The following is a 54,792-nucleotide window of genomic DNA, read 5'->3' as shown; positions in this document are numbered from 1 at the left end:
ACAAGTCACTGGCATTACGCAGGCCGCGCCGGGGGCCCCGGGCGCGCCAGGCGGCGCCGCCGGTCCAGCCGCAGCCCAGGATCGCAACACGACGATCTGGGCCGACAAACAAACCAACGCCATCGTCGTGACCGCGGCGCCGAAGATGATGCGCCAGATCATGGGCGTGGTGGACAAGCTCGACATTCGTCGCGCGCAGGTGCACCTCGAAGCCATCCTGGTCGAGATCACGCAGTCGCGCGCCGCCGAGCTCGGTGTGAACTGGGCTGTGTTCAGCGAAGAGCAAGGCAGCACGATTCCGATCGGCACCTTCAACCAGGACGTGGGCGGCACCAGTCTCGGCAGCCTCGCCTCCGCCATCATCAATCCGGACGTGCTGGAGTCTGGAAGCGTGGGACTGCCGACGGGTCTCACGCTCGGCGCGGGCATGATCGAAGACGGCGGCCTGAACTTCGCCGTGTTGTTACGCGCGCTGCGCAACGACGGCAGCAGCAACATCCTGCAAACGCCTTCGATCACGACGCTCGATAACGAAGAGGCCGAGATCAAGGTCGCGCAGGAAGTGCCGTTCATCACCGGTCAATACACCAACACCGGCACGACCAATCAGGGCTCGGTCAATCCGTTCCAGACCATTCAGCGCGAAGAGGTCGGCAACATTCTGAAGATCACGCCGCAGATCAACGAAGGCACGGCGGTACAGCTGAAGATCGAGCAGGAAAACTCCAACCTGACTCAGGGCGTGGCCGGCGCGGTCGACTTGATCACCAACAAGCGCACGATCTCCACGACGGTGCTGGTCGAGGACGGCGGGATGATCGTGCTCGGCGGCTTGATCACCGATACCGTGAACGAGGGCGAGGCCCGCGTGCCCATCCTCGGCAATATTCCGATCATCGGTGAGTTGTTCAAGACTCGAAACGGTTCGAAGGAAAAGCGCAATCTGATGGTGTTCATCCGTCCGACCATCTTGCGCGATGGCGTGGCCGCGGCCATCACGACCAGCGCCAAGTACAACGTGCTGCGAGATCAGCAGCTGCAGCGTAGGAAGGGCGGCAAGGTGACGCTGCTGCCCGGCGAGCGGCAACCGTTGTTGCCTCCCATCGAGGATCTGGCGAAATACGCCGACCCGACCGCGGGTGCTGCGGCGCCAGCGCCCGGCACGAATCCCGAGGAGCAGCCGCCGCCTGCGCAGACCGAGCCGCTGCCGGAGCAATCGCCGCCGCCGAAGCCGTGATCGGCTTCCCTATCTCTCAGGACAAGGTGTTGTCATGAGCGCACAAGTTGAAACTCCGGTCGTCGCGCGTGGCGCGGCGGCCGCCTCCGCAACCGCTGCATCCGCCGCCGCTCTGTTGACGTTCGCATTCTGCAAGCGCCATGGCGTGCTCGTGCAGAAGGTGAATGAAACATCGGCCGAAGCCGTGTATCGCGCCGGCGCGCAGCCCGCCGCCATCGCCGAAGTACGGCGCGTGCTCGGTGTGCCATTGCAATTGCGACGCGTGGATGGCGATTCGTTCGATCAGTTGCTGAGACAGCAATACGAGGCGGGCAACTCGGCGATGCAGGTGGCTGGCGCCGGTGTGGAAGAAGACACCGACCTCGCCCACCTCGCACAGGACCTGCCCGAGCCATCCGATCTGCTGGAAAGCGACGATCAGGCGCCGATCATCAAACTGATCAACGCCATCCTGACGCAGGCGGTCAAGGAGAACGCCTCCGATATTCACATCGAGCCGTTCGAGAACCGCCTGGTCGTGCGCTTTCGCGTCGACGGCGTGCTGCGCGAAGTCCTGCAATCCAAGCGCGCGGTCGCGCAGCTCGTCGTCTCGCGCATCAAAGTCATGTCGAAGCTCGACATCGCCGAGAAACGCTTGCCTCAGGACGGTCGCATCTCGCTGCGTGTCGCCGGTCGCGCCGTCGACGTTCGTGTCTCGACGATTCCCGCAGGTCACGGCGAGCGCGTCGTGCTTCGTCTGCTCGACAAGCAGGCGGGTCGCCTCGAATTGAATGCGCTGGGCATGGATCCGCGCTCGCAGAAGCTGCTCGATGAGCTGATCCACAAACCCCACGGCATCATTCTGGTCACGGGCCCGACCGGCTCCGGTAAGACCACCACGCTGTACTCGGCGCTCGAGCGCATCAACGACAACACTCGCAACATTCTCACCGTCGAGGATCCGATCGAGTACTACATCGACGGCATCGGTCAGACCCAGGTGAACACGAAGGTCGAAATGACCTTCGCGCGCGGCCTGCGCGCCATTCTGCGTCAGGACCCCGACGTGGTGATGATCGGCGAAATTCGTGACCTGGAAACGGCGCACATCGCCGTGCAAGCCTCGCTCACTGGCCACTTGGTGCTCTCGACCTTGCACACCAATACCGCCGTCGGCGCGGTGACCCGTCTACGTGATATGGGCGTCGAGCCGTTCCTCTTGTCATCGAGCTTGATTGGCGTGCTCGCGCAGCGACTGGTGCGCGTGCTGAATCCGGACACACGCGAGGCGTACCCGGCCGGCGAGTACGAGCGCCGCCTGCTCAACGTTCCAGAGGGCGCCCCCTCGCCCACGCTGTATCGGCCCGGCGCGGATGCGGCCCAGGGCTTCAAGGGTCGAACTGGCATCCACGAGCTGGTGCTGGTCGATGACACCATGCGCACCATGATTCACGATGGCGCAAGCGAGCAGGAGCTCGAGCGCTATGCGCGCACGCTCACGCCTAGCATCCGCGACGACGGCCGATCCAAAGTGCTCTCGGGCGTGACCACCGTCGAGGAAGTCCTGCGCGTCACGCGCGAGGATTGAGCGCGCTTGGTTAATTAATTACTCGGGCCGGGAGTTTCTTTGAGCGCTTTCGAATACACCGCGGTCGACGCTTCGGGTCGCGAACGCAAAGGCGTGCTGGAAGGCGATACCGCACGACAGGTTCGTCAACTGCTGCGCGATCAAGCGCTGTTACCGCTCACGGTCAACGAAGTCACACAGCGCGAGCAGAAGCAGCGCACCGCTCGCTTCTCCTTCGGCAGCGGCGTATCCGCAAGCGATCTGTCGCTACTCACCAGACAGATCGCGACGCTGGTTCGATCCGGACTGCCCCTGGAAGAGGCGCTCGCCGCCGTTTCCGAACAGACCGAAAAGCCGCGAGTACGCAGCATCGTCATGGCCGTGCGCGCCAAAGTGATGGAAGGTCACACGCTGGCCGATGGCCTGTCGGACTTCCCCACCGTGTTCCCGGAGCTCTACATCGCCACCGTCGCGGCCGGCGAACAATCCGGTCACCTCGACACCGTGCTCGAGCGGCTTGCCGATTACACCGAGAACCGTGAGCAGATGCGTAGCCGCACCATCAACGCCATGCTGTATCCGGTGCTGCTGTTCATCGTGTGTATCTCCATCGTCGCACTGTTGCTGACGTTCGTCGTGCCGAAGATCGTCAAGCAGTTCGAGAACTCCAAGGCCGAGCTGCCCATGCTCACGCAGGTGCTGATCGGGATCTCCGACTTCCTGCGCGACTGGGGCTGGCTCTTGATCCTGATCGGAATCGCGTTCGGCTACCTCTTTAAGCGTTGGTTGCGCGATCCAAACGCCAAACGTCGCTTCCACGCACTACTGCTGCGTCTACCGGTATTCGGCAAAGTGGTGCGTGGTTCGAACACCGCGCGCTTCGCGCGCACTTTCTCCACGCTGACCTCGAGCGCGGTACCAGTGTTGGAAGCCATGCGCATCTCGGGCGAAGTCGTCACCAACCTGCCGATGCGCGATGCCGTTCAGGATGCGGCGACCCGCGTGCGCGAAGGCGCACCGATCGGCAAATCGCTAGGCGCCTCGAAAATATTTCCGCCGATGATGATTCACCTCATCTCCAGCGGCGAGTCGAGCGGCGAGCTCGAGACCATGCTGGACCGCGCGGCCACCAACCAGGAGCGCGAGATGGACTCGATCCTGAGCACCGCGGTGGGGCTGCTCGGTCCCTTGATGATCCTGTTCATGGGCGGCATGGTGCTGCTGATCGTGCTCGCCATGTTGCTGCCGATTTTCCAGCTCAACACACTGATTAAGTGAGCCGGTTGGAGCGCCGCTGGTCCGCTCGGGCGGACCTGGTTCACCGAATCCGCAAAGACGCTATTGCTAGCGGCCCGCGTTCCCTCTATATACTCGCGCCGTAAACACCCTGGGGCGCTGCGGCAAGTTGCGGGATCGCAGTCGATGACTGAGAAGCCGGAATCCGAAGAGTTCGACGAAGAAGAGGACGATGGCGGTGCCGTCGAGTCCGAGGACCTCGATGTCGATCATTTGATCGCCGACATCGATAAGCGTAAGAAAAACGTCGCCAAGGCCGGCGAGCCGGCATGGCGGCGTCTCGAACGCATTCGCGAGGAGCGCGAGACCGCCGCGCAGCTGTCTGATTTCGACGACTATGAGATCGGCATGGACGGCGACGGCGCAGATGACGACACGCCCTCGCTCGACGAAGAAGAATAGACACGCCGCTGCCCGCAATCGTCTGACGTTCCGACAAACGTGTCGGAACCCGCGCAATCACGTGCCCGTTCCAGCTGCATGGACGGATGCACGGCATGATCCACCCCACTCCCTCGACGAGAACGCCACGTCGCGCGCCTGCGAAGGAAAGCACGCGCGAACTGCGCTCGCCGACACCGCTCGTTCGTCCAACGGCGCGGTCTCTGACAGCGCTGCGCGAAGAAGCCGAGCATTGTCGCGCCTGTCCGCTATGGAAGAATGCGACACAGACCGTTTTCGGTGAAGGTCGCGCGACTGCGCGCATCGTGCTGATCGGTGAACAACCCGGTGACCGAGAAGATCTCGCCGGTAAACCTTTCGTAGGTCCTGCGGGCAAGTTGCTCGATCGCGCGCTCGAACAGGCCGGCATCGAGCGCTCACAAACGTACGTCACCAACGCCGTCAAACATTTCAAATTCGAGCCGCGCGGCAAGCGTCGCATCCACAAGAAGCCCAACGAGCACGAGATCTCCGTCTGCCAGCAGCACTGGTTGGACAACGAGCTGCGTCTGATCGGACCAGACCTGGTGATCGCGATGGGCGCCACCGCGGCGCGTGCGGTATTCGGTCGTGCGACGGCGATCGGCAAGAATCGCGGTCACGTGATCAAAGGTCAGTCGTTGGCAAGCGAGCTCGACGCCGACGTGATCGTGACGGTGCACCCGTCATTTCTGTTGAGAGTCCCGGATGAGGATCGGGACAGCGCGTTCAAAGCGTTCGTCGAGGACCTGAAGCTGGCGCGCAAGTACGCGCCAGCCTGAACAACCAGCCTGATCAATTGGGGCGGAAATCCACTCGCTCGCTCGTGCCGGTCGGCACGCAGAAGATGCCAATGGGGCTCGAGCGACCACGCAGGACCAGCGACGGCAACGGCATTGCTCCTACGTCGACGCCGCGCTTATCGAGCAGGTTCTTGACCGCATCCGAGAACAACATCTCACCGGCTCGCGCGCGTTGACCGAGTCGCGAGGCGACGTTCACGGTGTCGCCGATGATGGTGTAGTTCATGTACGAGGCTGAGCCGATATTGCCTGCGATCACCTCGCCCACGTTGATGCCGATGCCCAGGCCCGTCTCGACGCCGTAACGGTCCTTCCAGCGATGGGCCAGATCCGAAAACTTTTCCAACATCTGCTTGGCCGCGAGGATCGAACGCTCGGCGCCATCTTCCTGCGCGACCGGCACGCCGAAGCCGACCAGCAAGCTGTCGCCGGCCATGCTGAACACGGTGCCTTCATATTCGAACGTGATGTCGGTCAGCAGCTTGAAGAACTCGTTCAGCAGCTCGACGACCGCTTCGGGATTCAGCCGCTCGGAGAGCGCGGTGAAGCCACGCATGTCGGCGAACATGACCGCGACCTGGGTGCGCTTGTGCGTACCCGCGAACATCGTATCGAGCAGCTCGGGGCTGGCGAGGATCTGATCGGCGAGCTTCGGTGAAATGTAGCGACGGAACGCGGCACGAATGAGCTCGCGACGCTTCACCTCTTCGGCCAACTGCTCCGCCGCGAGTTGCCGGCGTGCCGCGCTCGCCTTCAGCAACGAGCGTACGCGCACCAGAAACTCTTCCCGTCGCACCTGCTGGGTCAGAAAGTCATCGACGCCCGCCTCGAACGCGAGCAGCCGCTGCTTGGAGGATTTCGCAAGGCCCACGAGCGGCACGAGCAGCGTGGTCGGATTGGCTTTCAACACGCCGCACACGCGCGCAAGCGTGGTCGCGGCGGCCGCTTCCACATCGAGCACGATCAGATCGGGCGCGCGTCTTGCTACGCTGACGATGACCTGGTCGGGCTCGACTACATCGTCGATGACGATGTCCGAGCTATCGAGCAGCCGTTCGAGCAGTCCGCGGGCGGCCTCGGAGCTGCTTACCAACAATGTTCTATATGTCGCGGACAGGGTCGCGGACATCGTCCGTAGTTCCTCGTGGTCACTGCTCGTCCCCCTTCCTCTTCGGGCGTTCGACAAGGCTTCCCGGGACTGGTCAGGGATAGCCCATCTGTTTCGGCCCGACGATCAGGGCATGTCACACGGTACTGGCCGCCGGCCTGCGCGCGACGGAAAATGCGTAATGACATTGGTTTGGCGTCGCATCCTACCGACATTGGGCAACTAACGCCAAACTGACCTGCCCAACCCCGAGTTCTGTCAAAAGACCGTAAACTCCCTTGATATATGGCTCTCGACAGGATGCACGCTTGATTTCTGGATTGACGGGACTGCGCTGGCCGATAGTCGGGCTGGCCATGGCGTCGTTGGCCATGGCGAACATGGCGTTCGCCGCCAAGATCGCCTACTACGACGCCACCTATCGCGCGAGCTTCAAAGCCGGTGTCGAGCACGCCCAGGTCGAGCTCGAGCTGAAAGGCGAGAAGCTGCCGAGCAAGGTCGTGCTGCGTGCGGACGCCAAGCGCTATCGAAACTTCCGCTCCAAGGATCCGTTGGAAGTCGGCGCCAAGGAAATCGTGTGGCGCCCGCAGGGCAAGCAATCGAGCCTGCACTATGAGTTCGAGGTGAAGCACCAGCGCGCCTCGGGAAGCTACGACTCGTACATCACCCAGGATTGGGCGCTATTTCGCGGCGACAAGCTCGCACCGAACACGCGCGTCACCGCAGCTCGCAATCTTCGTTCGCGCACCACCCTCGCGTTCGACTTGCCGAAAGGCTGGTCCGCCGAGACTCCCTATGCTGCTTCCGGCGAGCACAGCTTTCGCATCGACGATCCGAAGCGGCGTTTCGATGAGCCCGAGGGTTGGATGCTGCTCGGCAAGATCGGCGTACGCAGCGAGCGCATTCACCATGTGAATACCGTGATCGCCGCGCCCGAAGGCGAAAGTGCGCGGCGGCAGGACGCCCTCGCCTTCATCAACTGGAACCTACCGAAGTTGCTGGATGTGTTTCCGGAGTTTCCGAAGCGCGTGCTGATCGTTTCAGCGGGCGATCCGATGTGGCGCGGCGGTTTGTCCGGTCCCGCCTCGATCTTTCTGCACTCCGACCGGCCGCTGATCAGCGAGAACCGCACGAGCCCGCTGCTGCACGAACTGGTGCACGTGGCGCTCGGTATTCGTGGCGATCAGGAAAGCGACTGGATCGTCGAGGGCCTCGCCGAGTTCTATTCCATCCAAACGTTGCGCCGTTCCGGCGGCATCGGTCAGAAGCGCTACGAACAGGCGATGGACAATCTGAAGAAATGGGCGCGTCGGGCGCCGACGCTGTTCGCCAAGAGCTCGACCGGCCCGACGACGGCGCGCGCCGTGCTCGTGTTTCAACAAGTCGATGCGGAGATTCGCTCGCTCACCGGCGGCGCCGCGAGCCTCGATGACGTGGCGCGAAAACTTGCCGCCGACCGCGGCGAGATCAGCCTGATTCAACTGCAAGAGATCGCGCAGCAGGTCGCCGGCAAACCGCTGCAGTCGCTGCAGCGGGACCGGCTCACGAAACCTTTGGTTGAACCAGGGCCGTAATTTTCATCGCGGTCTCGAGCGCTCGCAGTCCATCTTCGCCGGTGACGACCGGCTTGCTTCGCTCGCGCACCGCTTTGAGGAACGCTTCGATTTCCGCGAGCAGCGCGTCGCCTTGATCGAAGTTCTGCTCCTCGATCGACACCTGCGCGGGCGATTCCACCGGCGCCGCGTCCTTCTTGCGGATCACGGTCAGGATCTTCTGCTGCATGTCCACGGACAGATAGGCGTCATCCTGGAAGATGCGGATCTTGCGCTCCTGTTTCAGGCTGATGCGGCTCGCCGTCGTGTTCACGACGCAACCGCCCTGGAAGCGCAGCCGCGCGTTGACGATATCGATTTCGCCCGAAAACACCGTCGCACCGACCGCGTCGATGTGCTCGATCGGCGTGCCGACCAGTTCCTGGATCAAGTCGATGTCATGAATCATCAGATCGAGCACGACGCTCACGTCGGTGCCGCGCTGTTTGAACGGCGCGAGTCGATGCGATTCGACGAAGCGAGGCGTCTGCAATCGCTCGGCTGCGGCCAGTACCGCGGGGTTGAAACGCTCGAGGTGTCCGACCTGCAGGATGCGCCCATGGGTGCGCGCGAGATCAACGAGCTCACGCGCTTCGGCGACGGTCGTAGCGATGGGTTTCTCGATCAGCACATCGATGCCGTTTCTCAGCAGCTCGCAACCGATCGCATGGTGCAGCGGTGTCGGCACCGCGAGGCTCACGGCGTCGACGGCGCCGAACAGCTCCCGATAGTCATGCACCGCTTTCGTGCCCAACTCCGTCGCCACCTTCGCGCAGGCCTCGGCATTTGCATCCACCACACCCACCAGCGTCGAACCCGCAATCTGCGCGTATTTCTGCGCGTGGAAACGCCCGAGATAGCCAACGCCAATGACGGCGGTACGCAGCGGCGCGACGTGGGTTGCTTCTGACATTTGGCGAGAGCCCTCGAACCGTGAAAAGCAGCAATCATAACGAGTGCCGCGCGGGTACAGTGATGTACCCCGCCGCCATCGGCCGCGGCGAGCGGCAAAAAGTCGCATCTTTTTGCCAGCTCGCTCGAGGGTCGTGGCAGGATGCCCGGTCCCAAGTGACAATATGACCCGCATGAACGCCGCAGCCCATACCGATGACGATGTCTCCGACGAGCAGCGCCGAACTCGTCGACGGCGCTTCGAGCTGATCTTCGCGAGCCTGTGGCTCGCTTTCGGACTGTTCCTGCTGCCCGCGCTGATCTTCTGGGTCGGCGGCGCGCTGATGGGCCCTTACGGAGCCACATCTGATGGACAGGGGGCGGGCCTGAGCACGTTCTACGTCGACTTCTTCGGTGACCTGGCCGACGGCTCCGGCCGCGCCTGGGGCATCGCGCTCGGACCGGTGCTGCTCATCTATCTGCTGCGCGCGGTCTTCATCGGCGTGAAGGCCGATCAGGTCGAGCGCGAGCCGGTCGATGAGGATGAACCGCCCCCGCCCCGCCGTGCCGACGTTAAAAAAGAAGCCAAGCGCCCCCAAGGTCGGCCCGCCCGCGTCGAGCCGCGCATGGGCAACGATTGAGCGCGGCGAATCCACGCCGCGCGAATGAGCGAAATTCGTCACAGGGACGCGTGACGCGAGTCACACTTCCCACTGAAAAAAAGCCCCCGCCGAAGCCCGGCGTGTAGGCTGCAAGCGGTTGATACTAAAAAGATTCTGTTGCTTTTCTTTACACTTTTGGCCTGGGAAGCACGCGCATGTGGCTCGCTCGGTTATTCGGCGGCCGGAAGGGCAGAGAGGCGAAGCGGCCGGCGCGAATCGCACCCCGCATCTCCGATCGCCCCGCTCCGCCCATGAAACGTCCGCTGTCAGCAGGCGATGCCAAGCGCGGCATTCATGCCGATAAGGCGACTCCGCATGGCTTCGACCCTTACAACAGCGGTTCCTTCGAGCGTAACAACGCTTGGGAACGCGTCATCCGCCGTTAGCTGTCTGCCCGACGCCGCCTTGAGGGTTTTCCCCCTGGTAAATTCGGGTGCAAGAACTGCGGCGCGAGCCCACTGTAGATCCTCAGTCGGGCCAGTAGAGCGCGGCGATGCCGGCGACGACCGCCCACATGGCCGCCTGCGCCAGCCAGCGCCACTTGAGTGTCTTGAGCAGAGCGAACAGGCTCGCACCGGAGACCGCCGCCAGCACGGCGAACACCGCACTGCTACGGAGCAAGGCGGGGAACTCGTTGCTCATCGCCGGGTTGCTCCCCTTGAGGACCAGGAAAATGACCACCACACCTAGCAGGCCGAACGTGATGGCGGCCGCCGAGCCAAAGACGATGGCGTTGAGGACGGCGATGGGACGCATTAGTGGCTCCGGTCCCGCGTCGCAGACCGCGCGCGGAGATGCTGAACAAATCGATGGCTGACCCGCTCCAATTCGTGCAAGCCGCGAGCGGCGCGTACTTGATCGGAGTGCAGCGTCTCTCTAGCCTTGCCCATAGAATGGATCTGTCCTGCCTTGCTTACGATTCAGGTTTAGGTCGAAATCGGGACCGGCGCCGCCTCCATGGCCGCGGCCCCCTCCCCCTGATGAGGATGTGAAACAGTGTATCAGTCGCCCTCGCACGAACCCGCCAAGCAGCGGCGCAATACCTTGATCTTCAGCTTGCCCGCGCTGCTGGTGGTCTGTGCGTTACTGGCGGGCACGGCGCAAGCGCCGGTCGCCAAAGCGGTCGCGACCGCAAACTCCCAGGACCTGTCCCCGACCGAGCGCCAGCGCCGCGTCAGCAAGCTGGTCAGCAACGTGATCGAGCGCTCGCACTACCGTCAGTCGCCGATCAACGACCCGGTGTCCTCGCTGGTGCTGGACCGCTTCATCGAGCAGCTCGATGGCGGCCGCAGCTACTTCCTCGCCTCGGACATCGCCGAGTTCGAGCGCTATCGCTACCAGCTCGATGACGCCGTGGTGAACGGCCAGCTCGAGCCCGTGTTCGCGATCTTCAACCGCTTCCAGGTACGCAACAAGGAACGGGTCAAGTACGCCGTCGAGCTGCTGAAGACAGAGCCCGACTTCAACGTCGATGAGTCGTTCGAGTTCGACCGCGCCAAGGCGCCGTGGGCCAAGACCAACGATGAGCTCAACGACATCTGGCGCCGTCGCGTGAAGAACGACGCCGTGTCCCTGATGCTCACCGAAAAGACCTGGCCGGAGACCAAGGACATCCTGCAGAAGCGCTACGAGCGCGTCGTCAAGCGCACCGAACAGGTCACCAGCGACGACATCTTCGAAGTGTTCATGAACTCCTTCGCGCATGTCTTCGATCCGCACTCGAGCTACTTCTCGCCGCGCAACTCCGAGGAATACCGCATTCAGATGAGCCTGTCGTACGAAGGCATCGGCGCCTCGCTGCAGCTGGTCGACGATTACGTGACCGTGCTCAACGTGCTGCCCGGCGGCCCCGCCGCAATCAACGGCACGCTCGGCGCAAACGACCGCATCATCGCGGTCGGCGAAGGCAAGAGCGGCAAGATGGTCGATGTGATCGGCTGGCGTCTCGACGATGTCGTGCAGATCATCCGCGGCAAGGTCGGCACCACCGTGCGGCTGAACATCCTGCCCGCCGGCGCCGCCCCCGGCTCGCCGGAGAAGGTGTTGGAGCTGCAGCGTAACAAGGTGTCGCTGGACGCCCAGGCGGCGCAGAAGGAAGTCCACACCATCAAGCGTGGCGATCGGGAGATGAAGGTCGGCGTGATCAACGTGCCGAGCTTCTATCAGGACTTCGAAGCCAAATCGTCCGGCGCCAAGGACTATCGCAGCACCACGCGCGATGTGCAGAAGCTCATCAATGAGTTGAAGGCCGAGCACGTCGATGCGCTGATCATGGATCTGCGCGGCAATGGCGGCGGTCACCTCACCGAAGCGACGGCCCTCTCCGGTCTGTTCATTCCGGCCGGTCCGATCGTGCAGCTGCGCGAGACCGGGGGTCGCGTCGAAGTGCTCGACGATCCGGAGCCGAACACCGTATATGACGGCCCGATGATCGTACTGGTCGATCGCTACAGCGCGTCGGCCTCGGAGATCTTCGCCGCCGCGATTCAGGATTACGGCCGCGGCATCATCGTCGGCCAGCAGACCTACGGCAAAGGCTCGGTGCAGAACCTGTATCCGCTGGATCGTTACGCACTCGGCCCCGATCCGGGCTTCGGCCAGCTGACGGTCACCATCGGCAAGTACTATCGCGTGACGGGCGAAAGCACCCAGCACCGCGGCGTGCAGCCGGATATTGCCATGCCGACCGCCATCAGCCCCGAGGAAGTCGGTGAGAGCACGCGCGAAAGTGCCCTGCCCTGGGATCGCATTCGTCCGGCTGAATTCGCCAAGGAAGGTCAGCTGACGCCGGCCATCGCCGCGCTCGAGCAGTCGCACGAGCAGCGCGTCGCGACGGATCCGGATTTCCGTTCGCTGCTCGCCGATCTCGATGCGTTCGAGAAAGTGCGCACGCAGAAGAAGCTGTCGTTGAACCTCAAAGCACGCGTCGCCGAGCGCGAGCAGCTCGAGCAAGAGCGCCTCGCTCGCGAGAACGAGCGTCGCAAGTCGCGTGGCCTGCCCGCCGTCGCGAAGCTCGCGGACCTCACGGGTCAGGAGCCGCCGGATGCAGTGCTGGATGAAACGGTGGAAATTGCCGCGGACTTGAGCGGCATGAGCAATCTGTATCTGTCGCGCCTGAAGGCTCAGGGCGAGAAGGAAGCGACGCCTTAACCTGCCAACCTCAGGCGCTGCTCATTGCAGCAGCGCCTGATACACATCCCAGTAGTCGTCGACCAGCACGTTCACGCCCGCTTTATTGCCCGTCTCGAGCCCCGAGACCGGCACGCCCGCCACCGGCAACGTGCCGATGGAATCCGTCAGCGGCACTGTATCCGCATCGCTGCGATAAGCCGCCACCGCGCGCAACGCATCGGTGCGCTCCTTCAAGCCATTGAGATCGTCTTTTTCGTTTTTGACGATGGCGAGCGCCTCGCGAAGCAACGCCATCAGGCGCGAGCACTCCTCACGAGTGCCGTACTTCATATCGAACACTCGCTTGGTCATCGTTTCTTTGGCGAGCACGGCGAGGCCGCCGGCCGACATCGCGGCGACCAGCTGCTGCGCGTACGCAATCACGGCAGTATTCACGATGCGCCGGCCGTCGACGGAGATTCCCTGCAACTGCGGCGGCGCCTTTTCTTCGAGCGCGATGCGGTCATCGCTCAAGTCGGTGACTTCCGTGGCCGCAAGGTCCCATTGCTCGCGCTCGGCTGCGATTTCTTCAGCAAGGCGCCGGCGACGCCCGTAGTTCCAGAAGCCGCGCATCTTCTCGAGCTTCGTCTCCTGAAGCTTGAGTTGGGCTTCCAACATATCGGCACGCGAGCGCGCCGCGGCGATGCGTCGATCGAAATCGGCGAGCTGCTGGCGACGCGCGCGATCGAACTCCAGCACCTGACGCCGCTGCTCACGATCGGCTTGCTGCTGCTGAAGCTGTTGCGCGAATCGTGCGACTTTCGCCGACGAGGCGCGCCACAGCGTACGCAATTGGAAATAAACCAGTCCATGCGGACCGGTCTCTGGATTGCCGAGAAACTCCTCGAGCTGCAGCAGCTGCTCGCTGTTGCGTGCGAACGTGGCTTCGTGTTTGTTCAGCTGCTCGATGAGCTTGTGACGCTCGTCCTGCAAGCGCGACAGCTCTTTCTTCAGCTCGGCCCGGTTCCAATACAGCTGCAGCAGCCGCTCGTCTTCAACGGGCTGGCGCGCGTTTTGGCCGAGGAGCTGCCGCAGATTGCTCAGCCGGTCGGAGAATTCCATAGCGGGCCCTGTGCGGGCGTGGGAAACGTCAGGTCGCTGCTAACGCGGGGAAGTGATGTCCGCGCTCGACGCAATAATCGAGCCATTTGTTGAGCATGACGTTGCGCAACCAGCGATCGCCGAGATCGCGCGCCAGCTGCGAGCGCAGCGATTCCAGCATCGCATGACGATGCCAGCGAGCGCACGCCTGCACTTCGGCCAACCGCGCATCGCGATACACACGAATCAACAGATCGGGATCCGCGAGCGGGCCGGCTTCATCGTCGAACACATAAGTGAGTCGCAGCGTCGTCGTATAACGGCTGCGCTCCTCGATCGCCAGGTGCAGCGGGCAATCGCCATCGACCACGGACACCTGCGAAGCCGCGGCTTTTTCCACGTCCGGCACCAGCCAGGCGAGGCGGATGTAATTGCTCTCGTACAGCGACATCAGACTGACGAAGCTGCCCGGACGGGCGCGCCAGCTGACCGGGCAATTCACATCGCTTGCTGTAAGGTCTATCGACATGGTCCGAATATAGCACAGCAGTTTCGCACTACTGCCAGTGGTATGTGACTTGCGTCACGGGGCATTTCATGTGTCTTGCACGCATGCGACATGCGTGCCATGTGTGCCTTCGCCGCGCGGTTACGGATGCTCAAGGACGCAGCCGGCGTTCGACGCCGGTCCGGTCCAGGATGCGGCTGGCGATCTCTTCGATGGAACATTCCGTGGTGTTGATGCACGGAATATCGTAACGACGGAAGATGGCCTCGGCGGTGCGCACTTCGAAGTCCACTTGTGAGGGTGAAGAGTAATTGCTGTTCGGCCGGCGCTCGTTGCGGATCTGTTGCAGACGTTCCGGCGCAATGGTCAGTCCGTACAGCTTGCGCTGATGCTTGGTCAGCGCCGCCGGCAAGCGCCCGGTCTCCAGCTCCTCGTCAGCGAATGGATAATTGGCGGCGAACACGCCGTATTGCAAGGCCAGGTACAAACAGGTGGGCGTCTTGCCGGTGCGCGAGACGCCGACCAGGATCAGATCGGCGCGCTCGTAATCGCGAGTGACAGCGCCGTCATCGTTCGCCAGTGCGAAGTTCGTGGCATTGATGCGCGTGGTGTAGGCCCCCACGTCCTGCATGCCGTGCGCCTTGCCTTGCGCTCGTGAGGATTTGAGCTTCAGCTCCATCTCCAGGGGGCCCAGGAACGCGTCGAAGAAATCCAGGAACAGGCCGTTGGCACGCTTGATGATCTCGCGCAGGTCCTCCTGCACCAAAGTACTGAAAATCACGGGCCGAACGCCCTCCGCCTCGCCCGTCGCGTTGATGCGACGAACAGCTTCCTGCGCCTTGTCAACAGTGGAGATAAATGGCAGAGTCACCTGCCGAAATGCCTGCCCATCGAATTGCGTCAGCAGGCTGTGTCCCATCGTCTCGGCGGTCACGCCGGTCTGGTCGGACACGAAAAAAACCGTTCGTCTTTCCATTCTTCTGTCGCCAAAGCTCACGCGAAGTCGCGCGTTGCGGTTAAAATCCCGGGGCTAAGTTCACTCGCTCGAGTGTCTACGAGGACCGCCCTTGACCGCTTACACAGTACCCTTCGAAAAGCTCGGACGCCACGACGTCGACACCGTCGGCGGCAAAAATTCCTCGCTCGGCGAGATGATCAGCCACCTGGCCAAGATGGGCGTGAGCGTGCCCACCGGTTACGCGACCACCGCCGAGGCGTATCGCGACTTCCTGAAGCACGAAGGACTGGCCGAGCGCATCTCCAAGGAACTGGCCACCCTCGATGTCGATGACGTCGAGAAGCTCACCGAGGTCGGCGCGAAGATCCGCCAGTGGATTCTCGCGACGCCGTTCCCGCCGCAGCTCGAGAAAGAAATCCTCGCGGGCTACGAGCGCATGGGCCAAGGCCGCGATGTCGCGGTCGCGGTGCGCTCCTCCGCCACCGCCGAAGACTTGCCGGACGCCTCGTTCGCCGGCCAGCAGGAAACATTCTTGAACGTGCGCGGCAAGGAAGCGCTGATCAAGTGCGTGCACGAAGTGTTTGCTTCGCTCTACAACGATCGCGCCATCGCGTATCGCGTGCACCAGGGTTTCAAGCACGACGTGGTCGCACTGTCGGCAGGCATTCAGTACATGTGCCGTTCCGACGTCGGCGCAAGCGGCGTGATGTTCACGCTCGATACCGACTCCGGCTTCCGCAACGTCGTCTTCATCACCGCCTCCTACGGCCTCGGCGAAACGGTCGTGCAGGGCGCGGTCAATCCCGATGAGTTCTATGTCTATAAGCCGACGCTGAAGTCGGGCCACGCGCCCATCCTGCGTCGTACGCTCGGCGCCAAGGCGATCAAGATGGTCTACGGCGAGCCTGGCAGCGGCGAGCGCGTCAAGACCGTCGATGTCCCGACCGAGGATCGCAACAAGTTCTCGATCAGCGACGCAGACATCCTGGAGCTGGCCAAGCAGGCGCTCATCATCGAACAGCACTACGGCTGCCCGATGGATATCGAGTGGGGCAAGGATGGAGAGACCGGCAAGATCTATATCCTGCAGGCTCGTCCGGAAACCGTGCAGAGCCGTGCCGGCCGCACCGTGCAGCGCTACTCGCTGAAAAAGAAATCCAAGGTGCTCTCGAGCGGCCGCTCGATCGGTCAGCGCATCGGCGCCGGCCCCGCCCGCATCATTCGCGACGTGAAAGAAATGACGCGCGTGCAGAGCGGCGACGTGCTGGTTGCCGACATGACCGATCCCGATTGGGAGCCGGTGATGAAGCGCGCCTCGGCGATCGTCACGAATCGCGGTGGTCGCACCTGTCACGCGGCCATCATCGCTCGCGAGCTCGGCATTCCTGCCGTGGTCGGCTGCGGGGATGCGACCGAGACGATCAAGGAAGGCGTGGAAGTGACTGTCTCCTGCGCCGAGGGCGATACGGGTTTCGTCTATGAAGGCGCCCTGCCCTTCGAACAGAAGGTCGTCGAACTGGACGCGCTGCCCCCGATCAAGACCAAGATCATGATGAACGTCGGCAACCCCGACCGCGCGTTCGACTTCGCCGGCATTCCGCACAAGGGCGTGGGGCTTGCGCGTCTGGAGTTCATCATCAATCGCATGATCGGCGTGCACCCGCGCGCGCTGCTCGAGTTCGATTCACTCTCCAAGGATCTGCAGCAGACCATTCGTCGTCAGATGAATGGTTACAAAGATCCGGTCAGCTTCTACGTCGACAAGCTGTGCGAAGGCATCGCCACCATCGCCGCCGCGTTCGCGCCGGAGCCGGTGATCGTGCGCATGTCCGATTTCAAATCGAACGAGTACGCCAATCTCATCGGCGGCCGTCAGTACGAGCCGCACGAAGAGAATCCCATGATCGGTTTCCGCGGCGCCTCGCGTTACGTCGATGAAACATTCCGTCCCTGCTTCGAGCTCGAGTGCCGCGCGTTGAAGCGCGTGCGCGAAGAGATGGGCCTGAAGAATGTGCAGGTGATGGTGCCCTTCGTGCGTACGCTGAAGGAAGCCGAGCAAGTAACCCAGCTGCTGGCGCAGAACGGACTCAAGCGCGGCGAGAACGAGCTGAAGATCATCATGATGTGCGAGCTGCCGACCAACGCGCTGCTCGCCGACCAGTATCTGAAGTTCTTCGACGGCATGTCGATCGGCTCGAACGACATGACGCAGCTCACCCTCGGCCTGGATCGCGACTCGGCGATTATTGCCAAGCTCTTCGATGAGCGCGACGAGGCGGTCAAGGCGCTGCTGAAGATGGCGATCGACGCGTGCCGTCGCAATGGCAAGTACGTGGGTATTTGCGGCCAGGGTCCTTCGGATCATCCGGACCTGGCGCGCTGGCTGGTCGATCAGGGCATCGAGAGCATGTCGCTCAACCCGGATACGGTGGTCGAGACCTGGCTGTTCCTGGCCGGCGGCGGCGCAGCGGCCGCGAAGTAAGCTTGTGATATATCGCGGCGGCGGACTGTCTGCCGCCGCGATCCGAGTCTGGCCGCCCGATCAGGCGCGCAGGAAATTCGTCCGGTAGTGCTGCAGCTCCCGGATCGAATCCCGAATGTCGTCCAGCGCCAGGTGGGTCGAGCTCTTTTGGAAGCTGCTGTACACCTCCGGCGCCCAGCGCCGCGCCAGCTCCTTCAGCGTGCTCACATCCAGATTGCGGTAGTGAAAATACCGCTCCAGATTGGGCATCTCGCGCGCCATGAAGCGGCGGTCCTGGCAAATGCTATTGCCGCACATCGGCGAGACGCCGGGCTCGATCCAGCGGCTCAGGAACTCCACCGTCTGGCGCTCGGCCTCCTCGACGGTGATGGTGCTGGCGCGCACGCGGGCCGCCAGCCCCGAGGCGCCGTGCTGACGGCGGTTCCAGTCGTCCATCGCGTCCAGGATCTCGTCCGACTGATGGATGGCCAGCACCGGCCCTTCGGCCAGCGTGTTCAGGTGCTTGTCGGTGACCACGGTGGCGATTTCGATGATGTGGTCGGTGTCGGGCTTCAGGCCCGTCATTTCCAGATCGATCCAGATGAGTCGAGTCGGGTCGCGGTCGGTCACGATGCGTTCTGCCAGAAGTGGGTTTCGTTGCCTCATCATAGCAGCTGAGGCTAGAGTGCCCGGCATCGCTTGAGAAGACTTCAATGCACTGGTTTACCGGCTTGTTTCTACTGCTGCTGCTGGCCTCCACGGCCACGCGCAGCTGGCTCAATCAGCGCCAGGCGGCCGCCGTGCGCCGGCACCGAGACCGCGTGCCCGAGGCGTTCGCGCAGCAGGTCGACCTGCAGGCGCATCAGAAGGCCGCCGACTATACCGTCGCGGGCGCCGGCCTGAATCGGTGGGACGTACTGCTGGATGCGCTCGTTGCCCTGCTGCTCACGCTAGGCGGCGGCATCGACGCCATCGATCGCGCGTGGCAGGCGGCGGGCCTGTCGCCCACCTGGCACGGTACCGCCGTCGTACTGTCGACTTTCTTGATAGTCGGCGCCCTCGGCCTGCCGCTGTCACTGTGGCGTACTTTTGGCATCGAGGCGCGCTTCGGCTTCAACCGCACCACGCCGGGGCTATATATCGCCGATTTGTGCAAGAGCCTGGGCTTGAGCCTGCTGCTCGGCACGCCGCTGATATTTGTGATCCTGTATCTGATGCAACAGGCGGGATCCTTGTGGTGGCTGTTCGCGTGGGCCGTGTGGGTCGGCTTTTCGGTGCTGATGACCTGGGCGTGGCCGGCGATCTTCGCGCCGCTGTTCAACAAGTTCACGCCGGTCACCGACGAAGCGCTGAAAGAGCGCACCGAAGCGGTGCTCCAGCGTTGCGGGTTCGCCTCCAAGGGTGTGTTCAAGATGGACGGCTCGCGCCGCTCCTCGCACGGCAACGCCTACTTCACCGGCATCGGTCGCAACAAGCGCATCGTGTTCTTCGACACGTTGCTCGAGCGCCTGCAGGTCGCCGAAGTCGAAGCCGTGCTGGCCCACGAGCTCGGTCATTTCCGGCTGCACCACATTCGCTCCGGCCTGATCCTGTCGGTGGTAATGGCGCTGCTCGGCTTCCTGCTCCTCGATGCCCTGATGCGCTGGGACGCCTTCTACGCAGCGCTCGGCGTGAGCACACCCTCGACGCACGCGGCCTTGTTGCTCTTCATGTTCGTGTTGCCGCCGTTCACTTATTTCCTGACGCCGATCAGTGCGTGGTGGTCGCGCAAACATGAGTTCGAGGCGGATGAATTCGCCGCCAAGCATGCGGACGCGGCGGATCTCGCCAATGCGCTGGTGAAACTGCACCGGGACAACGCGAGCACGCTCACGCCGGACAGCCTGCACTCGGCATTCTACGATTCACATCCGCCCGCGCTCGTGCGCATCTCGCGCCTGCAGTCGCTGGCGACACAGCGCTCATGAGCGACGCGATCGAGACGCCGGCGCGCGTCACGGAATCCTTTGGACGTCGCGTCATCGTCGAGACCAGCGCAGGCTCGCGCATGTCCGCCGAGCTCTTCGGCAAGCGATTGACGTGCGTGTGCGGCGATGAAGTGATGATTCGCGGACCATCGCAAAGTAGCGGCGACGTTGCGAAGGTCGTGAGCGTCGCCGCGCGCCGATCTTTGTTTGCTCGCACCGACAGCCGCGGACGCACCGAGCCGTTGGCCGCGAATCTTTCCCTCATCATCGTGATCATCGCGCCCAATCCCGAGCCCGATTTGTATATCGCGGATCGGTATCTTGCCGGCGCCGCGCTCGCGGGAATCTCCGGTGCGCTGATCGTGAACAAGTCAGAGCTGCCGGGCGCCGAAGATCCCGACTTCCAGGCCCGCGTGAACGATTACGAGCGCGCCGGTTATCCGGTGCTGCGACTCTCGGCGAAGAACGAGCCCACGGTGGCGCCAGTACGCGAGTTGCTCGTCAACCAGAGCGCCATGCTCGTCGGCCAATCCGGCGTCGGCAAATCCACGCTCACGAATCGATTGGCGCCGGAATCGGAACGCGCCACCCGTTCGCTCTCCGATTCGACCGGCGAAGGCCGGCACACGACGGTGTCGACGGCGTTGTTTCGCTTAGCCAGCGGCGGTGAGTTGATCGACTCACCAGGGGTTCGCGATTACGCGCCGCCGCCGGTGGAAGATGCGATGGTGCAAGTCGGCTGGCCGGAGATGTTGAAGCTCGCGCCCGAGTGCAGGTTCAACAACTGCCTGCACCTTCGCGAACCCGGCTGCGCGGTGCTGGCCGCGTTGGCCGAGAACACGCTCTCGGCCCGCCGTTACGAAAGTTATAAACGACTGCTCAACATCATGCGTGGGCTCGCGCCGGAATACGAACGCCGGCGCTAGCCCTAACTCCGCTTACTGCCACGCGCTCGCTTTGGTGTCCCCGTTCAAGAACGGCAGCGTGGTGCTGACCAGCTCCGGTGCGAGGAAAATGTCGTAGTGCGTGTGATTGGGCAGGATCGCGAGGCGATTCTGCGAAAGGTGCTCGCGCATCCAGCCCGCGTCCTTCAAGCCACCGCCGAGCAGCTGATAGAACTTGATGACGTGCTCGGGGCGATACATGTCGGAGTCGCCGAACACCAGCATCACCGGCATCTTCAACTTCGCGACATCGGCCTCGTAGTCATAGCCCTGCTTCATGAAATCGCCGATCGTGTCCAGCAGTCGCGGGAAATCATCCGGCTTCGGCGCCACGGCGACGTAACCTTTGTACATCGGCGTGTCCTTCATGTACTGGAAGGCCTCAGCGTTCACCTGCCCCTGCTGAGCCAGGATCTCGGGATAGAAGCCATCGGATGCATAGCCTGCGGACACGAGCACTAAACGGCGCACCCTCTGCGGATGCTGCACGGCCAGTCTGAAACCGACGCCGCCGCCCATCGAGTAACCGAGCACGTCGATCTGCTGGTAGCCGAGCTTTTGCAGCAGGCCGTTCATGTCATCGCCCATGGCTTCGAGGCTGAACTTGCGAGTGCCGAGCTCGGTACGCCCATGACCCTGCAGATCGACCAGCACGACCCGGCGCTGCTTCGTGAGCGTCGGCAGCAGCGGCGCGAACATATCGCCCGAACCCAATCCGCCGTGCAGAAGCAACAGCGGCTCGCCCTTGCCGCGAACTTCGTAGTAGTAATTGATGCCGTTGATGGCGAGGCGCCCTGACTTATCGGGTGCCTGAACGGTTGACGCTGCGGGCTGACTGTCCGCGACCGCGGGCAGGCTCGAAGTCATTAATGCCATTGCGGCTAAAGCGGGCGCGAGGATGCGCTGCATTGCTGATTCTCCGTGTCGTTGAGTGCCGATCTGTCCCAAGGACGCCCTCGCCCGACGCCTGCCGACACGGCGGATAAGAAAAACTTTCTGGAACCGCGCGCTCGATCAGGACTTGATGTTCCATCACCCTGCCAGGTGCATCGTCATGAATATCTCCTTTCCCAACGAATCCGCAGAATATCGCACCGCTCGCAACGCCCTCCTCGAGCAGGAGATCGCGTTGCGCCGGCAGATGGAAGCGGTCGCGGCCCAGCGCCGTGCACTCCCGGCCGGCGGCAAGGTGCCCGAGGACTATGAATTCGACGGACTGGGTGAGGATGGCAAACCCACCAAGATCAAATTGTCGGCCTTGTTTCGCGACGGCGCCGATTCCCTGGTGATGTACAACTACATGTTTCCTCGCCACCAGGGCGATGCTCGTGCCGCTGCCGCGAGCGGTGTCATCTCGGAGCTGCCGAAAGCGGCGCAACCCTGCCCCTCGTGCACTGGCCTCATCGATCAACTGGACGCCGCCGCTCAGCACTTCGAAGCAGGCGGCGGAAATTTCGCGGTCGTGGCAAAAGCGCCGCTGGATCAGTTGCTGGGTGTGGCGCGCGATCGCGGCTGGCGTCACGTTCGTTTGTTGTCATCGGCAGGGTGTCCGAACTTTCGACGCGACTATCACGGCGAAGACGAGGAAGGTCAGCAGGTGCCGCTCATTCTGGTGTTCAAACGCAGCCGCGACGGCGCGATCCGGTTCTTCTGGGCCTCCGAGCTGATGTTTGCCCCGCCCGATCCCGGACAGGATCAACGCGCGGCCGGCACCCTCGAACCGTTCTGGAACCTGTTCGATCTCACGCCCGGAGGCCGTCCGGACTTCGCCGAACAGCTCCAGTACGAGTGATCACTGCGGAGAGAGCGCCACCTGCCCACGCCGCTGCCACAGCCGCCATACGCCGTACGTCAGCAGCGGCAGCACATAGACCGCAATCAGCACATAGGCAAGGCCGCGGTAGCCGCGAGCGATCAAGGTCACCAGACCAAATCGCTCGGCGAGCAGCATCGCGATCACGAGTAACACGCCAGCGGCGATGAATCGAGCCCTGGCCGAAAGATCGCGCCCACGCTTCGCACGCCACACCTGTTCGATGCGCTGATTCACCGCATGCACACTGCCCGTGCCGCTCTCGAGCAACGCTGCGAAGATCATCAGCTGGAACACGCCGTGAAACACGGGCGCATCCAAACGCTGCAACAGGAAGTCCGACGGCAAGGCCTCCGCGGAGATCTCCGGGTAATAGGCCACCATGCAGATAAAGAACAAGAATGCTGGAATCATCGCCAGCGGTCCGCACAAGGCGCCGGCGATGATGGCGTCGCGATTGCTGGTGAGATGTCGGAGCACCGGCAGGATGATCACCGCGCCGACGATGTTATAGCCCGCGTACGTCACGCCCGCGAGCAGCCAGCCGTCGGTCGGCACATCCAACGCCAGGTTCGCCGAGATCCGATCGCCGAACTTGCCGAGCGAGAGCACGACGAACAAGGCATAGACGCCGTACAGGAAAAACGAGACCCATTTGAACAGCTGCTCGACCGATGCGTTGCCAAACGCCACGAACAGCGAGATGCCCAGCATCAAACACAACGTGCCCGCGAGCGGCGGCCAGCCAAACAACGCAGCGCCAATGGCGCCGGCAGCCGCACCGAACACGGCGAGAATCAAAACGATGAACAAACAATAGGCCATCTCGAAGATCATCCAGCCCCGCCCGAGCAGGTGCCGGAAGAACGTGCGGTAGTCTTCGCTGTGCGTGGCGCGCGCGAACAGGAACGTCGCGATACACACGACGCTCCAGATCACGGCCGCGAACAGCATGCCGAACAACCCGCCTTGCGGACCGCTCGGCAGGAAGAACTCGACCAGTTCGCGGCCGGTCGCGTACCCGCCGCCGATGACCACCGCCTTGAAGGCGAAGCCCGGCAGCAGGTAGCGTTGGAACCAGGAGGGTTGCATCAGCCGAGCAAGCAGTGATCGAGCAGCCGCTCGAATTCATCGCCGCCGCGAATCGGATCGGCGACCGGCACGCCCAACCGCTTGCTCTCCGTCGCCATCAACTGCCGCGCCTCGCTCTCCGACAGCTTGGACGTGTTTATGCTCACGCCGCCGCAGCGAATCGCAGGGTTGGTACGCCGACCCAGACGCAGATTCAAATCGATCGTCTCCTCCAGACTGGGCAACGGATAGTCCGGCATGCCCAGCACGTGCGTGCGGCCCGCTTCGTGACACACGACGATCACATCCGGCTGGCTGCCGTGTAACAGCCCGAGAGACACGGCGGCATACGAGGGATGAAACAACGAGCCCTGCCCTTCGATCACATCCCAATGATCCGGCGCCGCATCCGGAGACAACACTTCCGCGGCGCCCGCCTCGAAGTCCGAGACCACCGCATCCATCGGCATGCCGCTGCCGGCGATCATGATGCCCGTCTGCCCGGTGGCGCGAAAATCAGCCTTCACGCCGCGCCGCCTGAACGCCTTCGCGATCGCGAGCGCGGTGTATTTCTTGCCCAGGGCGCAATCCGTTCCGACCGCCAGCAGTCGCTTGCCGCTGCGTTTGCGACCGCTGGCGGTCGGAATCCCTCGCGGTGGTGTGCGGACGTCGATGAGACGACGCCCGTGACGCTCGGCGGCTGCAACCAACGCCGGCGTGTCGACGAGTCTCGTGTGCATGCCTCCCACCAGATCGAGCCCGGCCTCCAGCGCTTCGAGCAGCGAGGGCATCCAGCTGTCCAGAATGCGCCCGCCGATGTTGGCCACGCCGATGATCATGGAACGAGCGCCCTTCGCGTGCGCTTGCGCCGGCGTGAGCCTGGGTAGCCCGAGCGTGACGGCGTCGGGCGAGCATGCGAGCTCGCCGACGCATTGCTCGGGCGCCCAGTCCCGCAGACCGAAGGCGGTTTTCGCGAAGCCCGCTTCAGTGGTATCGCCGAGAAACAGCAGATACGGTTGCGGCAGATCCAAGGAGGTCGAGAGGTTGGCTGTTGTCACGATTCGATCAACTTATCACTTAAAACTGGAAATCGACGCTCAAACCCACGGTGCGCGGCTGAAGCACGGCGAGATCCAGGCGGACCGGCTGGTTCAAGCCGTCCACGGTCACGCCGCCGCCGGTGAAAGCGCGCTCGTCGGTCAGGTTCTTCACGAACAACCGTACTGTCACGCTATCGAACTGCACATCGGCGTTGAGGTCGAGCACATCGTACGCAGGCAGTGCGTACGCAAGATTCTCCTCTGTCCTGACGACTTCGGAAAAACGCTCGTCGACGTAGCGCCAGCCGCCGCCCACGTTGGCTTCGTGGCCGCCGAATGCCGTGAACGCGTAGTTCGCGGTCAGCGCTCCGGTCCATTCCGGCACACCCGGCAGCTGCACGCCCAGCGCGTTGGGCAGGTCCGGCGGGGTCGACTTCAACGTCGCATCCGTATAGGAGAAATTGAAGCCAAGCTGCAAACCGTCGGTGACCGAGAACAGCGATTCGAACTCGATGCCCTGGCTCTCCGCGTCGCCCGCGTTATCCAGGCCGCTCACACCGGCGAAGCTGCGGGCCTGTTGGATATCCTGCCAGTCGATGTAGAACACCGCAGCGTTCATCAGCGCCCGGCCGTCCATGAAGATGCTCTTCAATCCCAGCTCGTAGTTGGTCAGCTCATCGGCGTCCACCGACGGCGGCATGCCCGGCACGATGGTGTTCGGACCGCCCGGGCGATAACCGGTGGCGACACGCGCGTAAATCATGGTGTCATCCGTCAAATGCCAGCGCGGGCTCACGGCATAAGTGAACACATCTTCATCGGACTCACCGGGATCGTTCGCGGTGACCAGAATGGCGCCGCTGCTGATCTGCCGGAACTTCTGATCGTTCTGCGCAAAGCGCAGGCCGGTGATCACATCGAAGCTGTCGCTGATCTTCCACGTCACATCGCCGAACAGGGCGAGCTCCTTGTACTGCGAAGGCAGTTGCGCGAAGGCGAAGTACGGCAGGAAGCCTTCGATCGGCACGCCATTGACGTCGGTCGCATCGACGACCTGTTTGTTCTCGCTGTCTTCTTCGGTATAGAACGCGCCGATACGCCACTGGATCGCGCCCTCACCGGTAGAGGCCAGCCGGAATTCCTGCGTCCACTTCTCGTGGTCCAGCGTAATGTTGAACTGGCTCAGGCCTTCGTCATAGGGCGCACCCGGCAACTCGAAAATGAGGCTCAGGATGGGAAACAAGGAGCCGTACGTGATGCTCGCGTCCTGCGTCTGGGAGGTGTGCGTTTTCGAATAGCTGGTCGCAGACACGAAGTCGGCCCAGCCGAGATTCCAGTTCAGCGTCGCCGAGTAGTAGTCCACGTCCTTGTCGAACGGCTCGGCATTGGGAATCGAGGTGGAAAGATCCGGGAGGTTGCGGCTCGCGCGCACCGGATCCATGCCGGCCAGCGCCAGCGCCATCGTCGCATTGTTATCGGACTCCAGGCGCTGCCACATGCCGCCGAGCTTCAGCGAGGCGTTATCGTTGATCTGCCACATCAGCGCGAGACGCCCACCGCTCTGCTCGACGTCGTTGTAGTCATCTTCGCCGCTGTAGACGTTGTCGATGTAGCCCGGCGTGTTCTGCTGAAAGTAACTGGCGCGCATCGCGACCGATTCGCCCAGCGGCACGTTTACGCCGGCACGCGCCCCCCAACCCAGATCCTCGGCGCCGCTCACGTCGGAGCCTTCGGCACCGGCGCGGAGTTCAAACGCCTCGGTGCTCGGTTCCTTCAGGACATACTTGAGCAAGCCGCCCATCGAGCCGGCGCCGTACAGCGTGCCTTGCGGGCCACGCAGCACCTCGACGCGTTCGATGTCATACGGCATGAGATCGAGCGCGAAGCTGGTGGCGCGCGCGTAGTTGTTACTAGCGCCAAGCGGCGTGTCATCGACATAGGTGCCGACGACCGATCCGGGGCCGACCGGCGCGATACCGCGCAAGGTGATGCTCGTCTGGCCGGGGCTGCCGCCATTGCTGATATTGATGCCAGGCATGTACGCCGCGTAGTCCTGCAACTGCGTCGCGTGCACGCGAGTCAATTGTTCCTCGGCGAACGCGCTCACCGAGACCGGCACGTCCTGCACACTTTCGCTGCGCTTCTGTGCGGTCACGACGATCTCGTCGATCACGCCCGCCGCGCCTTCTGCCGCTCGCACGTTGGTCGCGCTCATCAGCAGCGCCAGGGCGCTGGTGGAGACGCCGATCGTCATCCCGCGCGACAGATTGAAGAAGTCACTCATGGTCGCTCCCCGTATATTTGTTGATGACCGCGCCATTGCGGGTTACTTCACATCGCCCCAGACATTGCTCGCGCAGTACACGTGTCCCTCCTGGTACGTGACGCTGGGATGACGGTCCTCTGCCAGAAAAACCGGTCCGTCGAGATCGACGTAGTCGCACAGCTGAGCGACCACGAAAGCCGGCGCCATGGCGAGGCTGGTGCCCACCATGTTGCCGACCATGACCTGCATGCCGAGGCGTCGTGCCTCGCGCGCCATAGCGAGGGCTTCGGTCAGCCCGCCGCATTTATCGAGCTTGATGTTCACGACCTGGAAGCGGCCACGCAGGCCGCGCACATCGGCGAGCCCCTGCACGCTTTCATCCGCCGCGAGCGGGATGGGACTCTTGAATCCTTCGAGATCCGCCTCGCGACCGCGGGGCAGCGGCTGCTCGACGAGCTTCACGCCGGCGTCGACAAAGGACGGCATGATGGCTTTGAGCTTTTCGATGGAATAACCCTGGTTGGCATCGACGCCGATCCACACATCGGAACGCAGCCTGCGCACGGCGCGCACGCGCTCTTTATCCATCTGCAGATCGCCATCGAGTTTCAACTTGAGCGCTCTGGCGTGCGGCAGCGCTTCGGCCGCACTCACGACCGCCGGGGGGCCATCCGCACTCAAGGTGAAGGTCGTCACGCACGGTGCGACGATGTCCACGCCGGCCAGACGCCACACCGGCACGCCCGCATGCTTCGCTTCGAGATCCCACAGCGCGCAATCCAGTGCGTTGCGCGCACCGCCCGGTGGCAACAGCTCGAGCAGTTGCTGTCGCGTGATGCCGCTCTCGATGATGGAGCGATGCTGCTCCAATGTTTCTACGATGCCCTCCGGTGTGTCCTTGAGGTAGTACACACCGGCTGCCTCACCGCGCCCCCGACCTCGCTCGCTGTCCAATGTGACGACGGCGACGGGCACTTCGGTGAACGTGTACCCCGAGATCCGGAACGGATTGCGCAAGCGCAACCGCTCGATCGCAACCTGCATCTGCATGGGAACCGCGGTACTCATCATCATCGCCTCGGCGGTGCTCATGATTGCCTCAGTAGTTCACATCGAACGCGATGAGATGGAACGTAAACGCGATGTACAGCAACAGCAGCAGCGACAGTGCCAGCACCACTGCCCAGGTCTTCGCATACCACTTGCGCGGACTGCGCACGACGACCCATGCGTTCCAAACACCGAGGATTGCGCCGCCGATGAAGACGACCAGCGACAACAGCTGCATCAGCCACACCCATCCATCGGAGCTTTCCGAGAGCAGCGTCAGATTGCCCATCATCTTGCTGATGGTGATGGCCCAGCCGATCATGATCACAAGCGCTGCGGTCGCGGCGATTCGCACCCAGCGATGCGCCTTGGCGTCGTCGCCAGACAAGCCGTACGCCGCGCCGTAGTGTCGACGCACGAGCGCGGAGACCGGCCACGCGAGACTGGTTAGCAACAATGAGATCAATCCGATGATCGCCGTCGGCAACAGCCAGCCCGGCGAGCGCGACGCCGGCGTGCGATCGAACATCATGAACGGCGAGACACCATCGAAGCTGAAGCGCACCACCTGTCCGTCTTTCACTTCGGCGGAGAGCAGGTTCTCGCCCTCGGCGTCGCGATAGACGAACGGCTCGACCTCGCGCCACTTGATCGGCACGCCGGCAAGGTTCACGGCCATCGACACGCTGATGGTGTTGTCCGGATTCGGAGCCACCTTGATCGGTCCGGCGAGGCCCAGCAGGCTGAAGAAGCTCGAGTCGATGCGACGCGAATTCTCGTAGACGCCCGCCATCATGCGAGCGTGCTCGGCCGCGGTTTTCTCATCGACCTTGCCATCTAGCGTCGGGCCGGGCAGATAGCGATCGGCGAACTGCTCGAACAGCGTGGCACGGACGTTTCCGGATGCGCCGCCCTTACCGGCGCTGTTCATGGAAACGTACATGCCGACGCCGTCATCGATGAATAGATGCAGATCGCTGTGGAACCAGTTGGTGTCGCCGCCATGACCGAGCGCGCGACGGCCGTTGTAGTTCTGCTCATAAAAACCGAGCAGCATGCGATGCACGCGCGGCAGGATGGTGAGCGGCGTGCCATGCATCTGTTTGGCAGTGTCTTCCTGCAGAATGCGCGCCGAGCCGAACGCACCGTTTTGCAGATGAGCGATCATGAACTTCGCCATGTCCGCGCCGGAGGCTGCCAGGCTGCCGGCGGGCGCCGGGCCCACGATTTCGTAGGGCTTCGCTTCGCCTTCGGAGGCAAGGTTGTAACCGCTCGACATCAGCGACTTGAGCTTCTCGGGCAGCGGCTGACGGAACGACGCGTGCTGCATGCCCAACGGCGCGAAGATGTTCTGTTCGATGTAGTCATCGAACGGCACGCCCGACACGCGCTGCACGATGTAACCGGCCAGCGACGTCGCATAGTTGGAATAAGCCGGCGTCGTGCCGGGCGCGAAGATGCGCTCGGGCACCCAGTGCTTGAGCAACTCGTCGTACGACTTCAACGGCGCGCCGCCTTCCTCGCCCATCAATCCCTTGAGCTGCTCTTCGAAGCCCGCCGTGTGGGTCATGATGTTCCGTAACGTCACGGGCTGGCCGTCACGCGGCGGGATCTGGAAATCGAGATATTGATTGACGTCGGTGTCCAGATCGAGCTTGCCCTGCTCGACCTGCTGCATCACCGCCGTCCAGGTGAACAGCTTGGAAATTGAGCCGGGCCGGAACAGCGTGAGCTCGGCATCGACCGGCTTGCGCGTTTTCACGTCGGCGTAGCCGTAACCCTTCTGCGCCAGGACCTGCCCGTCCTTCACGACCACCACGACCGCGCCGGCAATGTCGCCGGTCTGCAGGGCGTACGGCATGTAACCGTCGAGCCAGGCTTCGACGTTTTCGCGCGTCAGTGGAGCCGCCCCGGGTGGTTCCGCCTGCGGCACGGTTGCTTCGGTCGCCGGCCCGGGCGGCGGCAGTTGCGCGCCTTCCTGTGCCCAACCAGGACTCGCCCAGGAACACAGGGCGGCCAGAAACATCGTCAGCACGCGTGCGCGCATCGCATCCTCACCTGCATCGGGGCCGCTTCTCGGGCGGCGGTATTTTCTCCTATTGGCAATAATAGTCCTGATTGGAGAATCGTCAACCTGATCGTGCAAAACAGTTCCGGCGCGAGCCCGAGCCGGCATCCGTTACAATCAGCCGCGATGAAACCACCTAAACCCGCCGAAAAGTCAGCCGTGCAGCAACGCACCGAACGTCCCGCCGACAAGCCGACACTCGGCCGGGTGCTGCGCGGGCTGCGCACCCGCAATGACTGGACGCTCAAGCAGATGAGCGATCGCACCGGCATCCCGCTGTCGACGCTCGCGAAAGTCGAGCATGACCGGCTGACGCTCACCTACGACAAGCTGTTGCAGTTGAGCGAGCGGTTGAAGATTCGCATGTCGGATCTGTTCGCCGAGTCGAGCGAGCCCTCGCCGCAACAGGTCACCGCCCGACGCAGCATAGGAAAAATGGAGCGCGCGATCCGCGTCAACACGCCCAACTACGATTATTTCTATTTATGCGCGGAGCTGCGGCGCAAACGGATGATTCCGATCCTGACGCGCATCCGCGCCAAGAGCGTGGAGGAATTCGGCGAGCTGGTGCACCACTCCGGCGAAGAATATATCTACGTGCTCGAAGGCCAGATCGAGATCCACACCGAGTTCTACGATCCCATCGTGCTGTCGGCCGGCGAGTCCATCTATATCGATTCGAACATGGGCCACGCCTATGTTGCGGCCGAAGGCTGCGATGAAGCGACCGTGCTGGGCGTGTGCTCGAGCGCGGAAGAAGAAGATTTGATGGAGTCGCTGATGGAGCTGCACGGCGACGATCAGGTTCGTCTCGAGCCGCCGGCGGAGACGACTGCCGCCCCCAAGGTCAAGAAGACAGCGAAGAAAAAAACTGCGGTCTAGGACACCGGCGCAGCATCTGGCGCGGTGACTAAATCAGCTGAGCGTGCGCCGTCCGGCAAGCGCATGAGCCAGCGTCCCGCCGTCGACGTATTCGAGCTCGCCGCCGATGGGCACACCGTGAGCGATGCGGCTGGATTTCACGTTGTGACGGGCGGCGACCTCGGCGATCACATGCGCGGTGGCATCTCCTTCAACCGTCGTGCTCGTCGCGAGAATGGCTTCGGTGACCGAGCCCTCGCCCAGCAATGTTTCCAACTGCGCAAAGCCCAGCTCGTCAGGACCGATGCCATCGAGCGGAGATAGATGCCCCATCAGCACGAAGTAAGTGCCGCGATAGCTGCCCGACTGCTCGATCGCCGCAACGTCGGCGGGTGACTCGACCACACACAGCGTCCCCCGATCTCGTGAGGCATTGACGCAGATCGGACAAAGCTCGGCGTCAGCAAACATCCGGCAGCGCTGGCACCGACCCACGCCGACGACGGCCTTCTGCAAGGCGTCGGCAAGCAAGCCGGCGGCGTTGCGGTCTTTCTCCAGCAAATGAAACGCCATGCGCTGCGCCGACTTCGGGCCGACCCCGGGCAGGCAACGCAGCGCTTCGATCAGACGAATGAGAGAAGGTGGATAAATCATGAGCGGTTGGCGGTTCGCGGTTGGCGGTTGGGGTTGGTCCGGAGAAAAGAGCCAACAAAACCCTTTCTTCTCTAACCGCCAACCGCGAACCGCGAACCGCCAACCGCTTCTAAATCAGAATGGCATCTTGAACCCGGGCGGCAGGTTCAAGCCACCCATCAATGCCGACATCCGTTCCTGCGTCGTGCGCTCGACCTTCTGCACGGCGTCGTTGATGGCCGCAGCGATCAAATCTTCCAGCATGTCTTTGTCGTCGCTGCTCACGATCGAAGGATCGAGCGTCACGCGGCGCACTTCATGCTTGCCGGTCATCACCACTTTGGCCATGCCGCCGCCCGCCTCGCCCGTGACTTCGAGCTGGGCGATCTCGGCCTGCGCACGCTGCATGTTCGCTTGCAGCTGCTGCGCCTGTTTCATCATGTTGCCGATATTGCCTTTCATAACTGACACACTCCGTCATTGATTGTCGGTCGGCCGGATGGACTCGGGAGTGACCGTCGCGCCAAAGATTTCTTTCATGGCGCGAATATTGGGATCGTTCTCGATGGAAGCGCGGGCGTTCTGCAAGCGATCGTCCGCCGCGGCCTTGAGCTGACGCGCCGGTGTATTCATCGGCTCGGCAGCACCGGCGCCGTCGATGAACTCCAGCACCACCGGCTCGCCGTAATACGTGCTCAGCGCCTGTCTGAGCTTGTCTTCCATCATGGCTGTTCGGTAGTGCGCGCCCTCCGGATCGAGCTGCAGACGCACTTTGTTTCCATGCTTGCCCAGGAAGGCGCAGTTCACTGCAAGCTGACGCGTAATTCCGCCCAGCCCCATCTGCGCGACCATCGCATTCCAATCGCCGTTGCCGGATGCAGCCGCTGGCGCCGGAGCGGCGACAGACGCCGCGTTCGCAGTCGTCGCAACGCTGGGAGCAGGCGCCTGCGCTTGAACAGGTGCCGCCGCAGCCGCACGCACTGAGGCTGGCACACCGCCAGAACGGGCCGGCGCCGGCGCTGATGTTGGCGCGCTACCCGTGGACGCCACCACTTCCTGCGCGCTGAACGCCAACATGCGCAACAAGACCATCTCGAATCCGCCACGCGCATCGGGCGCGAGCTCAAGGTCGCGACGACCGACGATGGCGATTTGATAAAACAGCTGCGCATCTTCCGGCGTAATCGCCGACGCAAGCTTCCTATAAGCCTCGACGTCATCCGACTCGTCGATCTGCAGATCGGGCACGGCCTGCAACAGCGCGAGCTTCTGCAACAGCGCCGCGAGCTCCGCGAGCACTTCGCGATAGTCCGGGGCGTGCTCATCCAGTTCATTCACGCGGTCAAGCACCTTGCGCGCATCGCGAGCGATCAGCGCTTCGACGATGCCGAACACCTGCGCACGATCCAGCGTGCCGAGCATGGTGCGCGTGTCCTCGGCGGTGAGCTTGCCGCCACCGAACGCGATGACTTGATCCAGCAGGCTCAGCGCATCGCGCATGCTGCCTTCAGCGGCGCGCGCGACCATGCGCAGTGCGTCGGCTTCGAATGCAATGTTCTCCTGCTCGCAGATGAACTTGAGCCGGTTGAGAATCATCGCCGGCGGGAAGCGCTTCAGATTGAACTGCAAGCAGCGCGACAGCACCGTCACCGGCAGCTTCTGCGGATCGGTGGTCGCGAGCAGGAACTTGACGTGCGGCGGCGGCTCTTCGAGCGTCTTCAGCAACGCATTGAACGAATGCGTCGAGAGCATGTGCACTTCGTCGATCAGGTAGACCTTGTAGCGACCGCGCGCCGGCGCGTACTGCACGTTGTCGAGCAGCTCGCGGGTGTCATCGACCTTGGTGCGCGAGGCGGCGTCGACTTCGATCAGGTCGACGAAGCGGCCTTCGTCGATCTCGCGACAGGCACTGCAGACGCCGCACGGCGTCGGCGTCATGCCGGTTTCGCAATTCAGCGACTTCGCCAGGATGCGCGCGATGGTGGTTTTGCCTACACCTCGCGTGCCGGTGAACAAGAACGCGTGATGCACCCGCCCCGTCTGCAACGCGTTGACGAGCGCGCGCATGACGTGATCCTGGCCAGCCAGCTCGGTGAAACTGCGCGGCCGCCATTTGCGGGCGAGAGCTAGATAGGACATGCGGGAACCTTGATGGAGACGGCCCGCGCCGGCGCTTCTCCGGCGCCCGATATCACCGTTACCGTTGCTCCCTTCCGGGCCTGGCGGGGTTCGCGGCTGATCGTCGCGGAGAAACCGACGCGAGCCGCCATAGAAGCCCACGAATTCGGCGGCGGAATATACCAAAAAAAGTCAGTCAGTACTGACTGACTAAAGCGGCCGACGGTCGGCGCTGCAGTTGCAGTTCATCCTCGGCCCCGGTAGCCCGCTACGCCTTGCTCTGGCAGCCACAACCCTTCCGGGGGCTTGCCGGTCTGCCAGAAGACGTCTATGGGGATGCCGCCACGCGGATACCAGTACCCGCCGATGCGCAGCCAGCGTGGTTTCAGGAAGTCCACCAGGCGTGCACCGATGGCGACCGTGCAATCCTCATGGAATGCGCCGTGGTTGCGGAACGAGCCCAGGTACAGCTTGAGCGACTTGCTCTCGACCAGCCACTGCTTGGGCACATAGTCGATCACGAGGTGCGCGAAGTCCGGCTGACCCGTGACCGGACACAGCGACGTGAACTCGGGAGCCGTGAAGCGCGCGAGATACTGCTTGTCCGGATGCGGATTCGGCACGCGCTCGAGCTTCGCCTCCTCCGGCGACGTCGGCCACGCGACGTTCGAGCCGAGCTGCGAGACGTGCTCGGCGACTTCAGCGCCCTTCTGTTTCTTACCCTTGGCCATGCTTACAGGATTTCCGACGCGTAATCCGCCAGCCGCGAGCGCTCGCCGCGCATCAGCGTGATGTGGCCGGCGTGCGACCAATCGCGGAAGCGATTCACTACGTACGTGAGGCCCGAGGTGGTCTCCGTCAAGTACGGCGTATCGATCTGCGCGATGTTGCCGAGGCAGACCACTTTCGTGCCCGGACCGGACCGCGTCACCAGCGCCTTCATCTGCTTCGCCGTCAGGTTCTGCGCCTCGTCCAGGATCAGGAACCGATTGAGGAACGTGCGACCCCGCATGAAGTTGAGCGAGCGGATCTTGATGCGATTGCGCAGCAGGTCGTTGGTCGCCGCGCGGCCCCAGTTGCCGCCCTCCTGGCTCTGCGTCAGCACTTCGAGGTTATCCATCAGTGCGCCCATCCACGGCTCCATCTTTTCCTCTTCCGTGCCAGGCAGGAAGCCGATGTCTTCGCCGAGCGGAATCGTTACGCGCGTCATGATGATCTCGCTGAAGCGATTGCTCTCGAGCGTCTGCGCGAGCCCCGCCGCTAGTGTGAGCAGCGTCTTGCCCGTGCCGGCGGGTCCGAGAATGGTCACGAAGTCGATCTCGGGATCGAGCAGCAGATTCAATGCGAAGTTCTGTTCGCGGTTGCGCGCGTTGATGCCCCAGATGCTGTGCCGCTCGTTGCGAAAGTCGCGGATCAGCTCGAGCACCGCTTCGTTGCCATCGATCTTGCGCACGATCGCTTCGAGGCCGTTCGCATCCTGCTGATACAGAAATTGATTGACGTGCCAATCGCGCACCATCGGGCCGTGCACGCGATAGTAGGTGCGGGTCTGCTCCTGCCAGGAGTGCATGTTCTTGCCGTGCTTCTCCCAGAAGTTGGCCGGCAGCTCCTGCAGCCCCGTGTACAGCAGGTCCGCATCTTCGATGGTCTTGTCGTTGTAATAGTCCTCGGCATACACGCCGATGATCGAAGCCTTGATGCGCAGGTTGATGTCCTTGGACACCAGCGTGACGCGCGCTTCGCTATGTTCCTTCTGTAGCGCGAGCGCCTGGCCTAGGATGGCGTTGTCCGCGCCGTGGCCGGGCAACGTGTCCGGCAGACCGCCGCTCAAAACCCTGGTCTGGAAGAACAGCCGGCCCGCGACGGCCTTCTTCTGGCCGTTGATGTATTTGCTGGTCGGCAGCTCGATGCCGTGATCGATGGCGCTCTTGTCGACGCCGACCATCAGCTCATCGAGGAAACGGCTCACCTGCCGCACGTTACGCGCAGCTTCCGATAAACCCTTCTTACCGGCGTCGAGCTCTTCGAGCACGATCATCGGGATGTAGACGTCGTGCTCGTCGAAGCGAAAGATCGCGGTCGGGTCGTGCATCAGAACGTTCGTGTCCAGCACGAAGATGCGTCGCTGGCCGCGCTTGCCCGCACGACTGCGCTTGTCGGCGGCTTTGTGTTCGCTCGATTCGGCTTTGGCCATGAGGCTTGTCGATACTCCTGGTGCGGATGGCGGCTGGAGGTTAGCGGTACGGTGTTACAGAGCCTTGGCAGCTTCGAGCACGGCGTCCGCGTGACCGGGCACCCGCACCTTGCGCCATTCCTGGCGCAGCACGCCGGTTGCGTCGATCAGGAACGTGCTGCGCTCCACGCCCATGAATTTGCGGCCGTACAAGCTCTTTTCCTGCCACACATCGAATAGCTGGCACAGCGCCTGTTGCTCATCGGAGAGCAGCTCGAAGGGGAATTGAAACTTGGCCTTGAACTTCTCGTGCGAGGCGATGCTATCGGGCGAAACACCGAGGATCATCGTGTTCGCCTTCTTGAACGCAGGCGCGAGGTCGCGGAACGCCTCGCCCTCGGTCGTGCAACCGGGCGTGTTGTCACGAGGATAGAAATAGATCACGAGATTCTTACCCGCCGCCTCGCTCGATTTCCACGAGCCGCCGCCGGTGACCAGGCTGGAGAACGCGGGGACCTTCTTGCCCACCGCGATCTTGCCCGAGCCGCCGCTTTTGACCGGCGCGCTCCTGGCAGCCGGAGCTTTCTTGGCAGGCGCTTTCTTGATCGTTTGCTTCGCGACGGAAGACGCTTTTTTTGCCGGCATCGATTTACGACTTCACGGGTTCGAGAATGGCGTCGAGGTTGAGCTGATCGCACAAATCCATGAATTCCTCGCGCAACGCCGCGATGTGGATCTTGCTAGGAATGTGGACGATCATCTGTACGGAAAACATTGGCGCGCCGGTGTGCGCGGCCGCGTAGCTGCGCGTGTTCAACTCGGCGATATCGATGCCGCGCGCGCTGAAGAAACCGGCCAGGTTGTGGACGATGCCCGGCTGGTCGAGGCACACCACGTCGACTGAATACGTGACCACGTCCTTGCGCGGCGGACGCTGGTCGGTACGGCGCAGACTGACCGTGATCCCGGAGGAATCGCTCAGCTTTTTCAGCTCGGTTTCCAGCTTGGCGAGCGTGTGCCAGTTGCCGGACACCAGCAACAGCATGGCGAACTCGCTGCCCAGCGAGCTCATGCGACTGTCGACGATGTTGCCGGCGCAGTCGAGCACCACGCGGGTCAGATCGTAGACGAGACCGGTGCGATCGCTGCCGAGCGCGGAAATGACGATGAACTGCATCGAGAACCTGATTGGATTGACGGGTCGCCAGTTTACACGCACCCGCGCGCCAGTCGGAACGCGAATTCCCTGCCGGCAGCTGCCCGATCCACCGGCGGACCCGGCCGGTCTTACGTGCCTAACTGCCGTTAACTTGGTAGGATCGCGCCCCTTCCCCATCGAGGATGACCATGTTTAGCGGCAGCATCGTGGCGCTCGTCACGCCGATGCAGGCGGATGGCTCTGTGGATAACAGCGCCCTGGACCGTCTGGTCGACTTCCACGTCTCCAATGGCACCAACGCCATCGTCGCCGTCGGCACCACCGGCGAATCGCCGACGCTGAGCGTCGAAGAGCACATCGGCGTGGTCAAACGCGTGGTCGATCGCTCCGCCAAGCGCATCCCCGTGATCGCCGGCACCGGCGCCAACTCGACCCGCGAGGCCATCGAGCTGACCCGGCTGGCCAAAGATGTGGGCGTGGATGCCTGTCTCTCGGTCGTGCCCTACTACAACAAGCCGACCCAGGAAGGCCTGTATCAGCATTTCAAGGCCATCGCGCAGGCCGTGAACGTGCCGATTTTTTTGTACAACGTGCCGGGTCGCACCGTGGTCGACATGAAGCCCGAGACCGTGCAGCGGCTGACCGAATTTCCGAACATCGTCGGCCTGAAAGAAGCCTGCTCGCTGGAGCGCAATCGCGAGCTGCTGAACCGCGTCGGCGGCCGGCTGGCGCTGTTCTCCGGCGACGACGACCTGGCCTGCGAAGCGGTGCTCGCCGGGTTCAACGGGGTGATCTCGGTCACCGCCAACATCGCGCCGCGCCAGGTCCGGGCGGTGATGGACGCCGCGCTGGCCGGCAAACGGGATGAAGCCCGCAAGCTCGACATGAAGCTGCAGCCACTCCACAAGGCGATGTTCCTGGAGAGCAACCCGATCCCGGTGAAATGGGCCACCGCCCGCCTCGGCCTGATCACGGATACCGTCCGCCTGCCGCTGGTGCCGCTGTCCCGCCAACACCAGGCCTCGATCCTGGAAGCCATGCAGTCGGCGGGGATCGCGTTCGCCTGAACAAGCGTTACTTGGGAACGGGCGCGACGTAGTGTAATCTTCGCGCCCTGTACGGAGAGATGGCCGAGCGGTCGAAGGCGCTGGACTGGAATTCCAGTAACATCCTCACAGGTGTTCCAGGGTTCGAATCCCTGTCTCTCCGCCAAAACACGAAAGCCCCCTTGCGGGGCTTTTTTGTTTTGGTCGATCCAAAACGAAGCAGCGCTTTGTAATCCGAATTATCGACGCCCCGGAGCAGCAGCAGCTTCCGCGGGGAACGGCCAAGCGCCGCGGAAATCGGGTCGTATCCCTCGTTGCGGGCAACACAAAACAGGACGAAAACCGCTTATGGCTGCCGGCGCTGAACCCACGGAAGGCTCCGCGCCCCAGGTGATTCAACAAGGCTTCGGCGAGGATGCTGCGCGCCTAATTACCCGTGCATAAGAAGAGCACATGATGCGGACGATCTCGCATGACTCACGCGGCTCTCGTGGGCTCACAACACGGCCTGCCCTGGTTCAACCTGACCGGAGCAGTGCCATAAGTGGTGCTCTCGCCAGTGGTTAGAAAGGTCTCCCACTGAATGCCCTGGGGATCTTCAACCCAGCTTTTCTCGCTCTTCGCATAACAGCAGGTCGTCGCACCCTCTTCCAACACCGGGGCATCGGCGCGCTGCAGGCGCGAGTACACATCGGCGAGCTCGGCGCGATCCTCTACCTGAATACCCAGGTGCCGGATACCGGATGCTCGGCCCCGTTTACTGATGGCGAAATTGACGCGTGGGTCGTCGAGCATCCATTTGGCGTAGTCATCCTTCGTCACAGTGGGCTCGGCCGCGAACAGCGTGCTGTAGAACTGGATGGACTTGGCCAGATCATCGACGCTCACATGCACATGAAGTCGCTTCATGATCGATTCCTCGGATCAAAGACGTTTAGCAAGGAAGGTCGAACTCGCCGGACACAAGCCGGAGAACTCGGGCGTGGATCGAATCGCAAAAGGCGCGCTGTCTCGGGTAGCGACGAGGTACCCACGCGCTCGAAAGAAAGATTCGGCAGTCGTTGTCAGCAGGTAGACAGTCGTCGCGCCTTGCCCACGCGCATGCTGCTCGGCGTGCTCGACCAATCGTTGACCCAGCCCACGCGCCCGATGTTCGGGACTCACCACGAGTGATCGCAGCAATGCGTCAACACCGTAGAGCTGCACGCCAACTATGGCCACGGGCGCCGTCGCTGGGCCGACATAGAAGAAATCCTTCATAGCGTCGTCCGTGAGGTCAGAGGTCGGAAGTGACGCACCCTCCAGCAGCGGGACGATGTGCGCGCGTTGCGGCCTTGCGTGAATTTCCCATTGATTCGACATGGCTATGCAACCTTCTTTCGCTTGCTAGTTTTGGACGCTGCAGCGGGCTTGAATGTAGTGGCGCACGAACTCTCGGTGCTACCGACGCAGCAGTTCTCCGTGAGATATCCGACCAGGCTGTTCATCGCGCCAAAATCGACGCTGTAGATCAGACTGCGACTCTCGCGCCGCTGCACGATCAATCCAGCACGATGCAGGTTCTGCAGGTGGAAAGTCAGCGACGACGGCGCCAAACCGACAGCTTCACCTATCGCCCCGGCTGCCAGCCCCTCGGGGCCCCTTTCGACCAGAAGGCGATAGATTTCGAGGCGATACTCGTGTGCCAGAGCACCCAGAGCTTCGACGGCGCGCTTGGTTTCCATGTTTCTACGATATTACGACGATCTTCGTAATGTCAACCGACATTGCATAAGCCGCGTACCGCCGGACTCCGGGCTCAACTAAGGGGGCGTTTCCCGAAGCTTGCGCTGGAACCAGGCGACATCATGCCATCGGTCGAACTTGCGTCCCACGGACCTGAAGGTGCCGATGTAGTCGAATCCAACGCCCCGATGCAACGCCATGCTGGCTTCGTTCGGTTGCGCCACTCCGGCGTAAGCGTTGCAGTACCCCAGCCTGGCAAGCTCGGTGAACAGCCGCGTGTAGAGGGTTTTTCCAACACCTTGTCCCTGGTAACCCGCACTCACGTAGATTGTCGTCTCAACCGACCACTGGTACGCCGCTCGTGCACGATGCGAGTGGCCATAGGCGTACCCAATGCAGCGGCCTTCCTTCTCCGCGATGAGCCAACTCCAGGCGGACAGCGAATTCTCGATGCGCGCGGCGAACTCTTCCACCGAGGGAACGGTTGCTTCGAACGAGATCGCGGTCGTTTGCACGATGGGCCCGTAGATCGCAAGGCATGCTGCCGCGTCCGCTGTGTTAGCGGCTCGAATCGTTATTGCATCTGACATCATCGCCATCCATTGGACTGAATGTGCGCCTAGCGTAATGGATGAGCTGCCTTCGCCGGTTGTTCTCTGCGAACCAGGACCAGGATCGCGAGTCAGTGCGTGACGCCTTCCGGATTCTTAGGCGGGCACGTGTGATTCGCGTGGACGGTCACTTCGGCGGGTAGCGCAGGGACGGGCTGTCCCAGCTTTATGCGCGCTCGGACGAATTCCTCAAGCGCGTCGCAGGCGACATCCTCGGGGTCCCGTCCATCTAAGGGCAAGGTCCGCATCAGCCCAATCGCCAGGATCTCAATGCAGTCCACGGGCAGTACCCGATACCAAGCGCCATAGGTTTCGCGGCCAACAACCTGCGTAAAAAAGACCAGGTCAGATTTGTTCTTGGTGGTATCGGTCATCGTTCAGGCGAGGTACTCAAGGTCTCCGATAGGAGAGTACGCACATGCAGCCGCATTGTTCCGGCGCAGCGGCCCGCAATCCATAATCCGAGCGCTCCTCTTCCGCCGCTTTGATTCAGCCTTTCCATTGCTCCTTTTTGCCGCAATCGACAGTCAAACGCTTCGAGTTGCGAGCATGATCAGAGCGTTCGGTGGGCGTACCAGGCCACGGTTCAATCGATGAATCACAACGCGCTGTGCACGCGTCCATCTCGCGACCGGTCGCCCGCCTGGTTCTTTTTTCTGGTATTCGCGTTGTCGCTGCCATTATGGCTGGTCGATTCCCTCGGACAGTATCAATTGCTGCAAGGATTGCCGCTGACCGCCGTCATGGTCGTCTGCCCTCTTCTTGCGGCCCTGATGCTGATCGCGCTGAAGAGCGGGATCGCAGGCGTCGCCGAACATCTCAAGAGATCGTTCGACTTTCGGCGCATCACCCGGAAGGCCTGGTATGCGCCGATCTTGCTGCTCATGCCCGCGACATCCATCGTGGCCTACGGCGTCATGCGACTGCTCGATGTGCCCTTGCCTGCAACTGACCTGTCGCCCTGGCTCGTTCCCGCCCTCTTTCTGCTGTTCTTCCCCGCCGCACTGGCCGAAGAGCTCGGCTGGTCTGGCTACGCGCTGGATCCGCTGCAAGAACGATGGGGCGCGCTGCCGGCGAGCCTGATCCTCGGTTTGGTCTGGGTCACATGGCACATCGTGCCGCTCCTGCAAGTCCAGCGCACCGCCGATTGGATCGCATGGTGGTCGCTCTCTACGCTGGCCACACGCGCTCTACATACCTGGCTCTACAACAACACCGGCAGGAGCGTGTTTGGCGTCGCGTTATTCCATTCGATGACGAACGTCAGTTGGCAAATGTTTCCGAACCACGGATCGCATTATGACCCGCGCATCTTCGGCCTGATCCTGACGGTTGTGGCTGGATGGGTGACGATGACGTGGGGGTGGCGCACGCTATCGCATCGGGGCACGCGGTTAGACATTCGCTAGCCATTGGGCAAAAGCACGATCTTTCCGAGCACTCCGCCCTCGCCCAGCATCTCGTGCGCGCGGCGCGCCTCTTCGAGCGGTAACCGTTGCGCGATGAGGGGCTTGATCCTGCCTTGCTTGAGCAGCTCCAGCAGCGTAAGCAGATCTTCGCGGAACCACGCCGGTTTGAAGCGCAGCATCCACTGGATGCTATAGGGCACCATGCTCTTTCGGCCGGACTTGAACCAATTGCGAACGATGAACCCGCCCAGCTCGGCGGACTCGCGAAACGGATGGCGTCCCTCGCTGTGAGACGCCATACGCCCGGCCCGCATCTTTGACTGGAAGCCAAAGGTCACCACGCGCCCGCCCTCGCGCAGCGCGTCGCGCGAGCGCCAAAGATTGTCTCCCCCGATCCCGTCGAATACAGCATCCACACCTTCACCAGTGAGGCGATGGATCTCCTTCACGAAGTCTGACTGCTTGTAGTCGATCGGAATGCCACCGAGATCCCGCACCACCGAGGCAGCTTGCTCGGAACAGGTACCGTACATTTCAACACCGGCCAGCTTCGCCAGCTGCAACATCGCCGAGCCGACACCACCTGAAGCCCCGTGGATCAGCATGCGCTGGCCGCGCTGGGCTTTCGCCGATCGATGCAGCATCTGATACGCCGTGCTGTAGTTCAGCACAACGGCCACCGCCTCCGCAGCGTCCAACCCTTTGGGCACGGGAACAACCTCACCTTGTCGGACGCACACGTACTGCGCGTAACACCCGTGTATCGGCATCGCAGCCACGGTCTCACCCAGCTGGAGGTCCATAACGCTCGGGCCGAGCTGATCGACGCTTCCAACGAGATCCCATCCAGGCGTGTAAGGCACTGGTGGCGTTTCAGGATGAACGCCTTCGCGCGCCAGTACGTCGGGCAAACTGACTCCCGCCGCCAACACTTTTACGCGTAACTCACCCGCGGTTGGGATGGGAATATCTTCCTCGATGATCGTGATGACTTCCGGGCCACCGTAGTGAGTCACGACAACTCGCTTGTGGCGCATGGCTCTATTCCGTATCGCCGACCTTCCGTTGGCCATTCGAAATGTTCACAAGAGCTTCCAGTAGTTTCGGATCCGCCTGTCCCATCAGCGAGCTCTGCGCGGCGATCTCGCCGTCGGGCGTGACCAGAGTGATCACGCTGGAATGGTTGAAACTCCCATCGGGTAACTTTCGATATTGGATGCCTAATAGCGCGGCGATCTTTCGAACTCCGATTGCATCGGTGCGCGCCATGGTCCAACGCGACGCGTCGAGCTTTCTACTGACACTCAGCTTCCTAAGACTCTCCGCCGTGTCCCGCTCGGGATCGATTGAAATCAGCAGAAAGCGCACTCGATCGCGATCGGCAGCGCTTGCGCTGCGTTCGACGGACCGCATGGTATCGATGAGTAGCGGACACGCCATGGGGCAGTTGCCATAGAACATCGTGATCAGCACCGGATGACCGCGATGCACGTCCAGACCGTGCCGTGTCCCGCGCGCATCGGTGAGCGAGATGTGCAGGTTGTATATGGATCCGGGGCTGTCCGCACGCGCGGCGCAGACTACCAAGAGAAGCACAAAGAACAGCCGTTTCATTTGCCGCCTCCATCCCTTGCGCAGCGGAACTGGATTTCGTTCGCAGGCGCGAATCTGACGCCCTTCAAGCACAGGCGTCGATCCCGTTGAACTACGGAACGAGTCAGGGATGCCCGCAGTCGTGGCAGCGGAGAAGCTTGTCTATGAGCACGCAGCCCGCCGATGGTCAGTCGATGCAGGAGCATTGCCGCTACCCGGTAGCCGATACGAGCATTCCCCAGTGATGCACGGCTCCCCGGCCGCCCGTGATCTAGATCACGGCACCTCGAGCGCTTAACTGCTGCAACTTCATGCGAGCTCTCCGACTCGCAAGCACGTTGACGAACTGAGTGATGCGCGCATCACGGGCCAAACCCCGCAACTCTTCTTCGTAGATGCGCGCAGCCAGTTCGATCGGAGCACCCGTCTCGCGGGCTATGATCTCGGCTACCTGATCGTCGAAAACAGGGGCGTGGATCGGAGCAATTTTCTCTGGATGGTTCATCACCGCACCGGCCTGCTCTTTAGCAAGCCTATCTGAAAATCGCGTGCCTGATCATGCCGCCTGACGCGACAACTGCACAGCACGCGTAACCTGAGCGACCAAGGCAGAGAGCTTCCTCTCGTAAATGACGGCGTCGCGGAGCTCCTTGCCATTGAATCCAGCCGATGCGACGGAAGCTCGACCCGCAGCTGATTCCAGCGAGGGCAGTAACCTGCCGATGTCTGTATCGCCGGATGTGACAAAGAAGGCCGCACTCTGAATTTGGCTACGTGTCTCTCTCAGATACGCACGAATCGCAGGCGTCATCTTCGCGGTCCATACCGGCGTGCCCACGACGGTGATCGCATAGTCCGCTGGATTGTACCGAAGCGCCCCAATCCTCCCCGGCGCTTCCCGCCACGCGTCGAAGGCCGCCGTGAACTGTCCCAGCATGCCGGCGCGATGTCTCCTGTCTTGAATATTCTCGATGTCGGCGCCCAGACGCTCCGCAAGATCGTGCGCGACCCTCGCCGTGTTTCCCGTTGAAGAAAAATAAGCCAGTAACACAGGTTTAGAAGCGTTCATGCAGATACCCAGAGTCACATCTGACAACAAGTGTGACTCTACGTGCGCAGGCACTCCACTCGGGCATGCCCGGAAACCTTGAGTGAAATCGCGTAGGCACTCGGATCGCCGGACAACTTCGGCGTGATCCGCACCGGTTCGGGCTCATCATCCGCCTCGCCAGCTTGCTGGTTTCCACAAGAACGAACCGGACAAGCCCCACCATGTCCGAAAAATTAAGGAGTACCCGCAGCTGGACGGGCCATTTCCTGAGTGGGATCAGCACCGCCAAGCACTAAGCTGGTAGCAGTCGATCTCTCATGCACTTTATCCGGTCAACATGCGGAGATACCCATGAATCATCGAATGCTCATAGCGCTGGCCGCTGGGGTGCTGTTGCTCGGTGGAAGCGCCGGCTTTGCAGAGGGCCGAGACGAGACGAAACCGCCGATGCACATGCACAAGTCCGAGATGGACCACCGTAGCGATAAGGAAGTTGCCACAGAGTACAAGAGCGAGGCGACGCAGTTGCGCGAGAAGGCGGAGTCCCATCGTAAGCTTGCGAAGCTCTATCACGGTCGCACGCCGCCAAAGGGCGCCGCGAATTATGAGAACGTCGCCAAGCATTGCGAGCAGCTTGCGCTGTACTACGAAAATGCAGCCAAGGAAGCGGAAGGCGTCGCCGCGGAGCTGAGCAAATGATCTGTCCAGGGGTGGCGGGCTCACCCGGCCACCTGCAACCGTATCGGGTGATTGTATGGTCCTGCTCAACACGCGTTCGGAATACGGGCTAATCAGCCGAGCACTCCACTGGATCATCGTGCTATCCATACTGGCTCAGTGGCTGCTGGCTGAAGCCAACGAAGACTCCGCTACGATCTACGGAGCCTTCGATACCCTGATGCTACATCAGTCCATCGGACTGACAGTCCTGCTGCTGGTAATCGTGCGCTTGGTTTGGCGATTTCTCAATATTGCACCCGCATGGCCCGTCGACATGAAGTCATATGAGATCGCGGTCGCCCGGGTCGTGCACTTCGCCTTCTATCTGCTACTGTTGGCAATTCCTGTGACCGGATGGTTGCTGTCTTCCGCAGAGGATGAGCCACTTCGCTTCTTCAACTGGTTCGATGTACCGAGAATTTCCCTGGGGGGAGAAGAGACGCTCGAAGAAGTGCACGAGGTGCTGTTCAATATCCTGGTCGCGCTCGCCGTGCTCCATGTTATCGGCGCGGCGAAACATTGGCTCTCTCGCAGACTACGACGCAGACACACGGTGGCCGCCAGAGTATGAAAGCACCCATTCTTCTCGTCCTGGTTCTTTGCTTGGGCCCGACCCAGCCAACAACCGCCCATGACGGCGCGCTGCTCACCGAAGTGCCAGACGTGCGCCAGCCGGAAGATCACAGAATCGTGAGCGGCGCGCTCGACGCCGCGGATGTGGGCCGCATTCGCGCGGCGGGCGTCAAGCATCTGATCAACCTGCGAACTCCGGAGGAAAGCGTGGGGTTCGACGAAGCGCGCATCGCCACCGGCTTGGGTCTGGACTATCACGCAATTCCCATTGCCGGCGCACAGTCGCTCACGAAAGACAATGCGCGCAGGCTGGATGAGTTGCTCGAGCAAGCAGGCGATGATCTGACACTGATCCATTGCGCCAGTGGGAATCGTGTCGGTGCCCTAATTGCACTACGCGAGGCATGGATCAAGGGGCAGCCCACGGACGCGGCCATCGCCGAGGGCAGGCGCTGGGGCCTGACCTCTCTCGAAGGAGCAGTGCGGACGGCGCTACAAGATACGTCGAAATAGACGTGCAGATTCGCAAAGGTCCGCAGCGCTTAGTCTTCTTGTATGGACTGCAGATACCCTATCAATCGTTCGACGATCGAGTCGCCACGCGCACGCGCCTCTGCATCATCCGGCTTTTCAGGGTCGTAGAACCTCAAACCCCAGATCGGCATGTAGGGCAGCCCGTGCGCCGGCCGCTCCGATCTTCCATCAATCGTGCGCCTCACTTGCTCTGCAGGAAACTCGCCAGCAGGCCCCTGGGCGAGACGGGTCAGATCGGGAACTTCGATCTGCAGCAGCGGAGCCATGGGACCGTCGCCCTTTCCGCGCACCCCATGACAGCTCGTGCACAGCTGCTGGTAAATCTCCGCTCCGGACATCTGCGCCATCGCCTCCCGCGATACTTGACTGGCGCAAGCCCCGACTGATGCGAATGCAGCAACGGCAATGATGTTCGAGACTCGCACGCTGGTACCCTCCCGAGTGAGGCGGCGCACACTTATCAAATGTCTCAAGTCGCAAGTTGTTTCCGTGCTGCTCCAAAGCTGAGTCACAGGCACAAACTTCACTCGCTTGAGTCGTCGTGCTTCTGAGAAACACCGCGCAGCCCGAGATGATGAACGCCTTCTACGAAGTGAATGTAGTCGACATACGCCTCGACGTAGGCCCGTCCTGCCTCCACGCTATCGGCCGCATGTTTCCTGCGCTCTTGTGCAAGATCGAAGCGGCGTCGGATACCTGCCTCGATGGCTTCGGCCGATTCTTTCGACAGCGCAGCTGCCGAACCTGATTCCAGCGCACGATCCGCAAGAGCAATGGCTGGGTCTGCGCTTGCAGCAGGCTTCAGGCCGCTGAACGCCTCGCCTTCGCCTGCACGGTGCACTCGCACGAGCGTCTCGAAGAAGTAACGATCGGCAAGCTGCCTGGCGTCGGCTCCCAGGCTGCGAACGGCAAGTGTCTGGGCAAACGCTTCCCGGATCTCCTGCTCTCGTCCCGGCATGACCCACTTAAGTACTGCCGTCGGCTCGCCCTTCTCCAGTGCGGCACGCGCGTCACGAACGACGGGCCCGTCGATGGAGTCGCAGTGTGCTGTTGCGACCTCGCAGACCATAGAGCACACCATGACGACTGTTGTGGCGACAGTGATCTCGAGACGATTCATATGAGATCCCCCGAACGACAAGGTCAGCGAGCACCCGGAAGCATGCGGCGAAGCACGCCGTCGCGGTCGATGAAGTGGTGCTTCAGCGCTGCGACAACATGCAGGATGGCTACCCCGGTCAGAACATTGAACAGCACCTCGTGCACTTCATGCATGAAATGCTCGAGTTCCTCGTCTCCCGCCGGCCCGAGCGTACCGGAGTGTCATCGAAGGTGCGCCACAGAACTCTCACGACAGCAAGCGCGAGCAAGGCGATACCGATCGACACATGCCAGTCTAAGGCGCTCATAGCCACTGTCCCTGCACGCTCCGTGTCGTCCGCTTCCGCGAGGAGATATTGGGCGATGATTCCGAGGACGATGGCCCAATGCAGCGACCGAGCGACGAATCCGTAGCTCGATGATGTATTGCGCAGAGACATGGGTTCACCTTGGGTGGTGAGTGACTGCACGCAATTACATGCCTGCGACCGCTGGTATCAGTATCGTGACCTACTCGTAAGATCTAGCGGGCGCCGCGAGACGACGCCGCTTCAGCATGGGTCTCTTCGAGAGCAAGATTCCACCTCCGGGCCAGTAAGGAGGGCCGCTCCACAATCGAGAGCGGCCGCCGTCAAACATTCGACGTTGCGTGGGTGCATCCGATCGTGAATGCCCTTTCCCGACAGAAAAGGGTCACGGATGGCGCGATATTCACGGCGCTACTTCGGCCAATCGTTTCATTCGTGCCCGGCATCCCCACGAACCAGCAGCACCGGCACCGAAGCGGAGCGCACGACCAGCTCCGCATCGCTGCCGAGCGCCAGGCGACGAAGCCCACGCCGGCCGTGTGTTCCCATGACGATCAAATCCGCGTTCCATTGCTTCGCCGGATCGACGATCAGATCCGCTGCGCGTCCGCCGATCGATTCGAGCAGAACGACTGCGTGCCGAGGGCAAGGCGGTGCTCGATAAGGCTGCCCCATGGCAAGAACGCCTTTGCCGCGACGAACCAACTGCGCGACGCCGCGCGTCGCTACATTGTCGATCACTGCGGCGAAGCCGGGCACGCCTGAATCCAGTATTTTGCGCCACTCGCGCGCAGAAACGACTCACATTCCATGCCTTTGAGCATTGCAAGGGTCGTGAGCGTGCCTGCTTGCGTGCAGGTATCGGCGGCTACGGTAATTGAATGGGGCGCATCGCGTACGGGCCAACCGATGCGCGCGTCGATGATATGGGAGTAACGGCGCCCTTGATGAAGTACGAACCGGCGCGAATCGCCGCTGGTCGCGAGCCCACCGCGAGTGAGATGGACGATGCGCACGGCAGTTCCCGCCTTCGCCGCTGCTTCGATGCCCACGCGCCAGGGTTGCCCGTCCCGACGCGGATGTCGGGCCACAACGTCGCCGCCGAAATTGATCAGGCAGCTCACGCCTGGTGCAATGTCCTCCACTCGGGCCGCCGCCAGATCCACCGCGTACTCCTTGCCGATGCCGCCGAGATCGATTTGCATCCCCGGCTTCAACCGCAAAACTGGCCTGCGCCACTGAACATGGCGCCACCCGACGCAGGTCATCACCTCGTCGATCTGCGCCTGTGTCGGAACAGCGCTACCGCCGTCGAACGTCCACGCTTTCCGCAGCACGCCCGACGTGATATCGAAACCGCCCTCCGACATTGTGGTCAGTGTCGCGGCGAAGTCGATCAGCGCGGCGGACTCCTCATCGAGCACCACCGGGCGACCAGCGTTCGAGTTGATCATGTGCACGACGCCGTCGGATCGATAGCGGCTGAACTTGCGTTCGATACGCCAGGCGCATGCTGCCGCAGTCTCCGCGATCTGGCGCGCAAGCGCCTCCGGCGCGTCCTCGATGAGGACTTCGCACGGCGAAGCCATTGCAACGAACCGCCCGGCCCAAAAGCCAGGCTCGCGGCTCAATATGACGGATGCGCCTTGTGACGTCGTGTGCAAGGTTATAGACCGAAGCGATAGCCGAATTGCGCAATCACTGCCTTCAGGTCCGGATACTGCTCGCGAGCGAATTGGTTGCCGATCAACTGATCGCGCGAAATGCTGCCGTTCTGCTGGTAGTACTCCAGACGTGCGTTCCACTCGTTGCCGCCACTGGTGCGATGGCCGAACTTCAGCCCGACGGTCACCGCATCGAACTCACCTAACCGAAAATCGGCCGACGCATACGCTGGCAATGCGGCGCCTTGCACCAGGCTCGGGTGATAAAAATCCGCTTGAGACTGCATGTAGTAGCGCAGCTGCGGCTCGACGTAGCTTGCATCCCCGACGGGCCAACGCAGGCGAACTTCGCCGGTATGCGAGTCGATTCCCCAATCGTCCGTCATGAATCGGTACGATCCATAAAGCACGGGCGCCCCGAATGCATGTTTCACCTCGGCGTACAGGCTGTGCTTCGCACGCGAATCCGGCCGGCTCTCATAAAGATAGATTCCAGTCGGGCCCGCCACACCCGGTGCGGGCGTGCGCAGGATCGTATCGCCGGTCGTGCCATCGACGACGCTCAGGATCTTGTAGGGATCGTTCAAATAGCCACTCGACTGGCTGTATGAATAATTGACGCGCAGTACTGTGTTGCGCGATAGAACCTGCGTTAGCCCGAGCAACACGTCGAGTACGTCCTTGCTGTCGCTACTGAGTTTGTTGGAACCATCGCCCACGTCGAGCATCTGTGACAGCGGCACAGGCGCGCCGCCGACGGGATCGATGTCATCTTGCGAGTACGCGAGCCCCGCGCTCACCGTCGTATTGCGCTTATTGAAATCACGGGCGAGCGATACATTCGCTCCGAGATGGGTGTAGTCGTACTCGGTGGAGAAACCAAGACCGGCAGAGACGGTGTAGAGCCTCGCAAGCGGCTGCGTCCAACTCGCATTGAGCGCGAATCGCGTGTCGAGGAATGTGTCATCGAGCGGTGTTTCTCCCGCCGGCGTCGAGTACACCGCCCGGCCAGAGGGACTCGTGAACGTCTGCGGCAAGTCGCTTGCGATCGCTCCGCTCGCAGATGCACCGGTTAGCGTATCGGCTGTCAGCGTGAGATTCAGCAGGCGATCGTCCTCAAAGGCGCGTTGCGCACCGATGGTCGCGCTCACGTCCTGCACTCGATCGTCGCTCTCTGCGTAGTAAAGCAGTGCTGTGTCGAATGACCATCGGTCGGTCTCGCCTGCCATCACCGGCCCCGCGGCGCTCGCGCCGAGCAAGGCGCAGGTCGCGGCGGCGAGCGTGGCGCTGAGATTGTTATCGTCGTTCATGCCGATCCCCTAATTACAGCCGCAGCCACCGCCGCCGAAGCCACGCCCGCCGCTCGATGCTTCCTTGCTGAAATAGATGTGATCATCGATGGCCGCATCGATGGGGTTCGCATCCAGCGACATCTCTGGGCGCGCCAGCACGTCTCGTTGCCACGGCTCTACTCCGACGCTCGCGCAGCCTTGCAGTGCCAGGCAGGCTGCCAGCAAACTGAGTGCTTTCATCACGATCTCCCTCGTTATTGACTGTTTGTGCGATCCGCCGTGGCGTTGGCAAGCAGGCGCTCGAGCTCCGCTTCGCGCTCCTGGCGCGTGCCACTGCGAAAACCGATGTGCACGCCCGCTTGCTGACCGTCGCGCCCGATCACGTACGAGCTGGGCATGCCAGGGACTTGATAGCGCGCGGCGAGCGTGCCTCCCGGGTCGTAGACGACCTTGAAATCGGCCGGTGTTTGCTGAAGGAAGCGATCGGCCTCGGCGCGCTCGCGATCGACGTTGACGCCAATGATCACGAGGCCGCGGTCGCGGTACTTGGCCTGCATTTCATTGAGCCAAGGGAAGGATTGGCGGCACGGCGCGCACCAGGAGGCCCAGAAGTCGATGACCACGACTTTGCCCTTCAAGCGCGCCAGATCGAGCGGGTCGTCGGCCGCCAGGGTCGCGGGCGTGATCCAGGCGAACGCGGCTAACACCATGAATCGAATGAATTTGGAGCGTCGCTCAAGCTGGCCGGATCTGTTCATGAGTCCTCGGAACGACGATGGCATTGCCGTTAGACGCGCGTTCGCGGGAAATCAATCGCGCCGTCGCAACGACTTGGCCAACTCCGGGATTTCCAGGGCGACTTCGGGGGATCCCGCCGTGCGCGGATGGCGCGCTAGGCCCTGGTAAACCGCAGAAGACGAAAGAGTAATCGCTGGCTCAGCGTGCCTTCGCCATCAGCTCCATCACCTCACGATGCCGCCCTTCGTCCGCCACTTCCCGGCCCGGGCGAGGTGGCGCCTCGGCGGCGCGCTGTAGATAACGCAAGGCATCGCTACATTCGTTGCGGTCGCAGAGGTATTGCGCGTAAAAATAGTTTGGATCGATGCCGTCGGGATTGATCGTCAGCGCCTTCGACAACAGTTCCTGCGCCTTGTTATCGTCACCGAAGCCGAGCGGGAAGCCGGGCACCTTTGCGTACAACGTACCCAGGCTCGTATAAGCGGAGCCGTCCAGCGCCTTGTCATCGATCTTGAGCGCCGCTTCGAGGGCGGCACGAGACTTCTTGGCAAGACCCAGCGCACCCACACCGCCCTTCGCGCCCGCGTAGGTACTGAGCACGATTCCTTCCCAGATCAGCGGCTCGGCACGCTGCGGATTCTCCATCGAGAAGCGGTGCGCCTCGGCAACAAGCTTCTCGAACGCCTGCAGCTTGTCGCTCTTCGCCGCGACCTGGTAATTCACGACCGCCCACTGCTCTTGAATATGAGCCAGCTCGGCGTCAAACGGCGCCTGCGCGTGAGCGACGCTGACGAGCAGACCTGCAAGCGGCGCCAGGCCGCGAACGATACGAGCACTCATGAGCTTTCCCTCGGGTTGGCGATGCTATTGAGCAATGCGGACCGCGAATGGTCCGGCGGTGGAGACGAAGAACGGCTGGCGAAATCCCGGATCACGGGAAGTTTTTGTACCAGCGCCATATCGACCAGGCGCGGCAACACTGCATTCAGCCGCGCGAAGAACTTTTCCGGCCAACCGATGATCGTTTCGAGCTTGCCCCCCTGCAGCGAGCGCACGATGTGACGCGCGACCTCCGCAGGATCATCCGACGCATTGCCGAGCGCAACGTTCAGGTCATTGACCGCGTCGCTATTGAATGACGTTCGGGTGGCGCGAGGCGCGAAGTAATGGACACGAACGTTCGTGTCCGCGAGCTCGCGCCGCAGCGCTTCCGTGAAGCCTCGCAGTCCGAACTTCGTAGCGCAGTAAACGCTGTTGCCTGCGAATCCGATGCAACCGAACACGGAACCAATGTTCACGATGCTTGCCCCGTCGCTGAGCTCCAAACACGAGCTCAGCCGGCGACACAAGTCGATCGGCGCGATCAAGTTGATCGTCACGGCAGCGTCCAGCGACTCCCCGGACTGCACCGAAAGAAATGCGAAGTCGTTGACCCCGGCGTTGTTGATGAGAATGTCGATCCCGCCTCGCCAGCGGGCTGCAAAGTCACAAAGCCTCGCGCGATCCGAGGCATTCGCGATATTAGCGGCAAACACGGCGGAGCGTTCCCGCTCCGGGTGATGCGCCACGACCTTCGACAATGCCGCATGATCTCGGCCGCTCAGCAGCACCTGAGCACCTTCGTTCAGTAGCTCGGCAACCAGCGCCCGGCCGATCCCGCCGCTTGCCCCGGTGACCAGAACACGTTTGTCGTGGAGACTCATGCTGCTCTCCAGGCGCCGGCTACCGCCGGCTGTCGATCGAGCTCGTAGAAAATATTTCCGTACAATCGAAACATCACTTGCGCGCAACGTCCGACCGCTGCCCGATCCTGCTCCTCATCGAACCGATTCAGGATTGAGTAGAGATCCTGCACGTGCTGCTGATCCAACTGTCCATGGCTGCGCAGGTACGTCATGGCCTTGCTCGGCAACTGCAGCGACGCTTGAATTCGATCCGCCGCATTACATGCGAGCGCCACGCTGGCACCCTCGAGCACGAAGACCATACCGAAGAAGCCGACGGGATTGCGACGGGTGGCGGTGTCGTAGGCATACGCGACCATCGCATCGGTGGCCGACGACGGCAGGCTGTCGGCTGCAACCGCTGCATTGCCCCCTGCAGCTTGGATGTCATTCAGAATCCATTGCTCGTGCCCCTCTTCTTCTTCCGTGTAATGAATGATCTCTTTACGAAGCCAACCCAATCGGGCCGGCAAGCGCGATCCCACTGCCATCAAGAGCGGCACCGTGTGCCGGACGTGATGGAATGCTTGAGTCAGGAACGCGATGTACTCGTCGCGTTCGATCTGGCCTGCGAGCGCACGTTGGATGATCGGCGCGCCGGTCAAGTACTCGCGCGCCTGCGCGGTTCGCGAAGCGAGCAGTTCATTGAATTGCATGGACGGTATCCGTTGATTGGTCGTAAATCGAGTCAATGAGCTGGTGGTACTTCGCCGCGATCTCCGCGCGACGCAGCCGTCCATTGGCGGTCAACAAACCATTGGACAGGGTCGGCGCTTCAGGAAAGAAGGCCCAGCCGCGAATGCGTGCATAATCGGGTAGCCGCGCGTTCGCGCGTCCGATTGCCTGCGTGATCGATTCCTCTCTCGCATTGGCGCTCCCAACAATGAGTGCCACGGGGTACGGCCGAGCCTCTCCGCTTACCATTGCCTGCGCGATGGCAGGCTCGCAGTTGAGCTCGCCTTCCACCCACTCGGGCGTGACGTTGCGCCCCATGCTGGTGATGAACATGTTTTTCAACCGACCGCGCACGTAAACAAAACCGTCAGCGTCGATCGCGCCGAGATCGCCCGTGCGCACTTCGCCAGCTTGCCGCCGCGAGTCGCCCAGGTAGCCGGCCATGGTCGCGCCACTGACGCAGATCTCGCCGTTGTCATCGATGCGCACCCGTGCGTGCGGCAACGGCCGGCCTACACTGTCGGGCTTGTCGTGTTTCGGCGTGTTGAGGCAAACGACGGAGGCGCATTCACTCAAGCCGTAACCTTGGAATACCGGCAAGCCAGCTCGTCGAGCTTCCTGTAACAACGCCGGAGCCACGCCCCCGCCACCCACAGCGATGAACTTTAACGACACCGGCGCACGCCACCCATCGCGAGCGGCGTAAACCAGCACGCGGAGCAGTTCGGGGACGAGGATCATGCTTTCCGGTGACGCTGAATCAATGGCTTTCAACAGCAACGGGGCATTCAAGCCCGAATAACTCACGCCCATCGTATGACCGGGTGGCACCAGTACCTTTGCACCCATCGTCAGTGGCACATACACGCCCGCAACGTTCTCCAGCAGCGTCGCAAGCGGCAGCAGACATAGATGTGTCTGGACACCAAGCCCCGCGGTCGCCGCAACCAACGAATCAGTCACCAATTGGATGACGGCCCGTCGCAGGCACACGCCTTTGGACGCGCCCGTGCTGCCGGACGTATAAGTCACTTTGCCGAGGTCGGACGCCCGTAATCCTGCTTCGCTTCGGCAGGCCTCGCGCTTGAGCAATGCCAGTCCCGTGCGATGCGAAGTATTTACGTAAGCGAACGTGGGGTGTTCGCCCATGAAGTGCTCGGCCTGATCGGTG

General features: G+C 62.2%; 60 protein-coding genes, 1 tRNA gene, 1 other RNA gene and 2 pseudogenes (2 of these 64 cut by a window edge). 20 read left to right on the top strand and 44 right to left on the bottom strand.

What is annotated here, in order from left to right; translation table 11 throughout:
• The 5 genes from gspD to EK373_RS22045 all read left to right on the top strand — a co-directional run.
• Positions 1-1,237, top strand: the 3' portion of a protein-coding gene (gene gspD / locus EK373_RS22065) for a type II secretion system secretin GspD (protein ID WP_157994481.1). It extends 923 nt beyond the left edge of the window; the window shows 1,237 of its 2,160 coding nt (coding positions 924-2,160); the start codon falls outside the window, past its left edge; its stop codon occupies positions 1,235-1,237.
• Between the two features lie 34 nt (positions 1,238-1,271).
• On the top strand, positions 1,272-2,804 hold the full coding sequence (gspE, locus tag EK373_RS22060; RefSeq protein WP_129645831.1) for a type II secretion system ATPase GspE: 1,533 nt from the start codon (positions 1,272-1,274) through the stop codon (positions 2,802-2,804).
• A gap of 39 nt (positions 2,805-2,843) precedes the next feature.
• On the top strand, positions 2,844-4,061 hold the full coding sequence (gene gspF, locus EK373_RS22055; protein ID WP_129645830.1) for a type II secretion system inner membrane protein GspF: 1,218 nt from the start codon (positions 2,844-2,846) through the stop codon (positions 4,059-4,061).
• A 144-nt stretch (positions 4,062-4,205) separates the two neighbouring features.
• Positions 4,206-4,481, top strand: a complete 276-nt coding sequence (locus EK373_RS22050) for a hypothetical protein (RefSeq protein ID WP_129645829.1) — start codon at positions 4,206-4,208, stop codon at positions 4,479-4,481.
• 95 nt (positions 4,482-4,576) lie between these two features.
• On the top strand, positions 4,577-5,281 hold the full coding sequence (locus tag EK373_RS22045; protein WP_198683510.1) for a UdgX family uracil-DNA binding protein: 705 nt from the start codon (positions 4,577-4,579) through the stop codon (positions 5,279-5,281).
• 13 nt (positions 5,282-5,294) lie between these two features.
• Here the strand turns inward: EK373_RS22045 and EK373_RS22040 are convergent, their stop codons facing one another.
• Complete coding sequence (locus tag EK373_RS22040) at positions 5,295-6,431, bottom strand: adenylate/guanylate cyclase domain-containing protein (protein ID WP_129645827.1); 1,137 nt, start codon at positions 6,429-6,431, stop codon at positions 5,295-5,297.
• A 287-nt stretch (positions 6,432-6,718) separates the two neighbouring features.
• On the opposite strand from EK373_RS22040, the gene EK373_RS22035 reads away from it, so the two are divergent.
• Positions 6,719-7,984 (top strand): hypothetical protein, encoded by a 1,266-nt coding sequence (locus EK373_RS22035; protein ID WP_129645826.1) that lies wholly within the window; start codon positions 6,719-6,721, stop codon positions 7,982-7,984.
• Here the strand turns inward: EK373_RS22035 and EK373_RS22030 are convergent.
• A complete protein-coding gene (locus EK373_RS22030) occupies positions 7,953-8,915 on the bottom strand; it encodes a Gfo/Idh/MocA family protein (RefSeq protein WP_129645825.1) in 963 nt (320 codons plus the stop codon). The genes EK373_RS22035 and EK373_RS22030 overlap by 32 nt on opposite strands.
• A gap of 172 nt (positions 8,916-9,087) precedes the next feature.
• Between EK373_RS22030 and EK373_RS22025 the strand changes: the two genes are divergently transcribed.
• Positions 9,088-9,534 carry a hypothetical protein gene (locus tag EK373_RS22025; RefSeq protein WP_129645824.1) on the top strand — a complete coding sequence of 149 codons (447 nt, stop codon included), beginning with the start codon at positions 9,088-9,090 and terminating at the stop codon, positions 9,532-9,534.
• A 272-nt stretch (positions 9,535-9,806) separates the two neighbouring features.
• Positions 9,807-9,941: a hypothetical protein gene (locus tag EK373_RS34055; protein WP_269813703.1), complete on the top strand. Its 135-nt coding sequence runs from the start codon at positions 9,807-9,809 to the stop codon at positions 9,939-9,941.
• 82 nt (positions 9,942-10,023) lie between these two features.
• On the opposite strand, the gene EK373_RS22020 is transcribed toward EK373_RS34055, so the two are convergent.
• Positions 10,024-10,311 carry a hypothetical protein gene (locus EK373_RS22020; RefSeq protein WP_129645823.1) on the bottom strand — a complete coding sequence of 96 codons (288 nt, stop codon included), beginning with the start codon at positions 10,309-10,311 and terminating at the stop codon, positions 10,024-10,026.
• Positions 10,312-10,551: 240 nt separating this feature from the next.
• On the opposite strand from EK373_RS22020, the gene EK373_RS22015 reads away from it, so the two are divergent.
• On the top strand, positions 10,552-12,705 hold the full coding sequence (locus EK373_RS22015; protein ID WP_129645822.1) for a carboxy terminal-processing peptidase: 2,154 nt from the start codon (positions 10,552-10,554) through the stop codon (positions 12,703-12,705).
• A 21-nt stretch (positions 12,706-12,726) separates the two neighbouring features.
• On the opposite strand, the gene EK373_RS22010 is transcribed toward EK373_RS22015, so the two are convergent.
• From EK373_RS22010 to ppsR, 3 genes are all read right to left on the bottom strand, one after another.
• Positions 12,727-13,788 (bottom strand): hypothetical protein, encoded by a 1,062-nt coding sequence (locus EK373_RS22010; RefSeq protein ID WP_129645821.1) that lies wholly within the window; start codon positions 13,786-13,788, stop codon positions 12,727-12,729.
• A 28-nt stretch (positions 13,789-13,816) separates the two neighbouring features.
• Positions 13,817-14,296: a DUF1249 domain-containing protein gene (locus tag EK373_RS22005; protein ID WP_129645820.1), complete on the bottom strand. Its 480-nt coding sequence runs from the start codon at positions 14,294-14,296 to the stop codon at positions 13,817-13,819.
• A gap of 130 nt (positions 14,297-14,426) precedes the next feature.
• Positions 14,427-15,251, bottom strand: a complete 825-nt coding sequence (gene ppsR, locus EK373_RS22000; protein ID WP_129645819.1) for a posphoenolpyruvate synthetase regulatory kinase/phosphorylase PpsR — start codon at positions 15,249-15,251, stop codon at positions 14,427-14,429.
• Between the two features lie 91 nt (positions 15,252-15,342).
• Between ppsR and ppsA the strand changes: the two genes are divergently transcribed.
• Positions 15,343-17,715, top strand: a complete 2,373-nt coding sequence (ppsA, locus tag EK373_RS21995) for a phosphoenolpyruvate synthase (RefSeq protein ID WP_129645818.1) — start codon at positions 15,343-15,345, stop codon at positions 17,713-17,715.
• A 60-nt stretch (positions 17,716-17,775) separates the two neighbouring features.
• Here the strand turns inward: ppsA and orn are convergent, their stop codons facing one another.
• On the bottom strand, positions 17,776-18,360 hold the full coding sequence (gene orn, locus EK373_RS21990; RefSeq protein ID WP_129646040.1) for an oligoribonuclease: 585 nt from the start codon (positions 18,358-18,360) through the stop codon (positions 17,776-17,778).
• Between the two features lie 47 nt (positions 18,361-18,407).
• Here orn and EK373_RS21985 point away from each other — a divergent pair, with 47 nt between their 5' ends.
• Both EK373_RS21985 and rsgA read left to right on the top strand, forming a co-directional pair.
• On the top strand, positions 18,408-19,661 hold the full coding sequence (locus EK373_RS21985; RefSeq protein ID WP_129645817.1) for a M48 family metallopeptidase: 1,254 nt from the start codon (positions 18,408-18,410) through the stop codon (positions 19,659-19,661).
• Positions 19,658-20,587, top strand: a complete 930-nt coding sequence (gene rsgA, locus EK373_RS21980; RefSeq protein WP_129645816.1) for a ribosome small subunit-dependent GTPase A — start codon at positions 19,658-19,660, stop codon at positions 20,585-20,587. Before EK373_RS21985 ends, rsgA begins: the two co-directional genes overlap by 4 nt.
• A gap of 12 nt (positions 20,588-20,599) precedes the next feature.
• Here the strand turns inward: rsgA and EK373_RS21975 are convergent, their stop codons facing one another.
• The gene (locus EK373_RS21975) at positions 20,600-21,472 is read right to left on the bottom strand and encodes an alpha/beta fold hydrolase (RefSeq protein WP_407676212.1); all 873 of its coding nucleotides are present in this window, start codon (positions 21,470-21,472) and stop codon (positions 20,600-20,602) included.
• Positions 21,473-21,659: 187 nt separating this feature from the next.
• On the opposite strand from EK373_RS21975, the gene EK373_RS21970 reads away from it, so the two are divergent.
• Positions 21,660-22,397, top strand: a complete 738-nt coding sequence (locus EK373_RS21970) for a DUF899 family protein (RefSeq protein ID WP_129645814.1) — start codon at positions 21,660-21,662, stop codon at positions 22,395-22,397.
• Here the strand turns inward: EK373_RS21970 and EK373_RS21965 are convergent, their stop codons facing one another.
• The 5 genes from EK373_RS21965 to EK373_RS21945 are packed head-to-tail and all read right to left on the bottom strand — an operon-like array spanning position 22,398 to position 29,892.
• The gene (locus EK373_RS21965) at positions 22,398-23,510 is read right to left on the bottom strand and encodes a YkvI family membrane protein (RefSeq protein ID WP_129645813.1); all 1,113 of its coding nucleotides are present in this window, start codon (positions 23,508-23,510) and stop codon (positions 22,398-22,400) included.
• Entirely contained in the window at positions 23,510-24,547 is a 1,038-nt protein-coding gene (locus EK373_RS21960; RefSeq protein WP_198683509.1) for a DUF1611 domain-containing protein, read from the bottom strand. Before EK373_RS21960 ends, EK373_RS21965 begins: the two co-directional genes overlap by 1 nt.
• Before the next feature lie 19 nt (positions 24,548-24,566).
• Positions 24,567-26,813: a TonB-dependent receptor gene (locus tag EK373_RS21955; protein ID WP_198683508.1), complete on the bottom strand. Its 2,247-nt coding sequence runs from the start codon at positions 26,811-26,813 to the stop codon at positions 24,567-24,569.
• A 42-nt stretch (positions 26,814-26,855) separates the two neighbouring features.
• Positions 26,856-27,887: a dipeptide epimerase gene (locus EK373_RS21950; protein ID WP_198683507.1), complete on the bottom strand. Its 1,032-nt coding sequence runs from the start codon at positions 27,885-27,887 to the stop codon at positions 26,856-26,858.
• Between the two features lie 7 nt (positions 27,888-27,894).
• On the bottom strand, positions 27,895-29,892 hold the full coding sequence (locus EK373_RS21945; RefSeq protein WP_198683506.1) for a serine hydrolase domain-containing protein: 1,998 nt from the start codon (positions 29,890-29,892) through the stop codon (positions 27,895-27,897).
• Between the two features lie 147 nt (positions 29,893-30,039).
• Between EK373_RS21945 and EK373_RS21940 the strand changes: the two genes are divergently transcribed.
• Positions 30,040-30,795, top strand: coding sequence for a helix-turn-helix domain-containing protein (locus EK373_RS21940; protein ID WP_129645810.1), 756 nt, complete (start codon positions 30,040-30,042; stop codon positions 30,793-30,795).
• A 33-nt stretch (positions 30,796-30,828) separates the two neighbouring features.
• Here EK373_RS21940 and recR read toward each other — a convergent pair whose 3' ends face one another.
• The 8 genes from recR to EK373_RS21900 all read right to left on the bottom strand — a co-directional run bounded on the left by recR (position 30,829) and on the right by EK373_RS21900 (position 36,875).
• Entirely contained in the window at positions 30,829-31,428 is a 600-nt protein-coding gene (gene recR / locus EK373_RS21935; protein WP_198683505.1) for a recombination mediator RecR, read from the bottom strand.
• 114 nt (positions 31,429-31,542) lie between these two features.
• Positions 31,543-31,869, bottom strand: coding sequence for a YbaB/EbfC family nucleoid-associated protein (locus EK373_RS21930; protein WP_129645809.1), 327 nt, complete (start codon positions 31,867-31,869; stop codon positions 31,543-31,545).
• A gap of 15 nt (positions 31,870-31,884) precedes the next feature.
• Entirely contained in the window at positions 31,885-33,546 is a 1,662-nt protein-coding gene (gene dnaX / locus EK373_RS21925; RefSeq protein ID WP_129645808.1) for a DNA polymerase III subunit gamma/tau, read from the bottom strand.
• A 23-nt stretch (positions 33,547-33,569) separates the two neighbouring features.
• An RNA gene (ffs, locus tag EK373_RS21920) (signal recognition particle sRNA small type) lies at positions 33,570-33,666 on the bottom strand.
• A gap of 104 nt (positions 33,667-33,770) precedes the next feature.
• Entirely contained in the window at positions 33,771-34,256 is a 486-nt protein-coding gene (queF, locus tag EK373_RS21915; RefSeq protein WP_129645807.1) for a preQ(1) synthase, read from the bottom strand.
• 2 nt (positions 34,257-34,258) lie between these two features.
• On the bottom strand, positions 34,259-35,617 hold the full coding sequence (locus tag EK373_RS21910; RefSeq protein ID WP_407676211.1) for a PhoH family protein: 1,359 nt from the start codon (positions 35,615-35,617) through the stop codon (positions 34,259-34,261).
• Between the two features lie 156 nt (positions 35,618-35,773).
• Positions 35,774-36,343, bottom strand: coding sequence for a peroxiredoxin (locus EK373_RS21905; protein WP_129645805.1), 570 nt, complete (start codon positions 36,341-36,343; stop codon positions 35,774-35,776).
• A gap of 4 nt (positions 36,344-36,347) precedes the next feature.
• Positions 36,348-36,875 (bottom strand): glycine cleavage system protein R, encoded by a 528-nt coding sequence (locus tag EK373_RS21900; RefSeq protein ID WP_129645804.1) that lies wholly within the window; start codon positions 36,873-36,875, stop codon positions 36,348-36,350.
• A gap of 170 nt (positions 36,876-37,045) precedes the next feature.
• Between EK373_RS21900 and dapA the strand changes: the two genes are divergently transcribed.
• Both dapA and EK373_RS21890 read left to right on the top strand, forming a co-directional pair.
• Positions 37,046-37,924, top strand: a complete 879-nt coding sequence (gene dapA / locus EK373_RS21895) for a 4-hydroxy-tetrahydrodipicolinate synthase (protein ID WP_129645803.1) — start codon at positions 37,046-37,048, stop codon at positions 37,922-37,924.
• A gap of 53 nt (positions 37,925-37,977) precedes the next feature.
• A tRNA-Ser gene (locus EK373_RS21890) sits at positions 37,978-38,069 on the top strand.
• Between the two features lie 182 nt (positions 38,070-38,251).
• On the opposite strand, the pseudogene EK373_RS34375 reads toward EK373_RS21890, so the two are convergent.
• The 6 genes and pseudogenes from EK373_RS34375 to EK373_RS21860 all read right to left on the bottom strand — a co-directional run.
• Positions 38,252-38,377, bottom strand: a pseudogene (locus tag EK373_RS34375) (arsenate reductase/protein-tyrosine-phosphatase family protein); the annotation flags it as partial.
• A gap of 3 nt (positions 38,378-38,380) precedes the next feature.
• Positions 38,381-38,812, bottom strand: coding sequence for an ArsI/CadI family heavy metal resistance metalloenzyme (locus tag EK373_RS21880; protein WP_129645802.1), 432 nt, complete (start codon positions 38,810-38,812; stop codon positions 38,381-38,383).
• A gap of 15 nt (positions 38,813-38,827) precedes the next feature.
• Entirely contained in the window at positions 38,828-39,265 is a 438-nt protein-coding gene (gene arsN2, locus EK373_RS34370) for an arsenic resistance N-acetyltransferase ArsN2 (protein ID WP_129645801.1), read from the bottom strand.
• A gap of 2 nt (positions 39,266-39,267) precedes the next feature.
• Entirely contained in the window at positions 39,268-39,627 is a 360-nt protein-coding gene (locus EK373_RS21870; RefSeq protein WP_129645800.1) for an ArsR/SmtB family transcription factor, read from the bottom strand.
• A gap of 78 nt (positions 39,628-39,705) precedes the next feature.
• Positions 39,706-40,218 carry an arsinothricin resistance N-acetyltransferase ArsN1 family B gene (locus EK373_RS21865; protein ID WP_129645799.1) on the bottom strand — a complete coding sequence of 171 codons (513 nt, stop codon included), beginning with the start codon at positions 40,216-40,218 and terminating at the stop codon, positions 39,706-39,708.
• Between the two features lie 92 nt (positions 40,219-40,310).
• A complete protein-coding gene (locus EK373_RS21860) occupies positions 40,311-40,613 on the bottom strand; it encodes a hypothetical protein (RefSeq protein WP_129645798.1) in 303 nt (100 codons plus the stop codon).
• 219 nt (positions 40,614-40,832) lie between these two features.
• Between EK373_RS21860 and EK373_RS21855 the strand changes: the two genes are divergently transcribed.
• Complete coding sequence (locus EK373_RS21855; protein ID WP_129645797.1) at positions 40,833-41,648, top strand: CPBP family intramembrane glutamic endopeptidase; 816 nt, start codon at positions 40,833-40,835, stop codon at positions 41,646-41,648.
• Here the strand turns inward: EK373_RS21855 and EK373_RS21850 are convergent.
• The 4 genes from EK373_RS21850 to EK373_RS21835 form a co-directional block, all read right to left on the bottom strand.
• Positions 41,645-42,685 (bottom strand): medium chain dehydrogenase/reductase family protein, encoded by a 1,041-nt coding sequence (locus EK373_RS21850; protein WP_129645796.1) that lies wholly within the window; start codon positions 42,683-42,685, stop codon positions 41,645-41,647. The genes EK373_RS21855 and EK373_RS21850 overlap by 4 nt on opposite strands.
• A gap of 4 nt (positions 42,686-42,689) precedes the next feature.
• Complete coding sequence (locus EK373_RS21845; protein ID WP_129645795.1) at positions 42,690-43,262, bottom strand: SCO family protein; 573 nt, start codon at positions 43,260-43,262, stop codon at positions 42,690-42,692.
• A 250-nt stretch (positions 43,263-43,512) separates the two neighbouring features.
• Complete coding sequence (locus EK373_RS21840) at positions 43,513-43,746, bottom strand: DUF3562 domain-containing protein (RefSeq protein ID WP_129645794.1); 234 nt, start codon at positions 43,744-43,746, stop codon at positions 43,513-43,515.
• A 51-nt stretch (positions 43,747-43,797) separates the two neighbouring features.
• Positions 43,798-44,340, bottom strand: coding sequence for a flavodoxin family protein (locus tag EK373_RS21835; RefSeq protein ID WP_129645793.1), 543 nt, complete (start codon positions 44,338-44,340; stop codon positions 43,798-43,800).
• A gap of 303 nt (positions 44,341-44,643) precedes the next feature.
• On the opposite strand from EK373_RS21835, the gene EK373_RS21830 reads away from it, so the two are divergent.
• Genes EK373_RS21830 through EK373_RS21820 form a run of 3 tightly spaced genes read left to right on the top strand, consistent with a single transcriptional unit; the run spans position 44,644 to position 46,098 of the window.
• Positions 44,644-44,991, top strand: a complete 348-nt coding sequence (locus EK373_RS21830) for a hypothetical protein (protein ID WP_129645792.1) — start codon at positions 44,644-44,646, stop codon at positions 44,989-44,991.
• Positions 44,992-45,046: 55 nt separating this feature from the next.
• Positions 45,047-45,583: a cytochrome b gene (locus tag EK373_RS21825; RefSeq protein WP_129645791.1), complete on the top strand. Its 537-nt coding sequence runs from the start codon at positions 45,047-45,049 to the stop codon at positions 45,581-45,583.
• Positions 45,580-46,098: a protein tyrosine phosphatase family protein gene (locus EK373_RS21820; RefSeq protein WP_129645790.1), complete on the top strand. Its 519-nt coding sequence runs from the start codon at positions 45,580-45,582 to the stop codon at positions 46,096-46,098. The genes EK373_RS21825 and EK373_RS21820 overlap by 4 nt, the downstream gene beginning before the upstream one ends.
• A 29-nt stretch (positions 46,099-46,127) precedes the next feature.
• Here the strand turns inward: EK373_RS21820 and EK373_RS21815 are convergent, their stop codons facing one another.
• The 13 genes and pseudogenes from EK373_RS21815 to EK373_RS21755 form a co-directional block, all read right to left on the bottom strand.
• Positions 46,128-46,466: a c-type cytochrome gene (locus tag EK373_RS21815; RefSeq protein WP_129645789.1), complete on the bottom strand. Its 339-nt coding sequence runs from the start codon at positions 46,464-46,466 to the stop codon at positions 46,128-46,130.
• Positions 46,467-46,642: 176 nt separating this feature from the next.
• Positions 46,643-47,239 (bottom strand): DUF6448 family protein, encoded by a 597-nt coding sequence (locus tag EK373_RS21810; protein ID WP_198683504.1) that lies wholly within the window; start codon positions 47,237-47,239, stop codon positions 46,643-46,645.
• A gap of 23 nt (positions 47,240-47,262) precedes the next feature.
• Positions 47,263-47,403 (bottom strand): annotated as a pseudogene (locus tag EK373_RS21805) (cytochrome b); the annotation flags it as partial.
• Positions 47,358-47,660 carry a cytochrome b gene (locus EK373_RS34365; protein ID WP_129645787.1) on the bottom strand — a complete coding sequence of 101 codons (303 nt, stop codon included), beginning with the start codon at positions 47,658-47,660 and terminating at the stop codon, positions 47,358-47,360. The gene EK373_RS34365 and the pseudogene EK373_RS21805, both read right to left, overlap by 46 nt.
• Before the next feature lie 297 nt (positions 47,661-47,957).
• A complete protein-coding gene (locus EK373_RS21795; protein ID WP_232831178.1) occupies positions 47,958-48,287 on the bottom strand; it encodes a universal stress protein in 330 nt (109 codons plus the stop codon).
• A complete protein-coding gene (locus tag EK373_RS21790) occupies positions 48,266-49,117 on the bottom strand; it encodes an FAD:protein FMN transferase (protein WP_129645786.1) in 852 nt (283 codons plus the stop codon). Before EK373_RS21790 ends, EK373_RS21795 begins: the two co-directional genes overlap by 22 nt.
• A gap of 77 nt (positions 49,118-49,194) precedes the next feature.
• Entirely contained in the window at positions 49,195-50,502 is a 1,308-nt protein-coding gene (locus EK373_RS21785) for a DUF3570 domain-containing protein (RefSeq protein WP_129645785.1), read from the bottom strand.
• 9 nt (positions 50,503-50,511) lie between these two features.
• Positions 50,512-50,724, bottom strand: coding sequence for a DUF4266 domain-containing protein (locus tag EK373_RS21780; RefSeq protein WP_129645784.1), 213 nt, complete (start codon positions 50,722-50,724; stop codon positions 50,512-50,514).
• A gap of 14 nt (positions 50,725-50,738) precedes the next feature.
• Positions 50,739-51,242, bottom strand: coding sequence for a TlpA disulfide reductase family protein (locus tag EK373_RS21775; protein WP_129645783.1), 504 nt, complete (start codon positions 51,240-51,242; stop codon positions 50,739-50,741).
• A 178-nt stretch (positions 51,243-51,420) separates the two neighbouring features.
• Complete coding sequence (locus EK373_RS21770; RefSeq protein ID WP_129645782.1) at positions 51,421-52,062, bottom strand: tetratricopeptide repeat protein; 642 nt, start codon at positions 52,060-52,062, stop codon at positions 51,421-51,423.
• Positions 52,059-52,925 carry an SDR family oxidoreductase gene (locus tag EK373_RS21765; protein ID WP_129645781.1) on the bottom strand — a complete coding sequence of 289 codons (867 nt, stop codon included), beginning with the start codon at positions 52,923-52,925 and terminating at the stop codon, positions 52,059-52,061. The genes EK373_RS21770 and EK373_RS21765 overlap by 4 nt, the downstream gene beginning before the upstream one ends.
• Complete coding sequence (locus EK373_RS21760) at positions 52,922-53,602, bottom strand: TenA family transcriptional regulator (RefSeq protein WP_129645780.1); 681 nt, start codon at positions 53,600-53,602, stop codon at positions 52,922-52,924. The genes EK373_RS21765 and EK373_RS21760 overlap by 4 nt, the downstream gene beginning before the upstream one ends.
• A protein-coding gene (locus EK373_RS21755; protein ID WP_129645779.1) for an AMP-binding protein crosses the window boundary here: on the bottom strand, positions 53,589-54,792 show its 3' portion. Its footprint extends 296 nt past the window's final position; the window shows 1,204 of its 1,500 coding nt (coding positions 297-1,500); the start codon falls outside the window, past its right edge; its stop codon occupies positions 53,589-53,591. Before EK373_RS21755 ends, EK373_RS21760 begins: the two co-directional genes overlap by 14 nt.

The sequence above is a fragment of the Peristeroidobacter agariperforans genome (assembly GCF_004138335.1).
Classification (GTDB): Bacteria; Pseudomonadota; Gammaproteobacteria; order Steroidobacterales; family Steroidobacteraceae; genus Steroidobacter; species Steroidobacter agariperforans.
The sequence above is the reverse complement of the archived record's forward strand: the minus strand, read 5'-3'. Positions and strand labels throughout refer to the sequence as shown.

Excerpts from the sequence above, each read along its gene's own strand:
- EK373_RS21970 (WP_129645814.1), top strand. The coding sequence starts at position 21,660 with ATGAATATCTCCTTTCCCAACGAATCCGCAGAATATCGCACCGCTCGC.
- EK373_RS21965 (WP_129645813.1), bottom strand. The coding sequence starts at position 23,510 with ATGCAACCCTCCTGGTTCCAACGCTACCTGCTGCCGGGCTTCGCCTTC.
- EK373_RS22025 (WP_129645824.1), top strand. The coding sequence starts at position 9,088 with ATGAACGCCGCAGCCCATACCGATGACGATGTCTCCGACGAGCAGCGC.
- EK373_RS21775 (WP_129645783.1), bottom strand. The coding sequence starts at position 51,242 with ATGAACAGATCCGGCCAGCTTGAGCGACGCTCCAAATTCATTCGATTC.
- EK373_RS21865 (WP_129645799.1), bottom strand. The coding sequence starts at position 40,218 with ATGTCAGATGCAATAACGATTCGAGCCGCTAACACAGCGGACGCGGCA.
- EK373_RS22040 (WP_129645827.1), bottom strand. The coding sequence starts at position 6,431 with ATGTCCGCGACCCTGTCCGCGACATATAGAACATTGTTGGTAAGCAGC.
- queF (WP_129645807.1), bottom strand. The coding sequence starts at position 34,256 with ATGGCCAAGGGTAAGAAACAGAAGGGCGCTGAAGTCGCCGAGCACGTC.
- EK373_RS21785 (WP_129645785.1), bottom strand. The coding sequence starts at position 50,502 with ATGAACGACGATAACAATCTCAGCGCCACGCTCGCCGCCGCGACCTGC.
- EK373_RS22050 (WP_129645829.1), top strand. The coding sequence starts at position 4,206 with ATGACTGAGAAGCCGGAATCCGAAGAGTTCGACGAAGAAGAGGACGAT.
- EK373_RS34365 (WP_129645787.1), bottom strand. The coding sequence starts at position 47,660 with ATGTCTCTGCGCAATACATCATCGAGCTACGGATTCGTCGCTCGGTCG.
- EK373_RS22030 (WP_129645825.1), bottom strand. The coding sequence starts at position 8,915 with ATGTCAGAAGCAACCCACGTCGCGCCGCTGCGTACCGCCGTCATTGGC.
- EK373_RS21955 (WP_198683508.1), bottom strand. The coding sequence starts at position 26,813 with ATGAGTGACTTCTTCAATCTGTCGCGCGGGATGACGATCGGCGTCTCC.
- EK373_RS22045 (WP_198683510.1), top strand. The coding sequence starts at position 4,577 with ATGATCCACCCCACTCCCTCGACGAGAACGCCACGTCGCGCGCCTGCG.
- EK373_RS21845 (WP_129645795.1), bottom strand. The coding sequence starts at position 43,262 with ATGAAACGGCTGTTCTTTGTGCTTCTCTTGGTAGTCTGCGCCGCGCGT.
- EK373_RS21860 (WP_129645798.1), bottom strand. The coding sequence starts at position 40,613 with ATGACCGATACCACCAAGAACAAATCTGACCTGGTCTTTTTTACGCAG.
- EK373_RS21830 (WP_129645792.1), top strand. The coding sequence starts at position 44,644 with ATGAATCATCGAATGCTCATAGCGCTGGCCGCTGGGGTGCTGTTGCTC.
- arsN2 (WP_129645801.1), bottom strand. The coding sequence starts at position 39,265 with ATGTCGAATCAATGGGAAATTCACGCAAGGCCGCAACGCGCGCACATC.
- EK373_RS34055 (WP_269813703.1), top strand. The coding sequence starts at position 9,807 with ATGAAACGTCCGCTGTCAGCAGGCGATGCCAAGCGCGGCATTCATGCC.
- EK373_RS22010 (WP_129645821.1), bottom strand. The coding sequence starts at position 13,788 with ATGGAATTCTCCGACCGGCTGAGCAATCTGCGGCAGCTCCTCGGCCAA.
- EK373_RS21905 (WP_129645805.1), bottom strand. The coding sequence starts at position 36,343 with ATGCCGGCAAAAAAAGCGTCTTCCGTCGCGAAGCAAACGATCAAGAAA.
- EK373_RS21770 (WP_129645782.1), bottom strand. The coding sequence starts at position 52,062 with ATGAGTGCTCGTATCGTTCGCGGCCTGGCGCCGCTTGCAGGTCTGCTC.
- EK373_RS21825 (WP_129645791.1), top strand. The coding sequence starts at position 45,047 with ATGGTCCTGCTCAACACGCGTTCGGAATACGGGCTAATCAGCCGAGCA.
- EK373_RS21815 (WP_129645789.1), bottom strand. The coding sequence starts at position 46,466 with ATGGCGCAGATGTCCGGAGCGGAGATTTACCAGCAGCTGTGCACGAGC.
- EK373_RS21930 (WP_129645809.1), bottom strand. The coding sequence starts at position 31,869 with ATGAAAGGCAATATCGGCAACATGATGAAACAGGCGCAGCAGCTGCAA.
- orn (WP_129646040.1), bottom strand. The coding sequence starts at position 18,360 with ATGAGGCAACGAAACCCACTTCTGGCAGAACGCATCGTGACCGACCGC.
- EK373_RS21975 (WP_407676212.1), bottom strand. The coding sequence starts at position 21,472 with ATGACTTCGAGCCTGCCCGCGGTCGCGGACAGTCAGCCCGCAGCGTCA.
- EK373_RS21760 (WP_129645780.1), bottom strand. The coding sequence starts at position 53,602 with ATGCAATTCAATGAACTGCTCGCTTCGCGAACCGCGCAGGCGCGCGAG.
- gspE (WP_129645831.1), top strand. The coding sequence starts at position 1,272 with ATGAGCGCACAAGTTGAAACTCCGGTCGTCGCGCGTGGCGCGGCGGCC.
- EK373_RS21945 (WP_198683506.1), bottom strand. The coding sequence starts at position 29,892 with ATGCGCGCACGCGTGCTGACGATGTTTCTGGCCGCCCTGTGTTCCTGG.
- EK373_RS22005 (WP_129645820.1), bottom strand. The coding sequence starts at position 14,296 with ATGTCGATAGACCTTACAGCAAGCGATGTGAATTGCCCGGTCAGCTGG.
- EK373_RS21900 (WP_129645804.1), bottom strand. The coding sequence starts at position 36,875 with ATGCAGTTCATCGTCATTTCCGCGCTCGGCAGCGATCGCACCGGTCTC.
- EK373_RS21910 (WP_407676211.1), bottom strand. The coding sequence starts at position 35,617 with ATGCACGACCCGACCGCGATCTTTCGCTTCGACGAGCACGACGTCTAC.
- dnaX (WP_129645808.1), bottom strand. The coding sequence starts at position 33,546 with ATGTCCTATCTAGCTCTCGCCCGCAAATGGCGGCCGCGCAGTTTCACC.
- EK373_RS21870 (WP_129645800.1), bottom strand. The coding sequence starts at position 39,627 with ATGGAAACCAAGCGCGCCGTCGAAGCTCTGGGTGCTCTGGCACACGAG.
- EK373_RS21765 (WP_129645781.1), bottom strand. The coding sequence starts at position 52,925 with ATGAGTCTCCACGACAAACGTGTTCTGGTCACCGGGGCAAGCGGCGGG.
- EK373_RS21840 (WP_129645794.1), bottom strand. The coding sequence starts at position 43,746 with ATGAACCATCCAGAGAAAATTGCTCCGATCCACGCCCCTGTTTTCGAC.
- rsgA (WP_129645816.1), top strand. The coding sequence starts at position 19,658 with ATGAGCGACGCGATCGAGACGCCGGCGCGCGTCACGGAATCCTTTGGA.
- EK373_RS21940 (WP_129645810.1), top strand. The coding sequence starts at position 30,040 with ATGAAACCACCTAAACCCGCCGAAAAGTCAGCCGTGCAGCAACGCACC.
- EK373_RS21985 (WP_129645817.1), top strand. The coding sequence starts at position 18,408 with ATGCACTGGTTTACCGGCTTGTTTCTACTGCTGCTGCTGGCCTCCACG.
- recR (WP_198683505.1), bottom strand. The coding sequence starts at position 31,428 with ATGATTTATCCACCTTCTCTCATTCGTCTGATCGAAGCGCTGCGTTGC.
- EK373_RS21880 (WP_129645802.1), bottom strand. The coding sequence starts at position 38,812 with ATGAAGCGACTTCATGTGCATGTGAGCGTCGATGATCTGGCCAAGTCC.
- EK373_RS22020 (WP_129645823.1), bottom strand. The coding sequence starts at position 10,311 with ATGCGTCCCATCGCCGTCCTCAACGCCATCGTCTTTGGCTCGGCGGCC.
- EK373_RS21855 (WP_129645797.1), top strand. The coding sequence starts at position 40,833 with ATGAATCACAACGCGCTGTGCACGCGTCCATCTCGCGACCGGTCGCCC.
- EK373_RS21850 (WP_129645796.1), bottom strand. The coding sequence starts at position 42,685 with ATGCGCCACAAGCGAGTTGTCGTGACTCACTACGGTGGCCCGGAAGTC.
- ppsR (WP_129645819.1), bottom strand. The coding sequence starts at position 15,251 with ATGGAAAGACGAACGGTTTTTTTCGTGTCCGACCAGACCGGCGTGACC.
- EK373_RS21820 (WP_129645790.1), top strand. The coding sequence starts at position 45,580 with ATGAAAGCACCCATTCTTCTCGTCCTGGTTCTTTGCTTGGGCCCGACC.
- dapA (WP_129645803.1), top strand. The coding sequence starts at position 37,046 with ATGTTTAGCGGCAGCATCGTGGCGCTCGTCACGCCGATGCAGGCGGAT.
- EK373_RS21790 (WP_129645786.1), bottom strand. The coding sequence starts at position 49,117 with ATGGCTTCGCCGTGCGAAGTCCTCATCGAGGACGCGCCGGAGGCGCTT.
- EK373_RS21780 (WP_129645784.1), bottom strand. The coding sequence starts at position 50,724 with ATGAAAGCACTCAGTTTGCTGGCAGCCTGCCTGGCACTGCAAGGCTGC.
- EK373_RS21950 (WP_198683507.1), bottom strand. The coding sequence starts at position 27,887 with ATGAGCACCGCCGAGGCGATGATGATGAGTACCGCGGTTCCCATGCAG.
- EK373_RS21810 (WP_198683504.1), bottom strand. The coding sequence starts at position 47,239 with ATGAATCGTCTCGAGATCACTGTCGCCACAACAGTCGTCATGGTGTGC.